Origin of the sequence: Flavobacterium chungnamense (assembly GCF_039539165.1) — a bacterium.
In the GTDB taxonomy this organism is placed as follows: Bacteria; Bacteroidota; Bacteroidia; order Flavobacteriales; family Flavobacteriaceae; genus Flavobacterium; species Flavobacterium chungnamense.
The window spans coordinates 230,687-275,410 of the sequence record NZ_BAABCS010000021.1 but is presented as its reverse complement, the minus strand read 5'-3'; the positions used below and the strand labels follow the sequence as shown (position 1 = coordinate 275,410).

General features: G+C 31.3%; 39 protein-coding genes (1 of these 39 running past the window's edge). 28 read left to right on the top strand and 11 right to left on the bottom strand.

Going from position 1 to position 44,724, the window contains the following annotated elements:
* Window positions 1-144: 144 nt before the first annotated feature.
* Window positions 145-933: a THC0290_0291 family protein gene (locus tag ABD771_RS13425; protein WP_345095437.1), complete on the bottom strand. Its 789-nt coding sequence runs from the start codon at window positions 931-933 to the stop codon at window positions 145-147.
* Between the two features lie 261 nt (window positions 934-1,194).
* Here ABD771_RS13425 and gdhA point away from each other — a divergent pair, with 261 nt between their 5' ends.
* The 3 genes from gdhA to recO all read left to right on the top strand — a co-directional run bounded on the left by gdhA (window position 1,195) and on the right by recO (window position 5,675).
* Window positions 1,195-2,538 carry an NADP-specific glutamate dehydrogenase gene (gene gdhA / locus ABD771_RS13420; RefSeq protein WP_345095435.1) on the top strand — a complete coding sequence of 448 codons (1,344 nt, stop codon included), beginning with the start codon at window positions 1,195-1,197 and terminating at the stop codon, window positions 2,536-2,538.
* Between the two features lie 126 nt (window positions 2,539-2,664).
* Entirely contained in the window at window positions 2,665-4,962 is a 2,298-nt protein-coding gene (porZ, locus tag ABD771_RS13415) for a type IX secretion system anionic LPS delivery protein PorZ (protein WP_345095433.1), read from the top strand.
* Window positions 4,962-5,675, top strand: coding sequence for a DNA repair protein RecO (gene recO / locus ABD771_RS13410; RefSeq protein WP_345095431.1), 714 nt, complete (start codon window positions 4,962-4,964; stop codon window positions 5,673-5,675). Before porZ ends, recO begins: the two co-directional genes overlap by 1 nt.
* Here recO and ABD771_RS13405 read toward each other — a convergent pair.
* On the bottom strand, window positions 5,655-6,746 hold the full coding sequence (locus ABD771_RS13405) for an acyltransferase family protein (protein ID WP_345095429.1): 1,092 nt from the start codon (window positions 6,744-6,746) through the stop codon (window positions 5,655-5,657). The genes recO and ABD771_RS13405 overlap by 21 nt on opposite strands.
* 229 nt (window positions 6,747-6,975) lie before the next feature.
* Between ABD771_RS13405 and ileS the strand changes: the two genes are divergently transcribed.
* The 3 genes from ileS to ABD771_RS13390 all read left to right on the top strand — a co-directional run bounded on the left by ileS (window position 6,976) and on the right by ABD771_RS13390 (window position 11,503).
* On the top strand, window positions 6,976-10,377 hold the full coding sequence (gene ileS / locus ABD771_RS13400) for an isoleucine--tRNA ligase (RefSeq protein ID WP_345095427.1): 3,402 nt from the start codon (window positions 6,976-6,978) through the stop codon (window positions 10,375-10,377).
* 7 nt (window positions 10,378-10,384) lie between these two features.
* A complete protein-coding gene (locus ABD771_RS13395; RefSeq protein ID WP_298303451.1) occupies window positions 10,385-10,765 on the top strand; it encodes a TraR/DksA family transcriptional regulator in 381 nt (126 codons plus the stop codon).
* Between the two features lie 87 nt (window positions 10,766-10,852).
* Window positions 10,853-11,503, top strand: a complete 651-nt coding sequence (locus ABD771_RS13390; protein WP_345095425.1) for a lipoprotein signal peptidase — start codon at window positions 10,853-10,855, stop codon at window positions 11,501-11,503.
* Here ABD771_RS13390 and ABD771_RS13385 read toward each other — a convergent pair.
* Complete coding sequence (locus tag ABD771_RS13385) at window positions 11,500-12,063, bottom strand: 5-formyltetrahydrofolate cyclo-ligase (RefSeq protein ID WP_345095422.1); 564 nt, start codon at window positions 12,061-12,063, stop codon at window positions 11,500-11,502. The genes ABD771_RS13390 and ABD771_RS13385 overlap by 4 nt on opposite strands.
* Window positions 12,064-12,176: 113 nt before the next feature.
* Between ABD771_RS13385 and uvrC the strand changes: the two genes are divergently transcribed.
* From uvrC to ABD771_RS13325, 12 genes are all read left to right on the top strand, one after another.
* The gene (uvrC, locus tag ABD771_RS13380; RefSeq protein ID WP_345095418.1) at window positions 12,177-13,970 is read left to right on the top strand and encodes an excinuclease ABC subunit UvrC; all 1,794 of its coding nucleotides are present in this window, start codon (window positions 12,177-12,179) and stop codon (window positions 13,968-13,970) included.
* 19 nt (window positions 13,971-13,989) lie between these two features.
* A complete protein-coding gene (locus ABD771_RS13375) occupies window positions 13,990-16,242 on the top strand; it encodes a patatin-like phospholipase family protein (RefSeq protein WP_345095416.1) in 2,253 nt (750 codons plus the stop codon).
* Window positions 16,243-16,320: 78 nt separating this feature from the next.
* Window positions 16,321-17,793, top strand: a complete 1,473-nt coding sequence (locus ABD771_RS13370) for an amino acid permease (protein WP_345095414.1) — start codon at window positions 16,321-16,323, stop codon at window positions 17,791-17,793.
* 244 nt (window positions 17,794-18,037) lie between these two features.
* Window positions 18,038-19,195, top strand: coding sequence for a homogentisate 1,2-dioxygenase (locus ABD771_RS13365; protein ID WP_345095412.1), 1,158 nt, complete (start codon window positions 18,038-18,040; stop codon window positions 19,193-19,195).
* 59 nt (window positions 19,196-19,254) lie between these two features.
* Window positions 19,255-20,415, top strand: a complete 1,161-nt coding sequence (gene hppD / locus ABD771_RS13360) for a 4-hydroxyphenylpyruvate dioxygenase (protein ID WP_345095410.1) — start codon at window positions 19,255-19,257, stop codon at window positions 20,413-20,415.
* A 299-nt stretch (window positions 20,416-20,714) separates the two neighbouring features.
* Window positions 20,715-21,491, top strand: coding sequence for a DUF3108 domain-containing protein (locus ABD771_RS13355; RefSeq protein WP_345095407.1), 777 nt, complete (start codon window positions 20,715-20,717; stop codon window positions 21,489-21,491).
* On the top strand, window positions 21,488-22,414 hold the full coding sequence (locus ABD771_RS13350; RefSeq protein WP_345095405.1) for a tryptophan 2,3-dioxygenase family protein: 927 nt from the start codon (window positions 21,488-21,490) through the stop codon (window positions 22,412-22,414). The genes ABD771_RS13355 and ABD771_RS13350 overlap by 4 nt, the downstream gene beginning before the upstream one ends.
* 15 nt (window positions 22,415-22,429) lie before the next feature.
* Window positions 22,430-23,653 (top strand): peptidoglycan DD-metalloendopeptidase family protein, encoded by a 1,224-nt coding sequence (locus ABD771_RS13345; RefSeq protein ID WP_345095403.1) that lies wholly within the window; start codon window positions 22,430-22,432, stop codon window positions 23,651-23,653.
* A gap of 124 nt (window positions 23,654-23,777) precedes the next feature.
* Window positions 23,778-25,421 carry a glucose-6-phosphate isomerase gene (pgi, locus tag ABD771_RS13340; RefSeq protein ID WP_345095401.1) on the top strand — a complete coding sequence of 548 codons (1,644 nt, stop codon included), beginning with the start codon at window positions 23,778-23,780 and terminating at the stop codon, window positions 25,419-25,421.
* 219 nt (window positions 25,422-25,640) lie between these two features.
* Complete coding sequence (locus ABD771_RS13335) at window positions 25,641-28,463, top strand: TonB-dependent receptor (RefSeq protein ID WP_345095398.1); 2,823 nt, start codon at window positions 25,641-25,643, stop codon at window positions 28,461-28,463.
* 104 nt (window positions 28,464-28,567) lie between these two features.
* Complete coding sequence (locus ABD771_RS13330; protein WP_345095396.1) at window positions 28,568-28,999, top strand: hypothetical protein; 432 nt, start codon at window positions 28,568-28,570, stop codon at window positions 28,997-28,999.
* 103 nt (window positions 29,000-29,102) lie between these two features.
* A complete protein-coding gene (locus tag ABD771_RS13325) occupies window positions 29,103-29,594 on the top strand; it encodes a septal ring lytic transglycosylase RlpA family protein (RefSeq protein ID WP_345095394.1) in 492 nt (163 codons plus the stop codon).
* Between the two features lies 1 nt (window position 29,595).
* Here the strand turns inward: ABD771_RS13325 and ABD771_RS13320 are convergent, their stop codons facing one another.
* Window positions 29,596-30,063 (bottom strand): CYTH domain-containing protein, encoded by a 468-nt coding sequence (locus ABD771_RS13320; protein ID WP_345095392.1) that lies wholly within the window; start codon window positions 30,061-30,063, stop codon window positions 29,596-29,598.
* A gap of 103 nt (window positions 30,064-30,166) precedes the next feature.
* Between ABD771_RS13320 and dinB the strand changes: the two genes are divergently transcribed.
* Both dinB and ABD771_RS13310 read left to right on the top strand, forming a co-directional pair.
* Window positions 30,167-31,249, top strand: coding sequence for a DNA polymerase IV (gene dinB / locus ABD771_RS13315; RefSeq protein ID WP_345095390.1), 1,083 nt, complete (start codon window positions 30,167-30,169; stop codon window positions 31,247-31,249).
* A gap of 82 nt (window positions 31,250-31,331) precedes the next feature.
* Entirely contained in the window at window positions 31,332-31,847 is a 516-nt protein-coding gene (locus tag ABD771_RS13310) for a PAS domain-containing protein (RefSeq protein ID WP_345095388.1), read from the top strand.
* 64 nt (window positions 31,848-31,911) lie between these two features.
* Here ABD771_RS13310 and ABD771_RS13305 read toward each other — a convergent pair whose 3' ends face one another.
* The 6 genes from ABD771_RS13305 to ABD771_RS13280 form a co-directional block, all read right to left on the bottom strand.
* Window positions 31,912-32,667, bottom strand: coding sequence for a Bax inhibitor-1/YccA family protein (locus tag ABD771_RS13305; protein ID WP_345095386.1), 756 nt, complete (start codon window positions 32,665-32,667; stop codon window positions 31,912-31,914).
* A 111-nt stretch (window positions 32,668-32,778) separates the two neighbouring features.
* Window positions 32,779-34,209, bottom strand: coding sequence for a pyruvate kinase (gene pyk, locus ABD771_RS13300; RefSeq protein ID WP_345095383.1), 1,431 nt, complete (start codon window positions 34,207-34,209; stop codon window positions 32,779-32,781).
* A 3-nt stretch (window positions 34,210-34,212) separates the two neighbouring features.
* The gene (locus ABD771_RS13295; RefSeq protein ID WP_345095381.1) at window positions 34,213-34,701 is read right to left on the bottom strand and encodes an IPExxxVDY family protein; all 489 of its coding nucleotides are present in this window, start codon (window positions 34,699-34,701) and stop codon (window positions 34,213-34,215) included.
* 114 nt (window positions 34,702-34,815) lie between these two features.
* Window positions 34,816-35,559: a ribonuclease III gene (gene rnc, locus ABD771_RS13290; RefSeq protein ID WP_345095377.1), complete on the bottom strand. Its 744-nt coding sequence runs from the start codon at window positions 35,557-35,559 to the stop codon at window positions 34,816-34,818.
* 6 nt (window positions 35,560-35,565) lie between these two features.
* Window positions 35,566-36,819, bottom strand: coding sequence for a beta-ketoacyl-ACP synthase II (fabF, locus tag ABD771_RS13285; protein WP_345095375.1), 1,254 nt, complete (start codon window positions 36,817-36,819; stop codon window positions 35,566-35,568).
* Window positions 36,820-36,994: 175 nt separating this feature from the next.
* Entirely contained in the window at window positions 36,995-37,231 is a 237-nt protein-coding gene (locus ABD771_RS13280; protein WP_007137004.1) for an acyl carrier protein, read from the bottom strand.
* A gap of 175 nt (window positions 37,232-37,406) precedes the next feature.
* On the opposite strand from ABD771_RS13280, the gene purN reads away from it, so the two are divergent.
* The 3 genes from purN to rnhA are packed head-to-tail and all read left to right on the top strand — an operon-like array spanning window position 37,407 to window position 39,064.
* Window positions 37,407-37,967, top strand: a complete 561-nt coding sequence (purN, locus tag ABD771_RS13275) for a phosphoribosylglycinamide formyltransferase (protein ID WP_345095372.1) — start codon at window positions 37,407-37,409, stop codon at window positions 37,965-37,967.
* 6 nt (window positions 37,968-37,973) lie between these two features.
* Window positions 37,974-38,576, top strand: coding sequence for a hypothetical protein (locus tag ABD771_RS13270; RefSeq protein WP_345095370.1), 603 nt, complete (start codon window positions 37,974-37,976; stop codon window positions 38,574-38,576).
* A gap of 5 nt (window positions 38,577-38,581) precedes the next feature.
* Window positions 38,582-39,064, top strand: coding sequence for a ribonuclease HI (rnhA, locus tag ABD771_RS13265; RefSeq protein WP_345095368.1), 483 nt, complete (start codon window positions 38,582-38,584; stop codon window positions 39,062-39,064).
* Window positions 39,065-39,135: 71 nt separating this feature from the next.
* On the opposite strand, the gene ABD771_RS13260 is transcribed toward rnhA, so the two are convergent.
* On the bottom strand, window positions 39,136-39,465 hold the full coding sequence (locus ABD771_RS13260) for a hypothetical protein (RefSeq protein ID WP_345095365.1): 330 nt from the start codon (window positions 39,463-39,465) through the stop codon (window positions 39,136-39,138).
* A gap of 341 nt (window positions 39,466-39,806) precedes the next feature.
* Between ABD771_RS13260 and ABD771_RS13255 the strand changes: the two genes are divergently transcribed.
* The 5 genes from ABD771_RS13255 to ABD771_RS13235 form a co-directional block, all read left to right on the top strand.
* Window positions 39,807-40,304, top strand: a complete 498-nt coding sequence (locus ABD771_RS13255; protein ID WP_345095363.1) for a peptidase associated/transthyretin-like domain-containing protein — start codon at window positions 39,807-39,809, stop codon at window positions 40,302-40,304.
* A 109-nt stretch (window positions 40,305-40,413) separates the two neighbouring features.
* Window positions 40,414-41,001, top strand: coding sequence for a hypothetical protein (locus tag ABD771_RS13250; RefSeq protein ID WP_345095361.1), 588 nt, complete (start codon window positions 40,414-40,416; stop codon window positions 40,999-41,001).
* A 16-nt stretch (window positions 41,002-41,017) separates the two neighbouring features.
* Window positions 41,018-43,282, top strand: coding sequence for a S8/S53 family peptidase (locus tag ABD771_RS13245; RefSeq protein ID WP_345095359.1), 2,265 nt, complete (start codon window positions 41,018-41,020; stop codon window positions 43,280-43,282).
* Window positions 43,283-43,289: 7 nt separating this feature from the next.
* Window positions 43,290-43,802: a hypothetical protein gene (locus ABD771_RS13240; RefSeq protein WP_345095354.1), complete on the top strand. Its 513-nt coding sequence runs from the start codon at window positions 43,290-43,292 to the stop codon at window positions 43,800-43,802.
* A gap of 248 nt (window positions 43,803-44,050) precedes the next feature.
* Window positions 44,051-44,724, top strand: partial view of a PfkB family carbohydrate kinase gene (locus ABD771_RS13235; protein ID WP_345095352.1) — the 5' portion only. It continues 250 nt past the right edge of the window; 674 of the gene's 924 nt are visible here — the first part of the coding sequence; its start codon is at window positions 44,051-44,053; the stop codon falls past the right edge of the window.

Genomic DNA, 44,724 nt, shown 5'->3' with positions numbered 1-44,724 from the left:
GCTGATTGGTTGCTCCTCAGCAGAGCCAATTTCCTCTTCAGTTTGATATGGACAAGATAATTAATCTAAAATGAAAAATCACCAACTATTTTTGACCACATTACCCAAATTAATGAATCGGGTTTTTTTTATGTTTAAATTATATTAATTTAAATAATAGATGTATCCAAAGTTTAACCAAACATTCCAATCGTTTGCTCTATTTTCTAGATAAACTTTAGGATCTGGACTTAAACCATCAACCCAATTTGAAAAGTAGTATTGAAATCTCAAATCTACCATTAAATCTGAAAGTTCAGTTAATTTATATCTTGTTCCTACACTTGAAACCACAGACCATGTTGTTCCACCTTTTACATCAAAAGCATCAATATATTTTATTGGAGTAACTGTTGGTAATTGACCTAAACCAGGACCTAAACTCGATTCAGCTGTTGGTTTAAAGAAACTAAATTGACCTCCAAGACTTACGAAAGGTGCCCAACTTCCAATATTTGCTGTAAAATCTCTAATACTGAAAGGGAAGAATTCTAATTGCATTCCAATATTTGTTACAGCAGTACTTCCTTGCATTGCTCTAAGTTGTCTTGCAGTCAATGATGTTTTTTTGTCTGCAACCCATTCTCCAAAATGTTGAAGATTGGTTTTGTTGTAAGATAATTCACTTCTTAATTTAAAGTGATCATTAAAATAAGTCTCTGGAGTGTAACAATTACATTCCGCTTTGTATGAAAAATTTAGATAATGGATTAATCCAATACCAAAACCAGTATTTCCTGAATTTGTAGAAATATCGTTTCGCTCGCCATAGTCAGACTGAAATGCTACAGGTCCCATAATACCACCAATTTCATGGGAGAAACCAAACTGAGCTTGTGCCTTGTTGGTTACACCAAACAAGAGCAATAAAGTGACAATAAAATACTTGGTCATTTTCATACAGATTAATTCAATTCTCGACAAATATATAAAAACATCATTCACTAATAAAATAAAATAAAAAAATACTTGTATATCTACGAAAAAAAGCAGAAATAGTTTTAAAACAGGTCATTAATTTCACATATCATTAAAAAATCTTAACAAAAAGATAAAAATCATGAGAATTTAAAAAAAATTGCGCCATTATTTTTATAAAATGTATATTTGTCGAATATTACGAAAACGTTTTCTTAAACATTAATATTATATTTTATGTCACAAAGTATCAACAACTTTATTGAAGCGGTTGCTAAAAGAAACCCTAACGAGCCTGAATTTATGCAAGCTGTTAAGGAAGTTGCCGAAACAGTAATTCCTTTTATTGAAGAGAATAAAAAATACGAAGGCAAAATGCTTTTGGAAAGAATGGTTGAACCAGAAAGAGTAATCATGTTCAGAGTAACTTGGATTGACGACGCTGGAAAAACACAAGTAAACAGAGGTTACAGAATTCAGATGAACTCTGCAATTGGACCTTACAAAGGAGGAATTCGTTTTCATCCATCTGTAAATTTAAGTATTTTGAAATTTTTAGCTTTTGAGCAAACTTTCAAAAATAGTTTAACAACTTTACCAATGGGTGGAGGAAAAGGTGGAGCAGATTTTGATCCAAAAGGAAAATCTGATATTGAAATCATGAAATTCTGTCAAGCATTTATGACTGAATTATCTAAACATATTGGTGCAGATACTGACGTTCCAGCTGGAGATATTGGAGTTGGTGGAAGAGAAGTTGGCTACATGTTTGGTCAATATAAAAGATTAAGAAATGAATTTACTGGAGTTTTAACTGGTAAAGGAATTTCTTTTGGAGGTTCATTAATCCGTCCAGAAGCTACTGGATACGGTGATGTATATTTTGCTCAAAGTATGCTTGCAACAAAAGGTGATAGTTTCGCTGGAAAAACAGTTGTAGTTTCAGGTTCTGGAAACGTAGCTCAATATGCTACTGAGAAAGCTACACAGTTAGGTGGTAAAGTAGTAACAATGTCAGATTCATCAGGTTATATCTATGATGCAGACGGAATTACAGCAGAAAAATTAGCTTATGTAATGGAAATTAAAAACGTAAACTACGGAAGAATTTCTGACTATGTAACTAAATATCCAAACGCAACTTTCGTAGAAGGAAAACGTCCTTGGGAAGTAAAATGTGATGTTGCTTTACCATGTGCTACTCAAAACGAGTTAAACGAAGATGAAGCTAAAACATTAGTAGCAAACGGATGTATTTGTGTTGCTGAAGGTGCAAACATGCCTTCAACTCCAGAAGCAATGCATGTTTTCCAAAATGCTAAAATATTATTTGCTCCAGGAAAAGCTTCAAACGCAGGTGGTGTTGCAACTTCTGGTCTTGAAATGTCTCAAAATTCTTTACGTTTAAGTTGGACTTCAGAAGAAGTTGATGAAAGACTTAAAGGAATTATGGCAAATATTCACGCTGCTTGTGTGAAATATGGTTCAGATACTAATGGTTATATTGATTACGTTAAAGGTGCAAATATTGCCGGTTTCGTGAAAGTTGCAGACGCAATGTTAGCGCAAGGAATTGTGTAATTAAAACACTTACAAATTTATATAAACCTTCTCTCTTAATTGGGAGAAGGTTTTTTATTGATGTATATGAAATTACAATTAAATGCGTTTATAGTATATTTGTATTTATAAATTGCAATTTACCAAATGATAAAAAGAATTGTTCACATATTATTTTTAGTTCTATTCATAAATGGCTTTGCTCAAACTAATCCGCAATGGCAAGGATATTTCTCCTATAACAAAATAACAGATATTAGTCAAGGACAAGATAAAATATACGCATCTTCTGAGATTGCTATTTTTTCTAAAAATTTATCTACTAATGATTTATCTACAACAACATCTATAGATGGATTAAAAGCTGAAACAATTACCGCAATTTATCATAGCGAGAGCTTTAATAAAACACTTGTTGGAAATAAAAACGGATTACTTTTAGTAATGAATTCAGATGGCAAAATAGTTTTTAAAAACGGAATTGTAGTAGAAGTACCAGTTTCACCATTTCTTAAAAAAATTAATCATTTTTTAGAACATAATGGAAAGGTATACATATCATGCGATTATGGAATTTCTGTTTTTGATTTAACATCTATGGAATTTGGAGATACTTATTACATAGGGAATAATGGGCAACAAGTTAAAGTATACCAAACAACAATTTTAAACGGTGAAATTTTTGCCGTAACAGATATTCATGGAATAAAAAAAGCATCTCTTTCAAATTCTAATTTGGTAGATTATAATCAATGGCAACTATTTGATGGAGGTTATTGGAACGGAATCACAACCATTCAAAACAAACTTGTTGGAATGAATACCAATGCTAGGCTTTATAAGCATAATGGAACTTTTTTTGAAGAATTTTTTATCATGAATCAAAGTGGATTAGATATAAGAACTAATGATGATTTTCTAATTGTAACAAATCAAAATTATATTTATATTTTCAATGCTGCTTTGCAACAAACTGCAACTATTAATAGTAATCAATATACTTTAGCAACTGTTTCCTTTAGTTGCGCAACAATAGCTAATAATCAAATTTTCATCGGAACAAATGAAAAAGGATTGTTAGTATCTCCTTTATCCGCACCAACAACTTTTCAAGTTATAAAGCCAGATGGTCCAGATAGAAATAATATTTTTAGATTAAAACAAACATCAACAACTCTTTGGGCAACCTACGGTGGTTACTCATTAACTTACGACCCAACATTACTTGAAGAAGGAATAAGCAAATATTCAAGACAAACAGGTTGGAGCAAAATACCTTTTAGTGAATTATTTGGCGCAACATCTTTGTCAGATATTATAACCAATCCAAAAAATGAAAAAGAAGTCTATGTGTGCTCTTTTCATAATGGTTTACTTAAAATAAAAGACGATGTGATTACTTTTTACAATCAAAATAGTGCACCACCAAACGGACCTGAGAACCAACAGTTAGTTACACCATTATATGTTTCAGTTAGAATTAATGGAGGCGCATTTGATAGTAAAGGCAGTCTTTGGATGTCAAATTCATTAGTTTTTAAAGGACTTAAAGCATTAAAAAGTGATGGCACTTGGATAGCGCCAAGTGATTGGCAAAATCAATTAGCATCAGTAACAGAAGAAAGATATTCCAAATTAGCTATAGATAAAAACGATACCAAATGGGTGCCTTCCTACAGAGGAAACGGATTGATTGCATTTAATGAAAATTATGCAAATAAATTTATTAGAATAAGAACAGGAACCGATGGTAATTTACCGATAAATGACGTTAGAGCAGTTGCAATTGACAATAAAAATCAAGTTTGGATCGGAACAGCAAGAGGATTAAGATACATTCCTTCTGTAGATTCTTTTATTAGTGAAACTGAAATCGAATCAAAACCAATTATTATTTTAGAAGATGATTTGGCTCAAGAATTGTTTTATGAGCAATTTATTATGGATATTGCTGTTGATGGCGCCAATAGAAAATGGATTTCGATAGCTGAGTCAGGAGTATATTTGGTTTCGCCAAATGGTCAGGAAACTATTTATAAATTCACAAAAGAAAATTCGCCACTTCCAAGTAATAATGTAAACGATATTGAAATTGATAGTTTTACAGGAGAAGTCTTTTTTGCAACAGATAAAGGATTGGTTTCTTTTAAAGGAACAGCCACAAGACCTAGTGATGATTTAAGCAATGTGTATGCTTATCCAAACCCAGTGAGACCAGGTTTTTCAGGAACAGTTAAAATATCGGGTTTAACTAATAAAGCAGTTGTTAAAATCACTGACATTGAAGGAAATTTAGTCTATGAAACTACTTCAGAAGGAGGTACAATAGAATGGGATACTACAGCTTTCGGAAAACACAAAGTAGCTTCAGGTGTGTATATGATTTTAGTTTCTGCAGAAGATGGAATAGATACAATCGTTAAAAAAGTAATGATTATCAGGTAATGTTAGTCAAAACTAAAGCAATCGTTCTTTCATCCATAAAATATCAAGAAAAAAGCTTGATTGTAAAATGTTTTACACAAAGCGACGGATTAAAAAGTTACTTCGTGCAAAGTGCTTATTCTGGAAAAAAATCAAATCAAAAAATCGCTTATTTTCAACCTTTAACTATTCTTGAAATTGAAGCCAATCACAAGAATAAAGGTACTTTAGAGCATTTTAAAGAAATAAAACTAGCCACAGCTTATCAAACCATAAATACCGATATTGTAAAAAGTACTATTGTAATTTTCTTGTCAGAGATGTTACACCATAGCATTCACGAAGAAGAAAAAAATGAAGATTTGTTTACCTTTCTTGAAACGGCTTTAATTTGGTTAGATACACACGAAGAAACATCCAATTTTCATCTAATTTTACTTTTAGAAACAACAAAATTTTTAGGTTTTTACCCGGATAATTCCGAAACGGATTTTAATTTCTTTGAAATGGTTGATGGCATTTTTTCACCTTTTCAAGGAACAAATTGCCTTAACGAACACGAAACATTTCTCTTCAAAAAACTAATCAACTTAAAATTTGATTCCGACCAAAAGGTTTTCGCAGGAATTGAACGTCAAATACTTCTAAAAATTCTATTAGATTACTATTCCATTCACCTTGACGGATTTAAAAAACCAAAATCTTTAGACGTATTAAAGGAAGTTTTTTCTTGATACAGATTTATTTCGATAAAAATTCATAAAAAACTTCTCAAAATATTGATAAGAAAAATGCGAAATGCAAATAGTTGTTATTAAAACAATAGCATTATAAACCACAATGATAACATAATTATTGAGACCAAGATTGGAAAAAAGTTTGATATAAATTAATCCAATCAATTGGATAACAATTGCATGGTAAACATAAATTCCATAAGAAATTTTACCCAAATAAGTTGTAACACTATGGTTTAAAATGAAATAAGGTTTATTGCTCAATACTCCAATTACTAAACAAAACAGCAACATACTGAAAAGATTATAATTGCTAAATGAAAATAAATTTACAAAATAATTAGTTGTAAAATAAAGGATAAAACTAAGTAAAGAAATATATATAACTAATTTATTATTAAATAGTTGTTGCTTTTTTAATAATAGAATCGAAATGATACCACTAGAAGTAAAATAAAAAAACAGCATAGTGTATTTATATAAAATATTTCCTTCAATAGTAAAATATATCGTAAAGAAAACAATGGTGGAAACCAATAAAAAGGCAATTATTTTTCTTACAGGCAAAAACAATAATACTGGAGCAATAAACAAATAAAATTGTTCCTCAACACCTATAGACCAAAGAATTTCTATAATTCCACCAGGATTGTATAAAGCGGCAAAAACATTTGGCATAAAGAATATTGAAAGCAACAATCCTTCATATAAATTATAATTAGTATTGAATCCACCAGTGAAACCAAATTTTGGAAGAATATAATTGTAATAAGTCAATCCAAAAAGTAAAATCAAAAAGTAAAGCGGAAAAATTCGTAAAGCTCTTCTAATGTAAAAGTTTTTTAGCGAAATGGTGTTTGTTGTTTCTTTTTCAAGATAAAGTTGCCTTATAATTAAAAATCCACTTAATGAAAAAAAGACACAAACAGCTTCATAACCTTTGTGAAATAGTGGTATTGAATTGTAAAACGGAATGTCATGTTTACTACAAAATTCAGAAATATGGAAAATCATTACAAAAACTGCTAAAAAGAAACGTAGTCCTGTAATATTTGGTATTCTTTCCATTTGGAATTCAATTAAAAATTTAAATAGTTCACAAATGTGCAATTAATAAATTAATGATGCAAAGTCAAATCAAGCAAAATCCACAATCTACAAACATTTTTAAAGTAAGTTTTTGAATAAAAGATAAATTTAGACATTCTTTCTTGTACAATCGCAAAAACTCATAACTCATAACTCATAACTCACAACTATTTATTACTTTCGCAAACTGATTTAAGATTACGACAAAATGAGCACAAAATTTACTGAATACAAAGGACTTGACTTGCCAACAGTAGCATCAGAAGTTCTTGATTTTTGGAAGAAAAACAACGTTTTTGAACAAAGTGTAACTTCGCGTGAAGGTGCAACTCCGTATGTGTTTTTTGAAGGTCCACCTTCTGCAAACGGATTACCTGGAATTCACCACGTGATGGCTCGTGCTATTAAAGATATTTTTTGTCGCTATAAAACTCAAAAAGGTTTTCAAGTAAAACGTAAAGCAGGTTGGGACACTCACGGTTTGCCAGTAGAACTTGGAACTGAAAAAGAATTAGTAATCACCAAAGAAGACATCGGAAAAACCATTTCGGTAGAAGAATACAACGAAGCGTGTAAAAGAACCGTGATGCGTTATACTGACGTATGGAACGACCTTACCGAAAAAATGGGTTATTGGGTTGATATGGAAGATCCGTATGTGACTTACAAATCCAAATATATGGAAACTGTTTGGTGGTTGTTGAAACAAATTTACAACAAAGACTTATTATACAAAGGTTACACCATTCAACCGTATTCTCCAAAAGCAGGAACTGGATTATCTTCGCATGAAGTTAACCAACCAGGAAGTTACAGAGATGTTACGGATACAACGGTTGTAGCTCAATTCAAAACCAAAGCAGAAACGTTACCAAGCTTTTTACAAGGTTTTGGCGATGTTCATATTTTAGCTTGGACGACAACACCATGGACTTTGCCTTCTAACACCGCTTTGACCGTTGGTCCAAAAATCGATTATGTTTTGGTGGAAACTTTCAATCAATACACTTTTCGACCTGTTAAAGTAATTTTGGCTAAAAATCTTGTCGGAAAACAATTCGGAAAAGGATTTTTTGCCTCTGTTGAACCTTCTGATTTTGAAAATTTCAAAGAAGGTGATAAAAATATTCCATTCCAAATCTTGGCAGAATTTAAAGGTTCAGATTTAGTTGGAATTCGTTACGAACAATTGATGAAATTGGCTTTGCCTTATCAAAATCCTGAAAATGCTTTTAGAGTAATTTCAGGTGATTTCGTTACAACTGAAGATGGAACCGGAATTGTACACACAGCTCCAACCTTTGGCGCAGATGATGCTAAAGTTGCTAAAGAAGCAACACCTGAAGTACCGCCAATGTTGGTTCTTGACGAAAATGGAAATCCTGTTCCTTTGGTTGATTTACAAGGGAAATTCATTCAAGGTTTAGGAAATTATTCTGGAAAATACGTTAAAAACGAATATTACAACGATGGCGAAGCTCCAGAACGCTCTGCCGATGTTGAAATTGCTATCCAATTAAAAGAAGAAAATAAGGCTTTTAAAGTTGAGAAATACGTTCACAGTTATCCTCATTGTTGGAGAACTGACAAACCTATTTTATATTATCCGTTAGATTCTTGGTTCATCAAAGTAACAGAAATCAAGGATAGAATGTTCGATTTGAACGAAACCATCAACTGGAAACCAAAAGCAACTGGTGAAGGTCGTTTCGGTAATTGGTTGAAAAATGCTAACGATTGGAACTTGTCTCGTTCAAGATATTGGGGAATTCCATTGCCAATTTGGAGAACCGAAGACGGAACGGAAGAAATGCTAATTGGTTCAGTAGAAGAATTGTATACTGAAATCGAAAAATCTATTGCTGCAGGTTTCCAAAAAGAAAATCCATTCAAAGGTTTTGTGGTTGGAAATATGAGCGAGGAAAACTATGATTTAGTTGATTTACACAAAAATGTGGTTGACAACATCGTTTTGGTTTCGCCATCAGGAAAAGTAATGAAACGTGAAAGCGACTTGATTGACGTTTGGTTTGATTCTGGCGCAATGCCTTATGCTCAATGGCATTATCCATTTGAAAACAAAGATTTAATTGACGAAAATAAAGCATTTCCGGCCGATTTTATTGCAGAAGGAGTTGACCAAACTCGTGGTTGGTTTTATACATTGCACGCAATCGGAACTTTAGTTTTTGATAAAATAGCTTATAAAAATGTAGTTTCAAACGGATTAGTTCTAGACAAAACCGGACAAAAAATGTCGAAGCGTCTAGGAAATGCAGTTGATCCATTCACAACTTTGGCTGAATATGGTCCAGATGCTACACGTTGGTACATGATTTCGAATGCCAATCCTTGGGACAACTTGAAATTTGATATCGAAGGTGTTGCAGAAGTTCGTAGAAAATTCTTCGGAACTTTATATAACACGTACTCGTTCTTTAGTTTATATGCTAATATCGATGGTTTTAAATATGCAGAAGCAGAAATTCCATTAAACGAAAGACCTGAAATCGATCGTTGGATTTTATCAGAATTACATACTTTGATAAAAACCGTAGATGAAGCTTACGCAGATTACGAACCAACCAAAGCAGCAAGAGCGATTTCTGATTTCGTTCAGGAAAATTTGAGTAATTGGTACGTTCGTTTATGCAGAAGAAGATTCTGGAAAGGCGAATACGGAACTGATAAAATTGCGGCTTATCAAACGCTTTACACTTGTTTGTTGAATGTGGCTAAACTTTCAGCTTCGATAGCGCCATTTTTTATGGACAAATTATATACTGATTTAGTTAATGCAACTGGAAGCGAGAGTTTTACTAGTGTTCACTTGGCAAATTTCCCTGTTTCGGTTGAAAACTTTGTTGATAAATCGTTAGAGAGTAAAATGATGAAAGCACAAACGGTTTCGTCACTAGTTTTATCACTTCGTAAAAAGGAAATGATAAAAGTGCGTCAACCGTTGCAAAAGGTTATGATTCCTATACTTGACGAGACGCAGCGTGCTGAAATCGAGGCAGTTTCTGACCTGATAAAAGCTGAAGTAAACGTGAAAGAAATCGAACTTTTAGACGATGCATCGGGTGTTTTAGTGAAGCAAATTAAACCAAATTTCAAAGCTTTAGGACCACGTTTCGGTAAAGATATGGGATTGATTTCTAGTGAGATACAAAAATTTTCACAAGAGCAAATCAATGAAATTGATGCTAAAGGTGAGCTATCGCTTGTTATTTCAGGAAAAAGTATAACTTTAACATCCCAAGACGTCGAAATATCTTCACAAGATATTCCAGGTTGGTTGGTTGCAAATTCTAACGGAATTACAGTAGCTTTAGACATCACAATTTCTGAAGAATTGAAACAAGAAGGAATAGCAAGAGAATTGGTAAATAGAATTCAAAACATAAGAAAAGATTCTGGTTTTGAAGTAACAGATAAAATTAAAGTTCAAATTCAACGCAGTGGTGAACTAGAACAAGCAATAAAGAATAACGTAAGCTATATCAAAGACGAAACATTAACAGAAGAATTAAATTTTACTGATAATTTAGAAAATGGTATAGAAATTGAGTTTGATGATATAAAAACAAAAATATTAATTTCAAAATAGTATACAGATGGTTGAAGAAATGATGCGATACTCTGATGCTGATTTAGCAGAGTTCAAAGAAATTATCCTTGCAAAGATTGAAAAAGCACAAACGGATTTAGAGTTAATCAAAAGTGCTTATATGAATGATTTAAATAATGGTACAGACGATACGTCGCCAACGTTCAAAGCATTTGAAGAAGGAAGCGAAACCATGAGTAAAGAAGCGAATTCACAATTAGCAATTCGCCAAGAAAAGTTTATTCGTGACCTTAAAAATGCACTTTTCCGTGTGGAAAACAAAACCTATGGTGTTTGTAAAGTAACAGGAAAATTAATCGGAAAAGAAAGATTAAAAATCGTTCCTCATGCTACAATGAGTATCGAAGCTAAGAATTTACAACGATAATAGTTGTTTGTAATTAACATAAAACGCTCCAAAAAGGAGCGTTTTTCATAGAAAATAGTAGTACTTTTGCACCACAAAAATCAAAAAATGAAACTTAGGCACGCAGCACTTATCATAATCCTCATATTAGTTGTAGATCAATTTTCAAAAGTATATGTAAAAACCAATTTTTATTATGGTGAATCATACAATGTTTTAAGTTGGTTTAATATTACTTTTATTGAAAATGAAGGAATGGCTTGGGGAACAAAAATACCAGGTGAATATGGTAAATTATTCTTAACTTTATTTAGAATTTTAGCAGTTGGTGGTATTGGATATTGGTTGTGGGATTCAGTTGAAAAAGGAAAATCTAAATTTTTAATTACAGCAATTGCCTTAATTTTTGCAGGAGCTTTAGGCAATATTATCGATTCTGTTTTATATGGAGTTATGTTTGAAGAAAGTACAAGATATCATCTTGCGACGTATTTCTCAGAAGAACATTATGGAGATTGGTTTCATGGAAGAGTAGTAGATATGTTTGAATTTCCTATATGGGAAGGAAAATTACCTAGTTGGATTCCTGTATGGGGCGGAGATGATTTTAGATTTTTTAATGCAATTTTCAATGTTGCTGATTTTGCAATTTCTGTTGGAGTTGGAATATTAATATTCTTTAATAAAAGAGCATTTGCTCCTGTAAAACTTCCACCCAACGTTAAGTTTTCTAATAAATTAGACGAAGATACAATTTAGAAAAAATTTATTTTATTTGGAGTGACACAAAAATCTAATTGAATATCATTGTCTGAAATGTCTTCAATTTTATCTTCTGCTTCAAAGAAAGATAATCCTATTTTTATGGTTTCAGGTTTGCAATTGGATAAAAATTTGTCATAAAATCCTTTACCATAACCAACTCGATTTCCGTTTAAATCAAAAGCTAAAAGCGGTACAAAAACCACATCAATTTTAGTTAGAGGGACTTCCAAACCATCAACAGGTTCTGGAATGTTGTATTCGTTTTTCTTGAATTTGGTGTTGTCTGTGAGAAGAAAATGTGTCATTCCTAAAGTAGCAAAATCACTTTTAGAAACTACAATTTCTTTATCTTTTCCGGCTAAAATTTGAAGAATGAATTCCGTATGAATTTCTTTTTGTTCTTCAATTGATAGGAACAAATGATAATAGATTTTATCCCAAATATCCAACTGCAATAATCGATTAGCTATTGCTAAACTTTTATCTTCAATTGCTTCAGGTGTCAAACCTTGTCTTAAATCTTTATATTTTTTTCTTAATTCCTTTTTTAACATGTGGTAAAAGTAAAAAAATACAATTTGCTTTGTGAAGAATTTAAAGTTAAATTTGTTTGAATATAATTTACAAAATCTATTTCTTTATTCTTTGCTATATTTTCATAAAAACAATGAACAACCCATCTTTAGAACTTCAGATACAAACGCTTCCCGATAATCCCGGAGTGTATCAGTATTATGATAAAGAGGATAAAATTCTATACGTTGGAAAAGCAAAAAATCTCAAAAAACGAGTTTCTTCTTATTTCAACAAAGTACACGATAACGGAAAAACGAATGTGTTGGTTCGCAAAATTGTAACCATTAAACATATAGTCGTTTCTTCTGAACAAGATGCACTTTTGTTAGAAAATAATTTAATAAAAAAACTCCAACCACGTTACAATGTTCTTCTTCGTGACGACAAAACCTATCCGTGGATTTGCATTAAAAAAGAACCTTTTTCTAGAATATTTCCAACTCGTAGAATGATAAAAGATGGTTCAGAATATTTTGGGCCTTATACCAATTTCAAAACAGTAAACACGATTTTGGATTTAGTAAAAGAACTTTATCCATTGCGAACTTGCAATTATGATTTAACCGAAAACAATATCGATAAAGGAAAATACAAAGTTTGTTTAGAATTTCACATTGGAAATTGCAAAGGCGGCTGTGAAGGCTATGAATTATTAGAAAATTATCAAAAGCAAGTCGATGTCATTCGCGAAATTCTAAAAGGAAATTTCAAAGAAAGTTTGAAAGATTTCAAAATAAAAATGCTTCATTTGGCACAAGAAATGCAATTTGAAGAAGCACAAAAAATAAAAGAGAAAATAGAAGTTCTCGAAAATTACCAATCGCGTTCAACAATTTTGAATCCGAAAATATCCAATATCGATGTGTTTTCTATCGTTTCGGATGAAACAATGGCGTATGTAAATTTCCTTCAAATCGCGCACGGAGCAATAATTCGTTCGTATACATTAGAACTAAAAAAGAAATTAGATGAAACCGACCAAGAGCTTCTAGAACTTGCCGTTGTTGAACTACGTGAAAGATTTCATTTGCTTTCGCGCGAAATAATTTTGCCTTTTCCATTAGATTTTGGTGATAAAATTAAAGTTACCGTTCCACAACTCGGCGACAAAAAACATATTTTAGAATTGTCAGAAAGAAATGCAAAATATTACCGATTAGACCAATTAAAACAAATTCAAATAGTAGATCCAGAACGTCATACCAATCGAATTATGGCGCAAATGCAAAAAGATTTACGTCTTTCTGTCGAGCCACGACACATAGAATGTTTTGATAATTCCAACATTCAAGGAACCAATCCAGTTGCAGCTTGCGTAGTTTTTAAAGACGGAAAACCTTTCAAAAAAGATTACCGACATTTCAATATTAAAACTGTTGAAGGACCAAACGATTTTGCCTCAATGGAAGAAGTTGTTTACCGAAGATACAAACGTCTTTTAGACGAAAACCAACCTTTGCCACAACTAATCATCATTGATGGTGGAAAAGGACAACTTTCATCAGCATTAAAAAGTATCGATGATTTAGGTTTACGAGGAAAAATTGCCATTATTGGAATTGCAAAACGTTTAGAAGAACTCTTTTATCCTGGCGATTCGGTTCCGTTGTATCTCGACAAAAAATCGGAAACGCTTAAAGTTATTCAGTTTTTACGAAACGAAGCACACCGATTCGGAATCACATTCCATCGTGACAAACGAAGCAAATCTGCATTAAATTCATCCATAGAAACCATTCCTGGAATTGGAGAAAAGACCATGCTAACGTTAATAAAACATTTTAAAAGTGTTAAAAGATTAAAATTAGCCACAGAAAAAGAAATTTCTGACGTTGTTGGTGTATCTAAATCCAAAAAAATTATCGAATTTTACAACAAAGAATAAGTTTTCAAATTTTGAGAAAATGATTAATCAAAAATTTAAATCTAGAATTATTTATAGAAAGGTAATCGCACTTTCTCTATTTTCTATTTTCTACTTTCTATTTTCTCAAAATTGTTATTCACAAGACACCATTCAAAGAAAAAAAATAGGTTTGGTCTTAACCGGTGGTGGAGCAAAAGGATTTGCCCATATTGGAGTTTTAAAAGTGTTAGAAAAAGCTGGAGTCAAAATAGATTATATTGGAGGAACAAGTATGGGCGCTGTAGTTGGAGGATTATATGCTACAGGATATAACGCCATGCAAATAGATTCCATCTTTCACGACACAAATTTTGATGAACTTTTAAAAGATTACATACCAAGGTCATCAAAAAGTTTTTATGAAAAGCGTAACGACGAGCTTTACGCTATTTCATTACCATTCAATAAATTCAGTTTGGGAGTTCCAATAGCACTTTCAAAAGGGATGTATAATTATAATTTACTTACAAAACTCACACATTCAGTTAGACATATTAGAGATTTTAATAAACTTTCAATTCCTTTTTTATGTATTGCAACAGATATAGAAACTGGAGAACAATTAGTTTTAAATAAAGGATATTTACCTCAAGCACTTTTAGCTAGTTCGGCTTTTCCAACATTGTTTTCTCCAATTGAAATTGATGGAAAAATGTTGATAGATGGAGGTGTAACTAATAATTACCCAATTGATGAAGTAAAAAAAATGGGAGCTGACATCATCATTGGTGTTGACGTTCAAGATGGATTAAAAGGAAGAAATTCATTGAAAGAAGCTACAAAGATTTTGGTTCAAATTTCAAATCTTCAGATGATTGAAGGTATGAAGGAGAAGATAAAAAAAACTGATATTTATATAAAACCTGATATTAAAGACTATACAGTAATCACTTTTGACAAAGGTCAAGAAATCATTCAAAAAGGTGAAGAATCGGCTTTAAAAGTATTTGATCAATTAAAAAAGTTGAGTTCTGAAACAATAAATTATAAAGCGCAAAAATTAAGCGTAACTAAAGACAGCCTTGATGTTAAGAGGATAACAATCAATACCCTTAAAGATTACACACATGCATATGTAATCGGAAAACTTGGTTTTAAAAGAGGAAGTAAGATTAGTTATGATCAGTTAAAAACAGGTATCAATACTCTTGATGCAACAGGAAATTTTAGCGCTATTAACTACCAAATTAATGAATTAATAAACGGCGATGATGTAAATTTAAACCTAATTGAGAACAAAAATAAAACGTTTTTAAAATTCGGATTACATTATGATGACTTATATAAAAGTGCAGTTTTAGTTAATCTAACACAGAAAAAACTCTTTTTAAGAAACGACGTTTTAGCAATAGATTTTGGACTTGGAGATAATTTCAGATACAACCTTAACTATTATATTGATAACGGGTTTTATTTTAGTTTTGGTTTTAAATCTCGATTTAATCAATTTAATAAAAATGTTGTAACCGACTTTAATGATGGAAATCTCTTTTCACAATATGGAATAAATTCTCTAAACATAGATTTTTCTGATATTACAAATCAAGCCTATGTTCAGACAATTTTTGCTCAAAAGTTTTTAATTGGAGCTGGAGTAGAATTAAAACATTTAAGAATTAGATCAAAAACACTAGAAAGTAATAAAACAATTTTTGAAAATAGTAATTATGCAAGTGCATTTAGTTATTTAAAATATGATTCATTTGATAATAAATTTTTCCCTAAAAAAGGATGGTTTTTTGATGGAGATTTACAAACCTATTTGTATTCCAGTAATTATACAAATCAATTCAATAGATTTTCAATTTTAAAAGGAGAGGCAGGAATCACAAGAACTTTTTATAAAATATTCAATCTAAGACTACAATCTGAAGCTGGTTTCTCTTTTGGAGAAGATAGTGTTCATTTCTTAGATTTTGTTTTAGGAGGTTACGGATTTAATACAATAAACAATTTTAGACACTTTTATGGCTATGATTTTTTAAGTATCTCATCAGATAGCTATATAAAATCATTAGCTACAATAGATGTGGAGTTCTTAAAGAAAAACCACATTAATTTTTCTGCTAATTATGCCAATGTAGAAAATAAATTATTTAGTTCAGGTAATTGGCTTTCAACACCAAGATACTCTGGATATGCAGTTGGATACGGACTTGAAACCGTTTTAGGACCAATTGAAATTAAATATTCATGGTCGCCAGAATTACCCAAAGGATTTACTTGGATTAATATTGGATTTTGGTTTTAAACCTATAATTTTTCTATTTTCGTAAAATTATTAAACAAAAAAAGTATATTTGAACACAATAAACTAAAAAACTACATTATGTCTATTTGGAAAAGAAAACCTATGTCTATGTTGCTCGCTGAAGCATCAGACTCTGAAAAAGGATTAAAAAGAACATTAACAGCTTGGTCATTAGTAGCATTAGGAATTGGAGCTATTATTGGAGCAGGACTTTTTGTTAGAACAGCAACAGCTGCGGCTCAAAATGCCGGTCCATCAGTTACAATTGGTTTTATAGTTGCTGCAATTGGTTGTGCGCTAGCTGGTTTATGTTATGCAGAATTATCATCATCTATTCCAATTTCTGGAAGTGCCTACACCTATACTTATGCAACAATGGGAGAATTACTTGCGTGGATTATTGGTTGGGATTTAATATTAGAATATGCTGTTGGAGCTGCTACAGTTGGAATTGCTTGGAGCGAATATCTCAATAATCTTCTGGTCAATGTCCTCCATACTAGTCCAATTCCATATGAATTATGCCATTCTCCATTTCAAACTTCAGCTGATGGTGTTTCAGGTATGATAAATTTACCTGCATTGTTTATCGTTGCAGTAATTAGCTTGCTTTTAATAAAAGGAACTCAAGAATCAGCTTTTGTAAATGGAATTATTGTTGTTGTAAAAGTAGCAATTGTTGTAATGATTATCGTTTTTGGATGGAGCTTTATCAATCCTGAGAATCATACTCCTTACATTCCTGAAAGTTCAGTTTTTACAGACGAACACGGAGTTGGTCATAATTTCGGAGGCATTATGGGAATTCTTGGTGCCGCTGGAACAGTATTCTTTGCATTCATTGGTTTTGACGCTGTAAGTACTGCAGCTCAAGAAACAAAAAATCCAAAACGCGATATGCCTATAGGAATTTTAGGTTCATTAGCTATTTGTACGATTTTATATATTCTTTTTGCTCATGTATTAACAGGTTTAGAATCTGTTGATTTCTTCAGAAATGGAGGAAAAGAAGCTTCTGTTGCTAATGCAATAACATCATCGATGCCTGGTTTTGGATGGTTAGCACAATTTGTAACAGTAGCTATTTTATTTGGATTTACATCTGTAATTTTAGTAATGTTACTAGGGCAATCGAGAGTATTCTACGCTATGGGACGTGATGGTTTATTGCCAAAAGCTTTTGGAGATTTACACTCAAAATATAAAACGCCTTACAAAGCAAATCTTGCTATTTTAGTTATTGTAGGATTGTTTGCGGCTTTTGTGCCTGGAGATATTGTTGGTGATATGACAAGTATAGGAACATTGTTTGCGTTTATTTTAGTTTGTATTTCTGTAATTGTTTTGAGAAAAACAGAACCTGATATGAAACGTGAATTTAAAACACCTTTAGTTCCTTTAGTTCCAATATTAGGGGTTTTTGTTTGTTTAGCAATGATCTATGGTTTAGGATGGACTAACTGGTTAAGACTTGCAGTTTGGTTAGCACTAGGATTGATAATATATTTTGGATATAGTAAAAAGCATAGTAATTTGAACAATCCTAAATAATTTTATTTTCAGAATATTCTGAAAAAAGCATTAAAAATGATCAATCATTTTTAATGCTTTTTTCATTTTATAAATATTTTTTAATTAACACCTACTAAAAAATATTTTTCCGATATTTGTTAAATGAAAAAATGGGACAACTTATTAATCCATTTAAAATTCCTCATCAAGAGAAATCCTGAGTGAGTTTCTTTTTAGTTTTACAAAATCTAATATTTAATATCGTAAATCTAATATTTAACAAATGCCTATATATCATAAATTAGGAAATTTTCCTCAAAAAAGACACACACAATTCGAAAAACCAAATGGCGGATTATATTACGAACAACTATTTGGAACCGAAGGTTTTCATGGACATTCGTCTTTATTGTACCATGTTCATAGACCAACTCAGATTAAAGAAATAACAAAATCCTATTCAGTTGAACCAAAAATAGCCATTGGCAAAAATATAAAATCGTTATTGCTAAAAGGATTTGAACTTAAGCCAGAAGACGATTTTTTAGATTCTCGAAAAGCAATGTTGGTCAACAAAGATTGTACTATCGGATTGGCAGCGCCAAAAAAATCGCTTACAGAATATTTCTATAAAAATGCCGATGCCGACGAAATGATTTTCATCCACAAAGGAAGCGGAAAATTAAGAACTATGATGGGAAACATCGATTTTGAATATGGAGATTATCTTATTATTCCACGCGGAATGATTTACCAAATTCAATTCAACACCAAAGATAACCGATTGTTCTACGTAGAAAGTTTTGCGCCTTTTTACACACCAAAACGATATAAAAACGAGTCAGGTCAACATCTAGAACATTCACCATTTTGCGAACGCGATTTTAAATTGCCAACCGAATTAGAAACGCACGATGAAAAAGGAGATTTCACTATCAAAATAAAAAAAGAAGGAATGATACACGAAGTTGTTTATGCAACACATCCTTTTGACGTTGTAGGTTGGGATGGTTATAATTTTCCATACGGATTCTCCATTCACAACTTTGAGCCAATTACAGGTAGAGTACATCAACCGCCACCAGTACATCAAACTTTTGAAACATCAACATTTGTAGTTTGTTCGTTTTGTCCAAGATTGTACGATTATCATCCAAAGGCAATTCCAGCACCATACAATCATAGCAATATCGATTCCGATGAGGTTTTATATTACGTAGATGGCGATTTTATGTCAAGAAATAACATCGAACAGGGTCATATTACATTGCATCCAAAAGGAATTCCTCATGGTCCAGCTCCAGGCGCAATGGAGCGCAGTATTGGCAAAACAATTACCGAAGAGTTAGCTGTTATGGTAGATACTTTTCGTCCATTAATGGTTACAGAAGAAGCAATGGGATTGGATGATGGAAAGTATTATAAATCTTGGGTAGAGTAATTAAATCAAATCATTTCTGAAAAGTTAAAAATTTTTGGATTTTAAAAAATAAATAAAAAATGTCAAAAGAAGTAAAATCCGTAGAATACGGACTAGAAAAAATATTCAGTGGAGCACAAGATTTTCTTCCACTGTTAGGTACAGATTATGTTGAATTTTACGTTGGTAACGCAAAACAATCGGCACATTATTACAAAACAGCTTTTGGATATCAATCACACGCCTATCGCGGATTAGAAACAGGGTCTAAAGATTCTGTTAGTTACGTTTTGAAACAAGACAAAATTCGTTTGGTATTAACAACGCCATTAAATAGTAATTCACCAATCAATGACCATTTGCGTAAACATGGTGATGGTGTAAAAGTGATTGCTCTTTGGGTTGAAGATGCAAAATCTGCATTTGAAGAAACCACTAAACGTGGTGCAAAACCATTTATGGAACCTACAGTAGAAAAAGATGAGCATGGAGAAGTGGTTCGTTCAGGAATTTACACTTATGGTGAAACGGTACACATATTTGTTGAAAGAAAAAACTACAATGGTGCATTTTTGCCAGGTTTTGTAGAATGGAAATCAGAATATAATCCAGAACCACTCGGACTAAAATACGTTGACCATATGGTTGGAAATGTGGGTTGGGGACAAATGAATCAATGGGTAAAATGGTATGAAGACGTAATGGGATTTGAAAATTTCTTATCTTTTGATGATACTCAAATCCACACCGAATATTCAGCTTTAATGAGTAAAGTAATGAGCAACGGTAACGGAAGAATTAAATTTCCAATAAACGAACCAGCAAAAGGAAATAAAAAATCACAAATTGAAGAATATTTAGATTTTTATGAAGATTCTGGTGTTCAGCATTTAGCAGTGGCAACGGATGATATTATAAAAACTGTCGCTGGTTTAAAAGCTCGTGGAGTAGAATTTTTACCACCACCTCCACAAGCATATTATGATGATATTCCAAACAGATTGGGGGTCCATAGAGACATGATGAAAGAAGATATCAAAGAATTGCAAAGACTGTCGATTTTAGTTGATGCGGATGAAGATGGTTATCTTTTACAAATATTCACCAAACCAGTTGAAGACCGACCAACCTTATTTTTCGAAATCATTCAAAGAATGGGCGCAACCGGATTTGGAGCAGGTAATTTTAAAGCACTTTTTGAGTCAATAGAAAGAGAACAAGCTTTGAGAGGAACGCTATAAAAGTTAAAAATTATTAAACAATCATCAAATTACAACGTTATAGTGGTGTTGTTTTTGTCAAATAAATGTTAAAGTTTATTTTTCATTGAGAATAATTCAAAAACACTCCTATCTTTGTACTCACAAAACGAAAAGGAGTGGTTTCCTTACTAGTTTTATATAAGTTTTTCATAATTTATAGTTTTTTGGTTGGTTAATAGCATAAAAACTCCGTCAATATTTGACGGAGTTTTTTTGTTTTAATACATTTGGAACAGAAATTGCATTATAGTTATTAAATCAATAAAAAGTATTTTAAAATGAAAAAGATAATTATACTAGCGCTTCTTTTTTTAACAGTAAGTTTTGATTCTCCAAAATCTTCTGCATTTGATGTTGGAGAATGGTTTAAATTTAGAATTCATTACGGATTAGTTACAGCAGGTTATGCAACATTAGAAGTTAAAGAAGCTACAAAAAACAATAAGAAAGTTTTTCATGCAATTGGTCGTGGATATACAACAGGTATGTCAAAATGGTTTTTTAAAGTAGACGATAACTATGAGTCTTATTTTGATAAAGTTACAGGAAAACCCTACCATTATGTAAGAAAAATTGATGAAGGAGGTTATACAAAAAATCAAGAAGGCTTTTTTAATCAAGATAAAAATACTATCTTGGTAAAAGATTATAAAAACGATACTAACAAAACGTTTACTACTCCAGAAAATGTTCAAGATATAGTATCTACCTTTTATTATTTGAGAAATCATCCAAATGTTGACAAGCTAAAAGTAGGAGAATCTATAGCAATCGACATGTTTTTTGACGATGAAACAACAAAATTTAAGTTAAAATTCATAGGTAGAGAGGATTTAGACACTAAATTTGGAGTAGTTCCTTGTATGATATTTAGACCATTGGTACAATCTGGTAGAGTTTTTAAAGAGCAAGAAAGTCTAACTGTTTGGATTTCAGATGATGACAATAAACTTCCTTTAAGAATTAAAGCCAGTTTAGCTGTTGGGTCTCTTAAAGCTGATTTAGAATCTTTTAAAGGATTAGCAAATCCATTTACAATAAAAGTAAAAAAATGAACACAGAAACAACTCATTTAATTGAGGAATTAGAAAAGAAATTTGATGCAATAAATCAAAAAACAGATACCCATCTAGAAGGTTTACTTTGGTCAAAACCAATTACCTATTGGGATTATATTCAAACGGATGCTTTATTAAATTTACAAACTCAAAGAACCATTTTGCCTGACGAAATGGTTTTTATTATGTATCATCAAGTCAATGAATTATTGTTCAAAATGATTCTTTGGGAAATAAAACAAGTATGTCATTGTAAAAAACTTGAAACCAAATTTTTTGCGGATAGATTAACGAGAATTTCACGTTATTTTGATATGCTAACTACTTCATTTGATATTATGGGAGATGGAATGGAAGTAGAACAATATATGAAATTTAGAAACACACTTACACCGGCAAGTGGTTTTCAATCAGCACAATACCGATTAATTGAATTTTCTTCAACAGATTTAATTAACTTAATTGACTATCGTTTTAGAGCAACAATTGATAGAAATACTCCTTATTCGCATGCTTTCGAACATTTATACTGGCAAGCAGCTGGCAAGGATTATAAAACAGGAGAAAAGTCTTTTTTAATTTTAGAATTTGAAAGAAAATATAAGGAGGAATTTTTGCGTTATATGGAAGAATATAACACTATAAATATTTGGCAAAAATTCAAAGAATTACCTGAGAATGATCAAAAAGACCCTAATTTGGTTGCAGCTATGCGTCACTACGACAAAACTGTAAATATTACATGGGTGATGGGACACTTGAATGCAGCCAAAAAATATATTGAAAGCGGGCATGGTTCAGGAGAAGCAACTGGAGGAAGTGATTGGAAAAAGTATATGCATCCAAAATACCAAAGAAGAATTTTCTTTCCAGAACTTTGGAGTGAGGAAGAGTTGAAAAATTGGGGTGAAGATTGTTAAAATAAAAGACTCATATTGAGAAAAATAGTATTATTTTTAATTGTTATATTTTCCGTGTATTCTTGTAAAAATACTCAGGAAGATTTTGTTATTGAAGATAGTGAACCGTACAAACCAATTGTTGATTACGGATTTCATTTTGATCAATTTAATGTTCATTTTGACACCATCGATAGACAAGATACTTTTGAAAAAATTCTAAAAAAGCAAAATTTAAACGGAAAAAAAGCATCTGAAATATTAAAAATTATTAAAGACTCTTTTCCAACAAGTGTAGGATACAAAAGACCATATGTTTGTTTACGATCGAAAGATAAATACAATAAACTACAATATTTAATTTATCAACCCAATAGAATAGATTATTATTTAGTTGATTTGACAGATTCTGTTATTGGATTTAAAAAATCTAGACCTCTAACTTTTAAGGTTAGAACTGTCGCAGGAGAATTAACAGGTCCATTAACTAAAACCTTAAGAGAATTAAAAATTGACCCAACATTATCAGGAAAGCTTACCAAAGTTTTTGCATGGTCTATTGATTTTTTCAAATCTAAAAAAGGTGATAAATTTGCTTTAAGTTTTACAGAAAGATATATAAACGACACTATTTATGACGGTGTTGATAGTTTGAGAGCTGCATTTTTTGAATATAAAGGAGAGAAAATTTATGCCTTCCCATTCATTCAAGAAAGAGGAGGAAAAGTTGATTATTATAACGATCAAGGAAAAGCTTTAAAGAACTTTTTCCTAAAAGCACCATTAAAATTCGTTCACATTACGTCAAAGTTTTCTAAAAACAGATTTCATCCAGTACAATTAAAATGGAAACCTCATAAAGGAACCGATTATGCTGCACCAACAGGAACACCAATTATGACCACAGCTGCTGGAGTTGTAGAACAAGCAGGATATACAGCTGGTAATGGTAATTTTGTAAAAGTAAAACACGACAAAACTTATGCTACACAATATTTACATATGTCTAGAATTCTTGTAAGAAGAGGACAAAGAGTAAAACAAGGAGAAGTAATAGGTAAAGTTGGTAGCACAGGATTAGCTTCTGGACCACACGTATGTTATCGTTTCTGGAAAAATGGTGTCCAAGTGGATGCATTAAGACTAAAACTTCCAAATTCACAAGTAATGGAAAGTAGAAATCTTCCAAGATTTAAAGAACAAATTAGACCACTTAAGAGAGCTTTGGATAGTGTTGCAGAAATAAAATTCAGTAATTAATTTTATAATTGAACTAATTTTTACCAACTACAACGTTTGCATAACTTTTTATACACACAATTTTATTTTCGTGTAACTTTATCTGTAATCTTTTATTTAATTTTGTTTTTCAAAATTAATAATTATGTCTTTACAGAACACTAATCCTACACATACAAAAGCTTGGCAACAACTTGAAAATCATTTTACTAAAATGGAGAATAATTCCATAAAGGAAATGTTTCAAAATGATGAGAAAAGAGCTGAAAAATACCACATTCAATGGAATGATTTTCTTGTTGATTATTCCAAAAACAATATCAATCAAGAAACAATAGATTTGTTGCTAAACTTAGCCAATGAAGTTAATCTAAAAGATGCTATTTCGAAATACTTTACAGGTGATTTAATCAATCAAACAGAAAACAGAGCTGTTTTGCATACAGCATTGCGAGCTCCTGAAAACGCAGTAATTCTTGTTGATGGAAAAAACGTTATGCCTGAAGTTTTTGACGTTAAAAATAAAATCAAAAATTTTACCAATGAAATTGTTTCTGGAGAGAGAAAAGGTTATACAGGAAAATCATTTACAGATGTTGTAAATATAGGAATTGGAGGTTCAGATTTAGGACCAGCAATGGTTGTAGAAGCTTTGCAATATTATAAAAATCATTTAAACGTTCATTTCGTTTCTAATGTAGATGGTGATCATGTAAATGAAATTATAAAAAAAATAAATCCTGAAACAACACTTTTTGTAATTGTTTCCAAAACTTTTACTACACAAGAAACCCTTACTAATTCTGAAACGATTAGATCTTGGTTTTTAAAATCGGCCCAACATGAAGATGTTGCTAAACATTTCGTAGCAGTTTCAACAAATATCCAAAAAGTAACAGAATTTGGAATTGACACAAATAATATTTTTCCAATGTGGGATTGGGTAGGAGGACGTTTTTCGCTTTGGAGCGCTGTCGGATTATCTATTTCTCTAGCTGTTGGATTTGATAATTTTGATAGTTTATTAAAAGGAGCCAACAAGATGGATGAGCATTTTAAAACGGAGACTTTTGATAAAAACATCCCAGTAGTTTTGGCTCTATTAAGCATTTGGTACAATAACTTTTTTGGTGCTGAAAGTGAAGCATTAATTCCATATACACAATATTTACAAAAACTAGCTCCATATTTGCAACAAGGAATTATGGAAAGTAACGGCAAAAGTATTGGGAGAGATGGTAAACCAGTAAATTATCAAACAGGAACTATCATTTGGGGTGAGCCAGGAACCAATTCACAACATGCCTTTTTTCAATTGATTCATCAAGGAACAAAATTGATTCCGACTGATTTTATTGGTTATGTTAAACCTTTATATGGCAATAACGATCATCATAACAAGTTGATGTCTAATTTCTTTGCTCAAACAGAAGCTTTGTTAAACGGAAAAACGCCAGAGCAAGTAAAAGCTGAATTTGATAAACAAGCAGTTTCAACTGAAAAAGCTGAATTCCTTTTGCCATTCAAAGTTTTTTCAGGTAATAAACCTACCAATACTGTTTTAATTCAAAAATTAACTCCAGAATCATTAGGTTCATTGATAGCTTTGTACGAGCATAAAATATTTGTTCAAGGAGTTATTTGGAATATTTTTAGTTATGACCAATGGGGAGTTGAACTTGGAAAGCAGTTGGCTAATTCAATTTTAGAGGAAATAAATTCTAAAAAAGTTAACAATCACGATAATTCAACTTCTTTTTTACTAAAACATTTCCTTGATAATAAGTAAAAATAAAACAATAACAATCCCAATTTAAACCTCAATATGCAAAAATATTGAGGTTTTTTTATTAATTATCATAAAAAATTATATTTATCACAAATTTTCACCACAAAAACAAAATTGACTAAGAAAAATGCAACAAAAAACACTTTGTTAACATTAGCTTAACATATCTAAAGTAATAAAGTTACAATTTTGCACAAATAATTTAAAAACCAAAATAACATGAAAAAAGTTACAACTAATTTATTTTCAGTAATGTTTCTTTTGATGGCAACAGTAATGTTTTCTCAAGGAAAAATTAAAGGAACAATATTAGACAGTGAATTAAATGCAGGATTACCTGGTGTAAATGTGGTAGTTAAAGGATCTTCTACAGGAGCTTCAACAGACATTGATGGTAAATTTACATTAAATACTACTGCTTCATCTGGGCAAGTAGTTATTTCTTACATCGGTTACAAAACACAAACAGTTAATTTCACAGTTAAAAATGGAGAAACTGTTGATTTGGGATCAATAAAATTAGCTTCTGATGCAAGTCAATTGGAAGAAGTAGTGATTAAAAGTACAATTATTGACGTTGCTAAAGACAGAAAAACACCAGTTGCAGTATCAACTATTAGAGCTTCTGAAATTCAACAAAAATTAGGAAATCAAGAATTTCCAGAAATATTGAAAAGTACACCTTCAGTTTACGCTTCGAAAGCTGGTGGAGGTTTTGGTGACTCTAGAGTTACAATTCGTGGTTTTGCTCAAGAAAATATTGCAGTAATGATAAACGGAGTTCCAGTAAATGATATGGAAAATAGCCGTGTATTCTGGAGTAACTGGGCTGGATTGTCAGATGTAACTTCTGCTATGCAAGTTCAAAGAGGTTTAGGTTCTTCAAAATTAGCAATTTCTTCTGTGGGAGGAACAATTAACGTAATCACAAAAACTTCAGATATGAAAGAAGGTGGTTCTGTTGGTGTTGGTGTAGCTAATAGTGATTATCTAAAAACACAAGCTTCTTATTCTACTGGAAAAATGAAAAATGGATTGTCTGCTTCATTTTTAATGAGCCAAACAAGAGGTGATGGATATATAGATGGGACGAAGTTTGAAGGTGCTAACTATTTCTTCGCTTTAGGATATGAAATTAATCCAAAACATGAACTTCAATTTACTTTCACTGGAGCTCCACAATGGCACAACCAAAGAGGAACTGCAATTTCTATTGCTGACTATATTAAATATGGTGAAGGTGGAGAGCCTAATGTTAGATACAATGCTGATTGGGGTTTGTTAAATGGTAATGAATTTAACTTTAGAACTAATTACTACCACAAACCAGTAATGTCTTTGAACTGGGATTATAAAATTACAGAAAAAACTAAATTATCTACTGTTCTTTATGGATCATGGGGTAGAGGTGGTGGAACTAATGCTGCTGGTAGAATTAGAGGTTTAGCCAACACAGCTGCTGCTTTCAGAAGAGCAGATGGAACAATCAATGTTGATAATATTTATTCATGGAATAGTGGGCAATCAACATTTATTCCTGGATTTGGAAATACAACTAGAACTTTAGATGGAGGTAAATACATAAGCACAACAGTAAGTACTAATGCTGCAAATACAACAAATGGTATTTCAAAAATTGCATCTATCAACTCTCATAACTGGTATGGTGGAGTAGCAAGTTTAAATACTAAATTTAATGATAAATTGACTTTTGATTTTGGAGTTGATGTAAGAACTTACAAAGGAATTCATTATCAAAATGTAAATGATTTAGTAGGAGGTTATTTCTTTAAAGATAATACACCACTTCCTGTTAATGGAGTTTACTCAAATGGAAATGGGAATGACCCAAATAGAGTATTATACCAAACTTATGAATCAACGCCAAGTTTTAATCCTTTCTTTAATGTAGATCACCAACAAAAAGTATCTTACAATAATGATGGAAATGTAAATTGGTTAGGAGCGTTTACTCAATTAGAATATTCTACAGAAAAAGTAACTGCTTTTATTCAAGCAGCAGTATCTCAACAAGGTTTCAAAAGAGTTGATTATTTTAAATATTTAGCTTCTAACCCACTATCTTCTACAGACTATGAAAACATTCTTGGAGGTAATGTAAAAGGAGGTATTAATTATAACATTAACTCTCACCACAATGTATTTGTAAATGCAGGTTATTATTCTAAACAACCATTTTTCAATGCTGTTTATCCTAACAATGCATCAGTTGTTAATGGTAATTTAGTTAATGAAAAGATTACAGGTTTTGAAGCAGGATATGGATTTAGATCTTCAAAATTCAATGCTAATGTGAATTTGTATAATACTACTTGGAAAGATAGATACCAACGTTCAAATGATTTAGCTGCTGATAATCCAGGAGGATATTACGATTTCTCAGGAATTACAGAAGTTCACTCTGGAGTTGAAGTTGATATGAATGCAAAGGTTACAGAAAAATTCAAAGTAACTGGTATGTTCTCATTAGGAAACTGGGATTACAAAGGGAATAGTGTAAGTAATAGATATGATGTAACAAATAATCAAATTTCTGGAGGTACTTCAACAACATTATATCTTGACAAAGTAAAAGTTGGTAACGCTGCTCAAATGACAGCTTCTTTAGGAGGATCGTATGAAGTTGTTAAAAGAGTAATATTAGATGCAACTTATATCTATTCAGATAAATTGTATGCAAATATTTCTCCTGCTAATTTCTCAAATCAATTAAATAAAGGAGCGCTTCAATTACCTTCTTTTGGATTAGTTGATGCTGGTTTCTCATACAAAATGTTAGTTGGAAAAAACAAATCAGACAATGTAAATTTCAGATTAAACGTAAACAATCTTTTAGATAAAATTTATATTGCTGAGTCAAGCACTAATAATCACGTAAAAGTAGAATCTGATTTTGGAACGCCAGCTCAGTACAACACTTATTTGAATACTTTAAAAACATACAAAGGTATAGACCAGACTAACGCAGTTTACTTTGGTTTTGGTAGAACTTGGAACTTTACATTAAGCTACAACTTCTAGTTAAACAAGTTTAAAATTAATATTAAAAAACGGCATTCTTAATCAAGAGTGCCGTTTTTTTATTCTTTTTTTTCTATATTTGTTAAAACAAAAAATAAATTTTCATGTATAATTTCATTCAAAAATTTCATTCTGGCTGGGCATATTTAGCACTTTTATTATTAGTACTTGCGGTTGTTAATTCAGTTATTGGAATGACTTCGAAAAAAGAGTTTACGGCTAAAGACAGAAAAATTGCTCTTTTTGCATTGATTGCAACTCATATACAATTGGTAGTTGGATTAATTTTGTATTTTATTTCTGAAGTTGGAATGAAAGCCTTTTCTACTGAAGGAGCGATGAAAATTCCGGAATTAAGATTAACGATGTTAGAGCATCCATTAACCAATATAATTGCAATTACACTGATTACTATTGGATGGTCTAAACATAAAAAAGGGGCTACAAATGAATCTAAATTCAAATCAATAACTTTATTTTATGGTTTAGGTTTGGTTTTAATTCTAATAAGAATTCCTTGGAAATTATGGTTATAAAATAAAAAGTAAGTCCTGAAAAGGACTTTTTTTAGCAATGTCAAATTACTACTACTTACAAATTGGTATTTTGGTATTATTTTTGGTATTAAGTTTTACTATTATGAAAAAAAGCACACCAATATTTTTATTTTTTTTATGTCTCTTAATGTTCTTTTCAAGTTTATCTTTTAAAGCTCAAAACGGAAATTTAAGAGATTTAAAAAAGCAGAAAACAGATTCAATAAAAAAAGATAATATTGTATCTGAAACTATTGAGGTTGATACAACAATTGTATATAAAGGTAAATTTAAACCTTATAAAAAGAAAGCTCATGCTTCTTACTATGCCGATAAGTTTAATGGCAGAAAAATGGCAAGTGGTAAAAAATATGACAGTACTAAACTAACTGCAGCTCACAAAAAATTGCCTTTTGGAACCTTATTAAAAGTAACAAACGAGTTGAATGGAAAATCTGTTATAGTTGAGGTAACAGATAGAGGCCCTTTTGTAAGAGGAAGAGAAATAGATTTATCTAAAAGAGCTTTTATGAGTATAGTAAACAACAAAAGATCTGGAGCTGTTGTTGTTACAATTGAAATACTTCAAAAGTAATTTACCAATTTTTAAAAGGATTTTGACTTAAATAAGAGTTGTAATAACGTTTGTCATTTGTAACTTCTTTTCCAAGCCAATTTGGTTTTACAATTGCTTCGTTTTCGTTTTCTAGTTCAATTTCGGCTAGAATTAATCCGTCGTTTTCTGTATGAAATACATCAATTTCAACAAGATGCTTTCCTGATAGAACCTCGTAGCGAGTTTTTTCTATTACACCCTTTTCGCAAATTTTTAAAAGTGATTTTGCTTCTTCAATTTCAATTTCCTTTTCCCATTCAAAACGTGAAACACCACTTTCACTGCCAATTCCTTTTATAGTAATATAGCCCTTATCACCTTTGATTCTAATTCTAACCGTTCGCTCCGGATTTGAATTCAAATACCCTTGAGCTATTTCGTTTTTAGAGGAATATTCTTTTAAAAAATCTAAAGAAGTAACTAAATATTTACGTTCTATTTCAATCATGTTTTCAATTTATCATAAATGGTGCAGCAAACATAATAAAACTTTGTGTATCTCTGTGATTTCTCTTTGTACTCTGTGCATTAATTTTCTCTAAATTTGTAGTATGTCAGAGGAAATTAGATATCGAAAAATAATTCACGTCGACATGGATGCTTTTTACGCTTCTGTTGAACAAATGGACAATCCTGAATTGAAAGGAAAACCATTAGCTGTTGGTGGAAGTGAAGTTAGAGGTGTGGTTTCTGCAGCAAGTTACGAAGCACGAAAATTTGGTGTAAGAAGTGCCATGAGCGGCATTCAAGCCAAGAGAAATTGTCCTGAATTAATTTTTGTTCGACCAAGATTTGAACGATATAAAGAGATTTCCAATAAAATAAGAAAGATTTTTCACGATTATACTGATTTGGTAGAACCACTTTCGTTAGACGAAGCCTATTTGGACGTTTCTCAAAATAAAAAAGGAAACCCAAGTGCCACTTTAATTGCTCAAGAAATTAGAAAACGAATTTTTGAAGAAGTTGGTTTAACAGCATCGGCAGGAATTTCTGTAAATAAATTTGTTGCCAAAATAGCAAGTGATTACAATAAGCCCAACGGCCAAAAAACGGTAAACCCTGATGAAGTTGAAGATTTTTTAGAAAAATTAGATATTAAAAAATTCTATGGAATCGGAAAAGTGACTACTGAAAAAATGTACCATCATGGTATTTTCACAGGAAAGGATTTGAAATCAAAAACCAAAGAATATTTAGAACAACATTTCGGAAAAAGTGGTGGGTTTTATTATAATATAGTTCGCGGAATTCATAATAGCGAAGTTAAACCTAATAGAGTTTCCAAATCAGTTGCTGCCGAACATACTTTTAATGAAAATCTAACTTCAGAAATTTTCATGCAGGAACGTTTAGAACGAATTGCGGCCGAATTAGAGAAGCGATTAAAGAAATATAACATTTCCGGCAAAACAGTTACATTAAAGATTAAATACAGCGATTTTACCACACAAACAAGAAGTAAAACCTTGCCTTATTTTATTTCAGATAAAGGTTTGCTATTTGTAACGGCTAAAGAACTTCTTTATCAAGAACGAATGAAAGATTCGGTTCGATTACTCGGAATCTCACTTAATAATTTGAATACAGAAATAAAGAAAACAGTTGTAGTTCAGTTGCGATTTGAGTTTTAAAATCGTTCAACAAAAGTTAATCTTTGAAAGAAAGTGTTTGTTTTTGAAAAATCATTTTAGATTTGCCCAAAATTAATAAAAAATGAAACTTTCAAATTACGAAAATGCCATTGCAAAACATTACAATAGTTTGTCACTAAGTAGATTTCCATTAACTTGTTGGGATTTCTATTCTAAAAGTTTTGACAAATTTAGACTTACACTTTCTGATGCCAATTTATTAAATAGAATTGTAAAAGATAATAAATGGAATACGACTTGGGATTACAAAGAAGAATTAACAAGCGATACTGTGATTGTAGTTACTGATGCGCAATTGTCAATAGTTTTTGCTTCCAAAAATATGGTAAAAATGAACGGTTATACTCCAAATGAAGTGATTGGAAATTCACCAAAAATGTTTCAAGGCAAACTTACCAATGAGAAAATATCTAAAGAAATTAGCGAAGCAGTAAAAGCAAAGCAACCTTTTGATAAGGTTATTTTAAACTATTGCAAAGATGGAGCTTTATATAAATGTCATATCAAAGGATTTCCGGTTTTTGATAGTAATGGCAAACTCATCAATTTCATAGCTTTTGAAAAAATAGCAGCTTAGATTATAAAAAATAAAAAAAAGCGTTCAAGATTTTTGAACGCTTTTTATATATATAAGATGGTGATTAATCTCTACTTGCTAATTTTGATAATAAGCGTAAGAATTCAATATATAACCAAACCAAAGTTATCATTAATCCCATTGCGCCATACCATTCCATATATTTTGGCATTCTTTCTTGTGCACCTTTTTCAATTTGATCAAAATCTAAAAATAGATTTAATGCTGCAATTACAATTACAAAAACACTAATTCCAATACTCATCATAGAATTTCCGTATTGAACTGGCTGAAAGCTTGTAAACATTGTTAGCAACCAAGATACTAAATAATAAACTCCAATGGCCAATGTAGCAGCAATTACAATTGATTTGAATTTTTCTGTAACTTGAACAATCTTGTATTTATATAAGCCAAAACACACTAAGAAGGTTACAAATGTTGCGCCAACAGCTTGACTTACTAATCCTGGATAACTTGCTTCAAAAAAGGCAGAAATTCCTCCAATAAATAATCCTTCAAATAAAGCATAAGCCGGAGCCAAATAAGTAGAAAGATGAGGTTTAAAAGTAGAAATTAATACTAAAATCAAACCAACAATGGCTCCACCAATAGTTAAAACAATAGGATTATAGCCATTAAATGCCAAAGTCCATGTTATAAAAGCTGTGGCAACTAACAACATTAATAAAATAAAACTTTTATTAATTGTTCCTGAAACCGTCATTGTTTCGTTGTAATCTATAACGCTTACATTGTCATTTGCTGCAGAAGTGTTAGAGAATGTTTTTGTCTTAAAAAACGGGTTTTTTGATTCCATAATTAATCTATTTTAGTTGTTCAAATATACTTTTTCTTTTGAAATGTAAAAAGGATTATCAAAATATTTAACTATTTCAATAATCCTTTTGATTTATTTTTAAACTAAGATTTATTCTATCTCAGAAATTCTCAAAGTGTTTACCATTCCTTTTTCAACAACAGGCATTGCTGCAAGATTGATTAAAATATCACCTTTTTTAACATATCCATTTTCTTTTGCAATGTGGTTAATGTCTTCTACAGTGTCATCTGTACTTACAAATTTATCATAGAAAAATGCATTTACACCCCAAAGTAAGTTTAATTGTGTTAGAATTCTTCTGTTAGAAGTATAAACTAAAATATGAGCTGATGGACGCCAAGCCGAAATCTGAAAGGCTGTATAACCACTGTTTGTTAAAGTAGAAATGGCTTTTGCTTTAATATCATTTGCCATAGAAGCGGCATGATAGCAAATAGATTTAGTAATAAAACGTTTTGTTCTAACTTGTGGTGGTGTTAATGGCACTTGAATTAGAGGAGAATCTTCTACTGCTTCAATGATTTGAGTCATTTTTTCAATTACTTGAACTGGATAATTTCCAACAGAGGTTTCTCCAGATAACATTACAGCGTCAGCACCATCCATAACTGAGTTAGCAACGTCGTTAACTTCAGCTCTTGTTGGAGTTAAACTTGTAATCATCGTTTCCATCATTTGTGTTGCAACAATTACAGGAATACGAGCCGTTTTAGCTCTATGAATTAATTTCTTTTGAATCAAAGGAACTTCGTGTGCTGGAATTTCAACTCCCAAATCTCCACGAGCAACCATTAAACCATCGCAAAAAGCAACAATTTTATCAATATTTTCTACTGCTTCTGGTTTTTCAATTTTTGCAATAATTGGAATTTTATGATCAGAATTTTTAGCAATTAAATCTTGTAATTCCTCTAAATCGGCTGGAGTTCTTACAAACGATAAGGCAATCCAATCTACATCTTGTTCAATAGCAAAAAGAGCATCTTTAATATCTTTTTTAGTAAGTGCCGGAAGTGAAACTTTAGTATTAGGAAGATTTACTCCTTTTTTAGATTTCAATGGCCCACCTTGAATAACTCTACATTTTACTTCAGTAGTTCCGTTAGTTTCTAAAGCTTCAAACATTAACTTTCCATCATCCAAAAGAATCTTTTCACCCGGATTTACATCTCTTGGAAATTCAAGATAGTTCATGTAAACTCTGTCTTTTGTTCCTGGCACGTCTTCTGCTGTTTGAAATGTAATAATATCACCTGGATTTACAACAACATCTTCACTCATAACGCCTACACGAAGTTTTGGACCTTGTAAATCGGCTAGAATTCCTGTAGTATAACCGTATTCGGCATTTAATTCTCTAATAATATCGATTCGTTCTTTAACATCAGTGTAATCGGCATGAGAAAAGTTAATTCTAAATACATTTACTCCTGCTTCAACCATGTCTCTAATGACTTCCTTTGAACTACAAGCTGGACCTAACGTGGCTACAATTTTAGTCTTTTTTCTTGTTGGCATTTTTTAAAAAATTAAATTATTTTTTGATTTTATATTTTCAGAATCGATTGCATAAACCATTTTTACACTTTCGATACTATTTATTTTTGAAACGATTGTATCAATTTCTATTTCCTTTTCTGCATTTTCAATTTTAAGAAAATAATCTACTTTTTTATATTCTGGCAATAAAAAAGCCGATGCAGAAAATTTATTTTTAAATCCTGAAAACAAATCTTGTTGATTAATATTTTCAACGATTTCAATTTCGTTTTTATTTTGAACCAAATCCCACTTGATGAATTTTTCTTTGTCTTCAAAAGTAAATCGCGCAAAAGAAGTTTTTCCCTCTTTTACCTGTGATTCAATATCATTTTTATTTTTACTTAAAAAAATCTCAAGATTCAGATTTAAAAAATAAGCCAAACGATAATCTTCCAATGAAGTATGAATGGCGATAATAAAAAAATCGTCTTCTTCAAATTCCTCAATAGATAGTTTAAGATTACCCATTTTGTGCCAAAATAAGTTGTAAATATAGTGTTTATAGAAATTCAAAACACTAATGAAGTATTAGATTAACGTTATTTTATAAACGAAAACGTTATAGTTTTATAAGAATTTGAACTAAATTTTGTTAATTTTTTCTTGAAATGCAAAATAAGCACGTTTTGAAGCAATTTCTTCTGCTTTCTTTTTAGAAGTTGCTCTCGATTTAGCAATTACTTTATCATCAATACTCAATTTTACTCCAAAATAACGTTGACCATCGTTTCCATTATCGTCAAAAACATCAAAATTAAATTGCTTTTTCTCTTTTTGACACCATTCAATAACCAAACTTTTGTAACTTATTACTTTTCCTTCTAATCGAGCAATATCAACATAAGGAATGATAACTCTTTTCTGAATAAATTCTTCGCAACCTGCATAACCTTTATCAAGAAAAATAGCACCAACTAATGCTTCAAAAATATTACCATGAATATTTTCTCCAAAATGCGAAGAAGGAACTTTACTTTCCACGTAATCAATAAGATGTAAATCTCTCCCAAGTTCGTTCAAATGCTCACGACTTACAATTTTGGAACGCATTTTTGTTAAATAACCTTCGTCTCCAAGCGGCGCTTCTTTATATAAATGTGCTGCAATAACAGAACTCAACATGGAATCTCCAAGGAATTCCAAGCGTTCATAATTTAAAGGATTTCCTTTATCATCGGTTTTATTGGAAGAACGATGGGTAAAAGCTTTTTCGTAGAATTTTATATTGATTGGCTTGAAACCAACAATTTTTTCGATAGCAACAAAAAAATTCCCGCCTTCAACAGGACGGGAATTTCGGGTAAATATTTTTTTAAGTAATCGCATGAAAACTTATTCTTCTAATTTTTTAAATAACACACAAGCATTGTGTCCACCAAAGCCAAAAGTATTACTCATAGCCACTTTAATTTCTCTATTTTGTGGTTTGTTTAAAGTTAAATTCAACGATGGATCAATATTTTCGTCAACAACTGTATGGTTAATTGTTGGAGGAACAATACTGTGTTTCATTGCTAAAATAACTGCAATAGCCTCAATCGCACCAGCAGCACCAAGTAAGTGGCCAGTCATTGATTTAGTTGAATTGATATTAATATTTTTAGCATGAGTACCAAAAACATGACTAATTGCTTTCAATTCGGCAACATCACCAAGCGGTGTTGAAGTTCCGTGAGTATTGATGTGATCAACCATTTCAGGAGTCATTCCTGCATCACGCAACGTGTTTTCCATAACAGCAATTACGCCAATTCCTTCTGGATGTGGAGCTGTTAGGTGATAAGCATCTGATGACATTCCGCCACCACCAACTTCACAATAAATTTTTGCACCACGTGCTTTTGCATGTTCGTATTCTTCCAAAACAATGGCACCAGAACCTTCTCCAAGAACAAAACCATCACGAGTTGCATCAAATGGACGCGAAGCTGTTTCCGGACTTTCATTTCTTGTAGATAAAGCATGCATTGAATTAAATCCGCCCATTCCTGCAATAGTTACAGCAGCTTCAGAACCTCCAGTGATAATTACATCACACATTCCTAAACGAATATAATTGAAAGCATCAATCATAGCATTTGCAGACGATGCACAAGCAGAAACAGTAGTGTAATTTGGACCCATATAGCCATTTCTCATTGAAATATGAGCAGGAGCAATATCGGCAATCATTTTTGGGATAAAGAAAGGGTTGAATTTTGGAGTTCCATCGCCTTTGGCATAGTACATTACTTCTTCTTGAAAAGTTTCTAAACCGCCAATTCCTGCTCCCCAAATTACTCCAACTCTATGTTTGTTTACGTTGTCATGAGTAATTCCAGCATCTTTGATAGCTTCGTCACTAGATGCAATAGCATAGTGCGAAAATTTATCTAATCGACGCGATTCTTTACGATCCATGTAATCTTCAATATTGAAGTTTTTTACTTCGCAAGCAAATTTTGTTTTGTGCTTTTCAGTATCGTAATATGTTATTGGAGCAGCACCACTTTTTCCATTAATTAAACCATCCCAATATTCTTGGATGGAATTTCCAATAGGAGTTAATGCTCCAAGACCAGTTACAACAACACGCTTTAATTGCATATAATTTTTTTTAAATGTATTTTAAACAAATAATACCCTGTTTTCTTTATAATTTGAGCTTAAAGAGACAAGGGTATTTCAATATAGTGTGATTGAAATTCAATCAAAAATAGTCTAATTTTTTTAAAATAATAAAAACCCGCACACATTTATAGTGTACGGGTGTTTTATTTTATTATTTTTTTGCTTCTTCGATGTAAGAAATAGCTTGACCTACAGTAGCAATGTTTTCTGCTTGGTCGTCTGGAATTTGAATATCAAATTCTTTTTCGAACTCCATAATAAGCTCAACAGTGTCTAATGAATCAGCTCCTAAATCGTTTGTGAAGCTTGCTTCTGTTACAACTTCATTCTCGTCAACGCCTAATTTGTCTACGATAATCGCTTTAACTCTTGATGCAATGTCTGACATAATCTTTAATTTTAAAATTTAAATTGTTGGCAAAAATAAAAAACTTTATTTTAAATCCATCTTTTAGTTAATAAATGTGAACACGAAATTAAAAAAATAATTTTACAAAGACCTCATTTATATTATTTATTATCATTTATTATTCTTTTTTTTGCGTTATTAAAATTACAGGTAAATGAGTAAAATAGTAATATTCGCTTCTGGATCGGGTTCTAACGCCGAGAATATCATAGTACATTTCAATAAAAAAAATCTTGTGAACGCATTCGAAGTCTTCACTAACAATCCTAATGCCAAAGTATTAGAAAGAGCAAAAAAATTAAATATTCCTTCTCAAGTTTTCAATAGACAAGAGCTAAACGAAGGAATTGTTTTGGAAAAATTAAACAAAATTCAACCTGACTTAATTGTTCTTGCCGGATTCTTATGGAAATTTCCTGAACACATTATAAAAGAATATCCAAATAAAGTAATCAACATTCATCCAGCACTTTTACCGAACTATGGCGGAAAAGGCATGTATGGAATGAATGTGCACCAAGCTGTTTTAGAAAATAAAGAAAAAGAAACTGGAATCACGATACATTATGTAAACGAACATTATGATGAAGGCGAATTCATTTTCCAAAAATCAGTAAATATCGAAGATTGTAACTCTGCAGAAGAAATTGCAGATAGAATCCACGTTTTAGAACACCAATTTTTTCCTGAAGTAATTGAAAAACTTTTAACTTAAAAAAACATGAAATCGAAACTTTTTGCTGTTATATTCTTTTTTGGTGTTTTAAATATTTATGCTCAAGAAAGATTAGTAATTAAAAAATTAGGATTTTCAATGGAAATTCCTAGCAATTGGATTTCTGTAAATAATGATGAAATTTTAAAGAATCTTGATAATTATGATCTTTCTGATAAACAATTAGAAGAGCTTTTAAAGTCTAATAATTCCTCTTTTAATATTTCAACGTACACTAAATATGATTCAAAAAAATATAATGGTATTATTCCGACAATAAAAATTAGAACCATCTTAAATAACTCAAGTAATAGTGCTGAATTTTTAAAATTTGTTCAAAACTCAAATGAAAGTGCTAAAAAAGCACTAACAAATTTTAGATTTATTGAAAGTCCTGTAATTGCTCAGATTTCTAATAATGATGTGGTGAAATTTTCTGTTCAATTTACACTTATAAATCAAGGTAAGCAATATGAAATAAAAAGCAATAGTTACTATATTTTGAGGAGAGGGTATTACATTTCTTTAAATTTTATTGAGGAAATAGGAAAAGAGGACAATAGTGTTCTTTTTGAGAAATTGATAAACAGTATAGAATTAAAAAAATAATTACCTTGAATTCTCACGAAGTCCACATCTACACCGACGGCGCGGCCAAAGGAAATCCCGGAAACGGCGGTTATGGCGTTGTTATGGAATTAGTAGGAACACCACACAAAAAAGAATTCTACGAAGGATTTCGTCATACAACCAATAATAGAATGGAACTTTTAGCTGTAATAGTTGGTTTAGAGAAGCTAAAAAATCCAAACATGACGGTTTTAGTGATTTCCGATTCAAAATATGTGGTTGATTCTGTTGAGAAAAAATGGGTTTTAGGTTGGGAGAAAAAAGGATTTGCTAACAGAAAAAACTCCGATTTGTGGAAACGCTTTCTAAAAGTTTACAGAAAACACCAAGTAGATTTCAAATGGATAAAAGGTCACAACAATCATCCACAAAACGAAAGATGCGATGAATTGGCAGTTTATGCTTCGGGATTACCCAAATTATCGATTGATGCTTTTTATGAAAATGAAGATCAAAAATTACTTTGATTATAAATGTGCATTTTCAAAATTAACTATAGTGTAATTTCAAAATTGCTGTTTTGTAAACGTTAAATCTATTAAACTTCCTTTTGCTTCAACAATAAATTATATTCTTCTAATAATTTAAGATACTTATCTTTCCAATAGTCTGCATTTGAGACTTCTTTTTCATAAGCCGTAGGCGGCTCATTTATGACAGTTGATACAGAATTAATTTCTTTAATTTCAGTTGTAAAATCATGGTGAATCAACTTTCCTATTTGTAATACAATATCGAGAGAAACATTACTGTTTTCAAACATTAGATACATCCATCTTCTGCTCTTGCCCATTCGCTTAGCTATCTCAGTAATGGGGATGCCACTTTTATATACAGCTGCTTTTAGTATTTCTCCTCGGTTTTGCATAATGCAAATATTTACACTGTTGTGAGAAATTTATTTTATATAAATTACACATATTTGTGCAATAAATAATATATTTGTGCACAAAAGCGTGAATTTACACTAAATATAGTCAATTAATTCTATAAAATGATAATTGTTAACGATTAAATTAAGAAATCAAAGAGAGTATTTTAAGATAAACAGGTACAAATAAAAGCTAATGAGGTAAAAAAATTAAACTAGGTGATATGAAAAACACTTTTGTTCATAAAATAATCTAATGTGTGTGATTATTTTTTAAGTCAGAATAAACCGAATAAGGACTTTAAATTGAAGTAGGTAAAATATAAAAAACAGAATAAATGAATCTAAAAATTAAATTAATCGCAGTTGCCAGCATTTTGATAATGACTAGTTGTGCTAGTATTGTAAGTAAAAGTAGTTGGCCAATAACCATTAATAGCTCTCCATCAGAAGCTAAAATTTCTATTAAAGATAAAAAAGGTATTGAAATCTATACGGGTAGCACACCTGCAACTTTAAAATTAAAATCTGGATCAGGATTTTTCTCAAAAGCTAGATATCAAGTAACATTTGAGAAAGTAGGATATGAAAAAAAAGTAGTTCCTGTTGAATTTAAGTTAAACGGCTGGTATTTTGGAAACATAATATTTGGAGGCCCATTAGGTTTATTGATAATTGATCCTGCAACTGGAGCAATGTTTAAATTAGAAACAGAATTTTTAAATGAAACACTTACAAAATCTGTTGCAACCGCTGATACAAAAGAATTGAAGTTGTTGGATATTAATAAAATTCCCATGGAGTGGAAAAACCATCTTATACTAGTTAGTAAATAAAATATAATCACACACATTTAAAAAAAAGGTAAAAAATAGAGCCAGACTCTATAAAACGGAGCGAACCCGAAAATCCAATAGAGTAGGGAAATTTAAACTTATTCATATTATGAAAAATTGTATTAAAGGATTATCAATGTTATTAATTATTGCATTATTTTTTGGTTGTTCAAAGGATGACTCGGGTTCTTCATGCACTTCTATAACTTGTTTAAATGGAGGAGTTTCTAGAGCGGATTGTGGATGCGATTGTCCTCAAGGATATACAGGCGGAAATTGTGGAACACAAGTTACACCATCACAGATTTTAATTACAAAGATCAAAGTAACAACTTTTCCTAACAATAGAACAAATGGAAATTTTTGGGATGAAACTGCTTTAGGAAATTTTGTTCGCCCAGATATTTTTCCCTATTTAACTAGAGGAAGCACCGCATTATTACAAGGAACAGCTGTTCAAGATGCTGTGAATACAAATGTTTATACTTGGACCCCAACAACTCCAGTTGTTTTAACACAATCACAAATTAGTTCACTATATACTCTCTCTTTATATGATGAAGATTCACTAACTAACGAATTTATGGGTGGATGGGATTTTTATATTTATAATTCTTCAGGAGGATTTCCAACTACAAGAACAGTTGGAGCAGCAGGTCCAGTTACTTTTGAATTAACCCTTTCTTATGTTTGGTAATAATAAAAATTAAACTATGAAAAACAAAATCACCAAATCACTAAGTTTATTTATGCTTTTATTGAGCTTAAGTTTATATTCTCAAAACATTCCTACTGATAAATCAAAGTTCCTTAAATTTGAAACTTCGCAAGAAATTTCAAAATTGTCACTTTCTACAAAATTTATTCTTCAAGAAGCTAAACAAAACAAGACAAACGATGTAACCTCAGTAAATTTAAATAGTTTAGTGAGAATAACTTTATTATTCGAAGGTGAATGTCAAAATTTTAATAAAAAAAATATTTTTTTAAACGTTGCTAAAATCTCTGAAAATATTAGCACAGCTTTTGTGAAAATTGAAAACTTACCACTTTTAGAAAGCATACAATGTCTAAAATATGCTGATATCGGCGAAAAATTAGATTTAGAAGTAAATAACGCAAGGAATTCAACTAATACTAATTCTGTTCATATGGGTACTGGTATCAGTCAAGCCTATACTGGCACTGGTGTAATTGTTGGTATAATAGATGGAGGATTTGATTATACACATCCAAATTTTAAAGACATAAACGGAAATTTAAGAATTTCAAGAGTTTGGGAGCGTACCAACAGTACAGGAACTCCTCCAACCAGTTTAGGATTCACTTACGGCTCTGAATACATTGGCACCACTGCAATTTTAAATAAACAAAAGGACATGATAAACGAATCTCATGGCACGCATGTAGCCGGTACTGCAGCAGGTACAGGAACTGGTAATTTAAGTTTACTAAAAGGAATGGCACCTAATGCTGAAATAGTTTTAGTTAGTGGTTTCAATACAGTAATTCCAACTGACAATAATTATATTGATGCAATTACTTATATAAAAAATTATGCTACTTCTGTTAATAAACCTGTTGTAATTAATATGAGTTTTGGTGATGATTTAGGGCCTCATGATGGTACAACTGCTCAAGAATCAGCTATTAATAATATGGCAAATACACCAAAGTTAGTTCTTGTTGCAGCTGCAGGGAATGATGGAGGCAAAAATAAACATGCACTTTTAAATTATACAAATGAAATTAATAAATATTTGGTAATTGATAACACTTCACCTGTAGTAAATAGTACCCCAACTGCTGATAATGTTTCAACAATAGATATTTGGTCTCAAAATTTATCTACAAGCGGTTCATTTGAGATTTTAATATGGGTAGAAAATTTATTTTTTGGAACTGTTGACAGCACACCCATTATTTCAGGGGTAGTCAATGGGACTGCATCTGCTACTTTTGATTTAATTGATACAGATAATTGTTCTGGCTGTACTAATGATCAATATACAGTTATATTAAATTCAGAAATTAATCCCATAAATAATAAAATGCATTTAACAATAAAAACACTTAATGATAATGATGATCTATTTGATCGATTAATAATTGCAATAAAGAGCACAAATAACACTATTCATGCTTGGAGTAGAAATTGTCAATTTGGTAGTTATACAGGATATAATTTCACAGAAGGGGATGATTATTTTACAGTTGGTTCACCAGGAACTGCTTCAGGTGTTATAACAGTTGGTTCATATAATGTCTCAAATGAAAATCCTTTTCCTGGAACAAACGGTACTCTTTCTACTTTTTCAAGCAAGGGTCCTAGAGCAGATTCAAATTTAACTATCAAACCAGATGTTACAGCCCCAGGAAATAGAATAGTATCTTCATTAAGTTCTTTTGATACAAATTATCAACCTGGCGGTGAAGATGTAACTAATACTTATGGCACTCATTCTTATGGTAAAATGCAAGGCACTTCAATGGCAGCACCAGTAGTAACTGGTATTGTTGCTTTATGGTTACAAGCTGCCCCACAACTCACCTCCAATGATGTTAAGATTCTTATTGCAAATACATCAAATCCAGATAGTCAAGTTACCACTCCTTTTGATTTTTATGGTAATACTTATTCATCACCACCAAACATAAAGTGGGGTTATGGTAAAATAAATGCTTTAGCTGGGATGCAATTGATAGAACAAGTATTAAACGTAGATACTTTCGACAACACAAATAATTTTATAGTTTACCCCAACCCAACTTCATCAAAAGTATATTTTGACAACTCTAATTTTAATTTCAAAGAGGTAACTATTTATAATTATTTAGGTCAAGAAGTCGCTAAAACTAGTTTTAATAATAATGTAAACAATCAAGAAATAGACATGAGTAATCTGGCTACGGGTGTTTATGTTTTAAAATTTAGTGACGGTGCAACTAGTAAATCGGTTAAGGTTGTAAAACAATAAACCAGCTGTGCGGTTCAAAAAAAATATTTTAATAACAAGTGTTGCGCTATTTTTAGTTGCAGCACTTGTTTATTTTTTTTATTTTAATAAAACAAAAGAGGTAATAAAAATTAGAGGCGGTTCGGTTCACTTCCAAAAATTCAATACACCGTCTGTGCCTTTCACCTCCAAAATCTCACAAGATGACAGTTTGCAGTATGGCGCCATCATAGCCGATTATGATTATTATTGGGAGACCACACAACCCAACAAGAAAATAAAAAGGGTTGCCTTTGACAGAAAGTCGGGTACAATTCTATTGTATGAAAGTATCAAAGAAACTCCGTTTAATCCCACAAAACCCAGTCTCATGTTTCAATGGCAATTTGATGAGACCACACCGAATCTTATAAAAGGAATCTACGGTTACACCGAAAAAGACACCACTATGTGCTGGATTTATGACACTAAAAAACAACTCATGCTAGACGAAAAGGGATTGGTTTATAAAAGAAAATTTTTAACTAGAAAATTTTTATAATAATAACCCAGCTCTTCGAAGTTTCTTAATTTAGTAACACATCAAAAAAACTCAGTTTATCTCTGTGCCCATCTCTTTGTTTTTCAGTGTAACCCAAAAAAAGAGATAAATATCTTCTTAAGTTATAAAATCAAGCTGTGGCCTTTATGCTATTTTTAGCAAAACATCTTTACTACTTTGCATCTTTCAACCTTTGCAACTCTGCAACTAAAAGTTTATCTTTGCACCTTTAATTTGAAAACGTAAAAATGAACAAACTTTTAATAGTAGGAACCGTTGCTTTTGATGCTATCGAAACTCCTTTTGGAAAAACAGATAAAATTCTTGGTGGTGCTGCAACGTTTATCGGACTTTCAGCTTCACACTTTAATGTAAAATCAGGAATTGTTTCGGTTGTTGGTGAAGATTTTCCTCAAGAATATTTAGATTTATTGACAGCAAGAAACATCGATATCTCAGGAATTGAAATCGTGAAAGGCGGAAAAACATTCTTTTGGAGCGGTCGTTACCACAACGATATGAACTCTAGAGATACTTTAGCAACAGAATTAAACGTTCTTGCTGATTTTAATCCAGTTGTCCCTCAAGATTTCAAAAATGCCGAAGTAGTAATGTTAGGAAACTTACATCCATTAGTTCAATCAGGTGTTTTAAATCAAATGACAACAACACCAAAATTGGTTGTTCTTGATACTATGAATTTTTGGATGGATTGTGCTTTGCCAGAATTATTAGACGTTATCAAACGCGTTGATGTAATTACAATCAATGATGAAGAAGCTCGTCAACTTTCTGGAGAATATTCTCTAGTGAAAGCTGCTGCTAAAATTCATACGATGGGACCAAAATATGTTGTGATTAAAAAAGGAGAACACGGTGCTTTAATTTTCCATAACGAACATATTTTCTTTGCACCAGCATT

What these genes read in the sequence shown, in the direction of transcription:
- ABD771_RS13425 (WP_345095437.1), bottom strand. Translation starts at nt 933, where the DNA reads ATGACCAAGTATTTTATTGTCACTTTATTGCTCTTGTTTGGTGTAACC.
- gdhA (WP_345095435.1), top strand. Translation starts at nt 1,195, where the DNA reads ATGTCACAAAGTATCAACAACTTTATTGAAGCGGTTGCTAAAAGAAAC.
- porZ (WP_345095433.1), top strand. Translation starts at nt 2,665, where the DNA reads ATGATAAAAAGAATTGTTCACATATTATTTTTAGTTCTATTCATAAAT.
- recO (WP_345095431.1), top strand. Translation starts at nt 4,962, where the DNA reads ATGTTAGTCAAAACTAAAGCAATCGTTCTTTCATCCATAAAATATCAA.
- ABD771_RS13405 (WP_345095429.1), bottom strand. Translation starts at nt 6,746, where the DNA reads ATGGAAAGAATACCAAATATTACAGGACTACGTTTCTTTTTAGCAGTT.
- ileS (WP_345095427.1), top strand. Translation starts at nt 6,976, where the DNA reads ATGAGCACAAAATTTACTGAATACAAAGGACTTGACTTGCCAACAGTA.
- ABD771_RS13395 (WP_298303451.1), top strand. Translation starts at nt 10,385, where the DNA reads ATGGTTGAAGAAATGATGCGATACTCTGATGCTGATTTAGCAGAGTTC.
- ABD771_RS13390 (WP_345095425.1), top strand. Translation starts at nt 10,853, where the DNA reads ATGAAACTTAGGCACGCAGCACTTATCATAATCCTCATATTAGTTGTA.
- ABD771_RS13385 (WP_345095422.1), bottom strand. Translation starts at nt 12,063, where the DNA reads ATGTTAAAAAAGGAATTAAGAAAAAAATATAAAGATTTAAGACAAGGT.
- uvrC (WP_345095418.1), top strand. Translation starts at nt 12,177, where the DNA reads ATGAACAACCCATCTTTAGAACTTCAGATACAAACGCTTCCCGATAAT.
- ABD771_RS13375 (WP_345095416.1), top strand. Translation starts at nt 13,990, where the DNA reads ATGATTAATCAAAAATTTAAATCTAGAATTATTTATAGAAAGGTAATC.
- ABD771_RS13370 (WP_345095414.1), top strand. Translation starts at nt 16,321, where the DNA reads ATGTCTATTTGGAAAAGAAAACCTATGTCTATGTTGCTCGCTGAAGCA.
- ABD771_RS13365 (WP_345095412.1), top strand. Translation starts at nt 18,038, where the DNA reads ATGCCTATATATCATAAATTAGGAAATTTTCCTCAAAAAAGACACACA.
- hppD (WP_345095410.1), top strand. Translation starts at nt 19,255, where the DNA reads ATGTCAAAAGAAGTAAAATCCGTAGAATACGGACTAGAAAAAATATTC.
- ABD771_RS13355 (WP_345095407.1), top strand. Translation starts at nt 20,715, where the DNA reads ATGAAAAAGATAATTATACTAGCGCTTCTTTTTTTAACAGTAAGTTTT.
- ABD771_RS13350 (WP_345095405.1), top strand. Translation starts at nt 21,488, where the DNA reads ATGAACACAGAAACAACTCATTTAATTGAGGAATTAGAAAAGAAATTT.
- pgi (WP_345095401.1), top strand. Translation starts at nt 23,778, where the DNA reads ATGTCTTTACAGAACACTAATCCTACACATACAAAAGCTTGGCAACAA.
- ABD771_RS13335 (WP_345095398.1), top strand. Translation starts at nt 25,641, where the DNA reads ATGAAAAAAGTTACAACTAATTTATTTTCAGTAATGTTTCTTTTGATG.
- ABD771_RS13330 (WP_345095396.1), top strand. Translation starts at nt 28,568, where the DNA reads ATGTATAATTTCATTCAAAAATTTCATTCTGGCTGGGCATATTTAGCA.
- ABD771_RS13325 (WP_345095394.1), top strand. Translation starts at nt 29,103, where the DNA reads ATGAAAAAAAGCACACCAATATTTTTATTTTTTTTATGTCTCTTAATG.
- ABD771_RS13320 (WP_345095392.1), bottom strand. Translation starts at nt 30,063, where the DNA reads ATGATTGAAATAGAACGTAAATATTTAGTTACTTCTTTAGATTTTTTA.
- dinB (WP_345095390.1), top strand. Translation starts at nt 30,167, where the DNA reads ATGTCAGAGGAAATTAGATATCGAAAAATAATTCACGTCGACATGGAT.
- ABD771_RS13310 (WP_345095388.1), top strand. Translation starts at nt 31,332, where the DNA reads ATGAAACTTTCAAATTACGAAAATGCCATTGCAAAACATTACAATAGT.
- ABD771_RS13305 (WP_345095386.1), bottom strand. Translation starts at nt 32,667, where the DNA reads ATGGAATCAAAAAACCCGTTTTTTAAGACAAAAACATTCTCTAACACT.
- pyk (WP_345095383.1), bottom strand. Translation starts at nt 34,209, where the DNA reads ATGCCAACAAGAAAAAAGACTAAAATTGTAGCCACGTTAGGTCCAGCT.
- ABD771_RS13295 (WP_345095381.1), bottom strand. Translation starts at nt 34,701, where the DNA reads ATGGGTAATCTTAAACTATCTATTGAGGAATTTGAAGAAGACGATTTT.
- rnc (WP_345095377.1), bottom strand. Translation starts at nt 35,559, where the DNA reads ATGCGATTACTTAAAAAAATATTTACCCGAAATTCCCGTCCTGTTGAA.
- fabF (WP_345095375.1), bottom strand. Translation starts at nt 36,819, where the DNA reads ATGCAATTAAAGCGTGTTGTTGTAACTGGTCTTGGAGCATTAACTCCT.
- ABD771_RS13280 (WP_007137004.1), bottom strand. Translation starts at nt 37,231, where the DNA reads ATGTCAGACATTGCATCAAGAGTTAAAGCGATTATCGTAGACAAATTA.
- purN (WP_345095372.1), top strand. Translation starts at nt 37,407, where the DNA reads ATGAGTAAAATAGTAATATTCGCTTCTGGATCGGGTTCTAACGCCGAG.
- ABD771_RS13270 (WP_345095370.1), top strand. Translation starts at nt 37,974, where the DNA reads ATGAAATCGAAACTTTTTGCTGTTATATTCTTTTTTGGTGTTTTAAAT.
- ABD771_RS13260 (WP_345095365.1), bottom strand. Translation starts at nt 39,465, where the DNA reads ATGCAAAACCGAGGAGAAATACTAAAAGCAGCTGTATATAAAAGTGGC.
- ABD771_RS13255 (WP_345095363.1), top strand. Translation starts at nt 39,807, where the DNA reads ATGAATCTAAAAATTAAATTAATCGCAGTTGCCAGCATTTTGATAATG.
- ABD771_RS13250 (WP_345095361.1), top strand. Translation starts at nt 40,414, where the DNA reads ATGAAAAATTGTATTAAAGGATTATCAATGTTATTAATTATTGCATTA.
- ABD771_RS13245 (WP_345095359.1), top strand. Translation starts at nt 41,018, where the DNA reads ATGAAAAACAAAATCACCAAATCACTAAGTTTATTTATGCTTTTATTG.